General features: G+C 44.7%; 54 protein-coding genes and 1 pseudogene (2 of these 55 only partly in view). 28 read left to right on the top strand and 27 right to left on the bottom strand.

All coding sequences use genetic code 11. The features are described 5' to 3' along the window. The 3 genes from D0X99_RS06410 to D0X99_RS06420 form a co-directional block, all read right to left on the bottom strand. On the bottom strand, positions 1-162 hold the beginning of the coding sequence (locus D0X99_RS06410; RefSeq protein WP_119476802.1) for a DUF1501 domain-containing protein. 1,347 nt of this gene lie to the left of the window's left edge; the window shows 162 of its 1,509 coding nt (coding positions 1-162); it begins with the start codon at positions 160-162; the stop codon falls past the left edge of the window. Position 163: 1 nt separating this feature from the next. Continuing rightward, positions 164-2,893 carry a DUF1553 domain-containing protein gene (locus D0X99_RS06415; protein WP_119476803.1) on the bottom strand — a complete coding sequence of 910 codons (2,730 nt, stop codon included), beginning with the start codon at positions 2,891-2,893 and terminating at the stop codon, positions 164-166. A gap of 115 nt (positions 2,894-3,008) precedes the next feature. Next, positions 3,009-3,965, bottom strand: a complete 957-nt coding sequence (locus D0X99_RS06420) for an NAD-dependent epimerase/dehydratase family protein (protein WP_119476804.1) — start codon at positions 3,963-3,965, stop codon at positions 3,009-3,011. A gap of 153 nt (positions 3,966-4,118) precedes the next feature. Here D0X99_RS06420 and kbl point away from each other — a divergent pair, with 153 nt between their 5' ends. Beyond that, positions 4,119-5,315 carry a glycine C-acetyltransferase gene (kbl, locus tag D0X99_RS06425; protein WP_119476982.1) on the top strand — a complete coding sequence of 399 codons (1,197 nt, stop codon included), beginning with the start codon at positions 4,119-4,121 and terminating at the stop codon, positions 5,313-5,315. Positions 5,316-5,400: 85 nt separating this feature from the next. Here kbl and cdaA read toward each other — a convergent pair whose 3' ends face one another. Together cdaA and folP are read right to left on the bottom strand one after the other, a co-directional pair. Beyond that, positions 5,401-6,279, bottom strand: a complete 879-nt coding sequence (gene cdaA, locus D0X99_RS06430) for a diadenylate cyclase CdaA (RefSeq protein WP_119476805.1) — start codon at positions 6,277-6,279, stop codon at positions 5,401-5,403. Next, entirely contained in the window at positions 6,276-7,160 is an 885-nt protein-coding gene (folP, locus tag D0X99_RS06435) for a dihydropteroate synthase (RefSeq protein ID WP_119476806.1), read from the bottom strand. The genes cdaA and folP overlap by 4 nt, the downstream gene beginning before the upstream one ends. Positions 7,161-7,174: 14 nt before the next feature. On the opposite strand from folP, the gene D0X99_RS06440 reads away from it, so the two are divergent. Genes D0X99_RS06440 through D0X99_RS06450 form a run of 3 tightly spaced genes read left to right on the top strand, consistent with a single transcriptional unit; the run spans position 7,175 to position 9,337 of the window. Next, positions 7,175-7,720, top strand: a complete 546-nt coding sequence (locus D0X99_RS06440; protein ID WP_119476807.1) for a DUF1599 domain-containing protein — start codon at positions 7,175-7,177, stop codon at positions 7,718-7,720. Beyond that, complete coding sequence (locus D0X99_RS06445) at positions 7,713-8,810, top strand: BT_3928 family protein (protein WP_119476808.1); 1,098 nt, start codon at positions 7,713-7,715, stop codon at positions 8,808-8,810. The genes D0X99_RS06440 and D0X99_RS06445 overlap by 8 nt, the downstream gene beginning before the upstream one ends. Then, positions 8,807-9,337 (top strand): shikimate kinase, encoded by a 531-nt coding sequence (locus tag D0X99_RS06450; RefSeq protein ID WP_119476809.1) that lies wholly within the window; start codon positions 8,807-8,809, stop codon positions 9,335-9,337. The genes D0X99_RS06445 and D0X99_RS06450 overlap by 4 nt, the downstream gene beginning before the upstream one ends. Here the strand turns inward: D0X99_RS06450 and D0X99_RS06455 are convergent. After that, entirely contained in the window at positions 9,327-10,841 is a 1,515-nt protein-coding gene (locus tag D0X99_RS06455; protein WP_119476810.1) for an OmpP1/FadL family transporter, read from the bottom strand. The genes D0X99_RS06450 and D0X99_RS06455 overlap by 11 nt on opposite strands. Positions 10,842-10,919: 78 nt before the next feature. After that, entirely contained in the window at positions 10,920-12,299 is a 1,380-nt protein-coding gene (locus D0X99_RS06460; RefSeq protein WP_119476811.1) for a pilus assembly protein, read from the bottom strand. Between the two features lie 121 nt (positions 12,300-12,420). On the opposite strand from D0X99_RS06460, the gene proS reads away from it, so the two are divergent. The 4 genes and pseudogenes from proS (at position 12,421) to floA (ending at position 15,482) form a co-directional block, all read left to right on the top strand. Continuing rightward, a complete protein-coding gene (gene proS / locus D0X99_RS06465) occupies positions 12,421-13,902 on the top strand; it encodes a proline--tRNA ligase (protein ID WP_119476812.1) in 1,482 nt (493 codons plus the stop codon). A gap of 87 nt (positions 13,903-13,989) precedes the next feature. Continuing rightward, positions 13,990-14,211 (top strand): annotated as a pseudogene (locus D0X99_RS20805) (NfeD family protein); the annotation flags it as partial. Between the two features lie 102 nt (positions 14,212-14,313). After that, entirely contained in the window at positions 14,314-14,466 is a 153-nt protein-coding gene (locus D0X99_RS20815) for an NfeD family protein (RefSeq protein ID WP_449353855.1), read from the top strand. Positions 14,467-14,471: 5 nt separating this feature from the next. Continuing rightward, positions 14,472-15,482, top strand: a complete 1,011-nt coding sequence (gene floA / locus D0X99_RS06475; protein WP_119476814.1) for a flotillin-like protein FloA — start codon at positions 14,472-14,474, stop codon at positions 15,480-15,482. 13 nt (positions 15,483-15,495) lie between these two features. Here floA and D0X99_RS06480 read toward each other — a convergent pair whose 3' ends face one another. Together D0X99_RS06480 and hemA are read right to left on the bottom strand one after the other, a co-directional pair. Continuing rightward, a complete protein-coding gene (locus D0X99_RS06480) occupies positions 15,496-17,064 on the bottom strand; it encodes a WG repeat-containing protein (RefSeq protein WP_119476815.1) in 1,569 nt (522 codons plus the stop codon). 90 nt (positions 17,065-17,154) lie between these two features. Beyond that, entirely contained in the window at positions 17,155-18,423 is a 1,269-nt protein-coding gene (gene hemA, locus D0X99_RS06485) for a glutamyl-tRNA reductase (protein WP_119476816.1), read from the bottom strand. Positions 18,424-18,636: 213 nt separating this feature from the next. Between hemA and D0X99_RS06490 the strand changes: the two genes are divergently transcribed. The 16 genes from D0X99_RS06490 (at position 18,637) to D0X99_RS06565 (ending at position 34,013) form a co-directional block, all read left to right on the top strand. Next, positions 18,637-19,296, top strand: a complete 660-nt coding sequence (locus tag D0X99_RS06490; RefSeq protein WP_233553667.1) for a ComEA family DNA-binding protein — start codon at positions 18,637-18,639, stop codon at positions 19,294-19,296. A 51-nt stretch (positions 19,297-19,347) separates the two neighbouring features. Beyond that, positions 19,348-19,824: a type I restriction enzyme HsdR N-terminal domain-containing protein gene (locus D0X99_RS06495; RefSeq protein ID WP_119476818.1), complete on the top strand. Its 477-nt coding sequence runs from the start codon at positions 19,348-19,350 to the stop codon at positions 19,822-19,824. A gap of 73 nt (positions 19,825-19,897) precedes the next feature. After that, on the top strand, positions 19,898-20,611 hold the full coding sequence (locus D0X99_RS06500) for a Crp/Fnr family transcriptional regulator (protein ID WP_119476819.1): 714 nt from the start codon (positions 19,898-19,900) through the stop codon (positions 20,609-20,611). Between the two features lie 36 nt (positions 20,612-20,647). Further along, complete coding sequence (locus D0X99_RS06505) at positions 20,648-21,166, top strand: rhodanese-like domain-containing protein (RefSeq protein WP_233553668.1); 519 nt, start codon at positions 20,648-20,650, stop codon at positions 21,164-21,166. An 89-nt stretch (positions 21,167-21,255) separates the two neighbouring features. Next, positions 21,256-22,020, top strand: coding sequence for a DUF547 domain-containing protein (locus tag D0X99_RS06510; RefSeq protein ID WP_119476984.1), 765 nt, complete (start codon positions 21,256-21,258; stop codon positions 22,018-22,020). A 45-nt stretch (positions 22,021-22,065) separates the two neighbouring features. After that, entirely contained in the window at positions 22,066-23,421 is a 1,356-nt protein-coding gene (locus D0X99_RS06515) for an NAD(P)/FAD-dependent oxidoreductase (protein ID WP_119476820.1), read from the top strand. Next, positions 23,418-24,962, top strand: a complete 1,545-nt coding sequence (locus tag D0X99_RS06520) for a 4Fe-4S binding protein (RefSeq protein WP_119476821.1) — start codon at positions 23,418-23,420, stop codon at positions 24,960-24,962. The genes D0X99_RS06515 and D0X99_RS06520 overlap by 4 nt, the downstream gene beginning before the upstream one ends. Further along, positions 24,963-26,432: a cellulose synthase family protein gene (locus D0X99_RS06525; RefSeq protein WP_119476822.1), complete on the top strand. Its 1,470-nt coding sequence runs from the start codon at positions 24,963-24,965 to the stop codon at positions 26,430-26,432. It begins immediately after the preceding gene. A 6-nt stretch (positions 26,433-26,438) separates the two neighbouring features. After that, entirely contained in the window at positions 26,439-27,131 is a 693-nt protein-coding gene (locus D0X99_RS06530; RefSeq protein ID WP_119476823.1) for a glycosyltransferase family 2 protein, read from the top strand. Positions 27,132-27,217: 86 nt separating this feature from the next. Next, on the top strand, positions 27,218-28,147 hold the full coding sequence (locus D0X99_RS06535; RefSeq protein WP_233553669.1) for a hypothetical protein: 930 nt from the start codon (positions 27,218-27,220) through the stop codon (positions 28,145-28,147). 8 nt (positions 28,148-28,155) lie between these two features. Further along, positions 28,156-29,481 (top strand): glycosyltransferase 87 family protein, encoded by a 1,326-nt coding sequence (locus D0X99_RS06540; RefSeq protein WP_147392195.1) that lies wholly within the window; start codon positions 28,156-28,158, stop codon positions 29,479-29,481. Then, on the top strand, positions 29,478-30,212 hold the full coding sequence (locus D0X99_RS06545) for a DUF6503 family protein (RefSeq protein WP_119476825.1): 735 nt from the start codon (positions 29,478-29,480) through the stop codon (positions 30,210-30,212). Before D0X99_RS06540 ends, D0X99_RS06545 begins: the two co-directional genes overlap by 4 nt. Before the next feature lie 12 nt (positions 30,213-30,224). After that, positions 30,225-30,977: a DUF6503 family protein gene (locus D0X99_RS06550; protein WP_119476826.1), complete on the top strand. Its 753-nt coding sequence runs from the start codon at positions 30,225-30,227 to the stop codon at positions 30,975-30,977. Positions 30,978-30,998: 21 nt separating this feature from the next. Next, positions 30,999-32,036: a glycoside hydrolase family 113 gene (locus D0X99_RS06555; protein WP_233553670.1), complete on the top strand. Its 1,038-nt coding sequence runs from the start codon at positions 30,999-31,001 to the stop codon at positions 32,034-32,036. Positions 32,037-32,239: 203 nt separating this feature from the next. Beyond that, positions 32,240-32,452: a YgaP family membrane protein gene (locus tag D0X99_RS06560; RefSeq protein WP_119476987.1), complete on the top strand. Its 213-nt coding sequence runs from the start codon at positions 32,240-32,242 to the stop codon at positions 32,450-32,452. 154 nt (positions 32,453-32,606) lie between these two features. Then, a complete protein-coding gene (locus tag D0X99_RS06565; RefSeq protein ID WP_119476827.1) occupies positions 32,607-34,013 on the top strand; it encodes a Gfo/Idh/MocA family protein in 1,407 nt (468 codons plus the stop codon). 26 nt (positions 34,014-34,039) lie between these two features. On the opposite strand, the gene D0X99_RS06570 is transcribed toward D0X99_RS06565, so the two are convergent. Both D0X99_RS06570 and D0X99_RS06575 read right to left on the bottom strand, forming a co-directional pair. Further along, positions 34,040-34,891, bottom strand: coding sequence for a 3-keto-disaccharide hydrolase (locus D0X99_RS06570; protein ID WP_119476988.1), 852 nt, complete (start codon positions 34,889-34,891; stop codon positions 34,040-34,042). Beyond that, positions 34,888-35,682, bottom strand: a complete 795-nt coding sequence (locus D0X99_RS06575; protein ID WP_119476828.1) for an endonuclease/exonuclease/phosphatase family protein — start codon at positions 35,680-35,682, stop codon at positions 34,888-34,890. Before D0X99_RS06575 ends, D0X99_RS06570 begins: the two co-directional genes overlap by 4 nt. A 223-nt stretch (positions 35,683-35,905) precedes the next feature. On the opposite strand from D0X99_RS06575, the gene D0X99_RS06580 reads away from it, so the two are divergent. Beyond that, positions 35,906-37,510, top strand: coding sequence for an AsmA family protein (locus tag D0X99_RS06580; protein WP_119476829.1), 1,605 nt, complete (start codon positions 35,906-35,908; stop codon positions 37,508-37,510). 25 nt (positions 37,511-37,535) lie between these two features. Here the strand turns inward: D0X99_RS06580 and D0X99_RS06585 are convergent, their stop codons facing one another. Then, complete coding sequence (locus D0X99_RS06585; protein WP_119476830.1) at positions 37,536-37,820, bottom strand: sll1863 family stress response protein; 285 nt, start codon at positions 37,818-37,820, stop codon at positions 37,536-37,538. 256 nt (positions 37,821-38,076) lie between these two features. Here D0X99_RS06585 and D0X99_RS06590 point away from each other — a divergent pair, with 256 nt between their 5' ends. Beyond that, on the top strand, positions 38,077-39,480 hold the full coding sequence (locus D0X99_RS06590) for a S8 family peptidase (protein ID WP_199708024.1): 1,404 nt from the start codon (positions 38,077-38,079) through the stop codon (positions 39,478-39,480). A gap of 51 nt (positions 39,481-39,531) precedes the next feature. On the opposite strand, the gene D0X99_RS06595 is transcribed toward D0X99_RS06590, so the two are convergent. Continuing rightward, entirely contained in the window at positions 39,532-40,152 is a 621-nt protein-coding gene (locus D0X99_RS06595) for an FMN-binding negative transcriptional regulator (protein ID WP_119476831.1), read from the bottom strand. 78 nt (positions 40,153-40,230) lie between these two features. Further along, positions 40,231-41,121: a phospholipase A gene (locus D0X99_RS06600; protein WP_119476832.1), complete on the bottom strand. Its 891-nt coding sequence runs from the start codon at positions 41,119-41,121 to the stop codon at positions 40,231-40,233. 139 nt (positions 41,122-41,260) lie between these two features. On the opposite strand from D0X99_RS06600, the gene D0X99_RS06605 reads away from it, so the two are divergent. Beyond that, complete coding sequence (locus tag D0X99_RS06605; protein WP_119476833.1) at positions 41,261-43,540, top strand: helix-turn-helix domain-containing protein; 2,280 nt, start codon at positions 41,261-41,263, stop codon at positions 43,538-43,540. 342 nt (positions 43,541-43,882) lie between these two features. On the opposite strand, the gene D0X99_RS06610 is transcribed toward D0X99_RS06605, so the two are convergent. The 6 genes from D0X99_RS06610 to D0X99_RS06635 all read right to left on the bottom strand — a co-directional run bounded on the left by D0X99_RS06610 (position 43,883) and on the right by D0X99_RS06635 (position 49,674). Next, on the bottom strand, positions 43,883-45,400 hold the full coding sequence (locus D0X99_RS06610) for a M20/M25/M40 family metallo-hydrolase (RefSeq protein WP_119476834.1): 1,518 nt from the start codon (positions 45,398-45,400) through the stop codon (positions 43,883-43,885). Between the two features lie 249 nt (positions 45,401-45,649). Beyond that, positions 45,650-46,114 carry a hypothetical protein gene (locus D0X99_RS06615; protein ID WP_199708026.1) on the bottom strand — a complete coding sequence of 155 codons (465 nt, stop codon included), beginning with the start codon at positions 46,112-46,114 and terminating at the stop codon, positions 45,650-45,652. A 71-nt stretch (positions 46,115-46,185) separates the two neighbouring features. Next, positions 46,186-47,259 carry a serine hydrolase domain-containing protein gene (locus tag D0X99_RS06620; protein ID WP_119476835.1) on the bottom strand — a complete coding sequence of 358 codons (1,074 nt, stop codon included), beginning with the start codon at positions 47,257-47,259 and terminating at the stop codon, positions 46,186-46,188. A 243-nt stretch (positions 47,260-47,502) separates the two neighbouring features. Further along, positions 47,503-47,943 carry a DMT family transporter gene (locus D0X99_RS20375; protein WP_158587680.1) on the bottom strand — a complete coding sequence of 147 codons (441 nt, stop codon included), beginning with the start codon at positions 47,941-47,943 and terminating at the stop codon, positions 47,503-47,505. Between the two features lie 148 nt (positions 47,944-48,091). Next, a complete protein-coding gene (locus tag D0X99_RS06630) occupies positions 48,092-49,072 on the bottom strand; it encodes a cyclase family protein (protein WP_119476837.1) in 981 nt (326 codons plus the stop codon). Next, complete coding sequence (locus D0X99_RS06635; protein ID WP_199708028.1) at positions 49,072-49,674, bottom strand: flavodoxin family protein; 603 nt, start codon at positions 49,672-49,674, stop codon at positions 49,072-49,074. The genes D0X99_RS06630 and D0X99_RS06635 overlap by 1 nt, the downstream gene beginning before the upstream one ends. Positions 49,675-49,868: 194 nt before the next feature. On the opposite strand from D0X99_RS06635, the gene D0X99_RS06640 reads away from it, so the two are divergent. Next, complete coding sequence (locus tag D0X99_RS06640; protein ID WP_119476838.1) at positions 49,869-50,465, top strand: Crp/Fnr family transcriptional regulator; 597 nt, start codon at positions 49,869-49,871, stop codon at positions 50,463-50,465. A gap of 108 nt (positions 50,466-50,573) precedes the next feature. Here D0X99_RS06640 and D0X99_RS06645 read toward each other — a convergent pair whose 3' ends face one another. The 7 genes from D0X99_RS06645 to D0X99_RS06675 all read right to left on the bottom strand — a co-directional run. Next, positions 50,574-51,047, bottom strand: coding sequence for a glycosyl-4,4'-diaponeurosporenoate acyltransferase CrtO family protein (locus D0X99_RS06645; RefSeq protein ID WP_119476839.1), 474 nt, complete (start codon positions 51,045-51,047; stop codon positions 50,574-50,576). Between the two features lie 396 nt (positions 51,048-51,443). Beyond that, positions 51,444-51,896, bottom strand: a complete 453-nt coding sequence (aac(6'), locus tag D0X99_RS06650; RefSeq protein ID WP_119476840.1) for an aminoglycoside 6'-N-acetyltransferase — start codon at positions 51,894-51,896, stop codon at positions 51,444-51,446. A 60-nt stretch (positions 51,897-51,956) separates the two neighbouring features. Continuing rightward, on the bottom strand, positions 51,957-52,721 hold the full coding sequence (gene map / locus D0X99_RS06655) for a type I methionyl aminopeptidase (protein ID WP_119476841.1): 765 nt from the start codon (positions 52,719-52,721) through the stop codon (positions 51,957-51,959). A 143-nt stretch (positions 52,722-52,864) separates the two neighbouring features. Next, a complete protein-coding gene (locus tag D0X99_RS06660) occupies positions 52,865-53,290 on the bottom strand; it encodes a hypothetical protein (protein WP_119476842.1) in 426 nt (141 codons plus the stop codon). A gap of 50 nt (positions 53,291-53,340) precedes the next feature. Next, positions 53,341-53,832: a hypothetical protein gene (locus tag D0X99_RS06665; RefSeq protein ID WP_119476843.1), complete on the bottom strand. Its 492-nt coding sequence runs from the start codon at positions 53,830-53,832 to the stop codon at positions 53,341-53,343. Positions 53,833-53,940: 108 nt separating this feature from the next. Continuing rightward, positions 53,941-54,441 carry a helix-hairpin-helix domain-containing protein gene (locus D0X99_RS06670; RefSeq protein WP_119476844.1) on the bottom strand — a complete coding sequence of 167 codons (501 nt, stop codon included), beginning with the start codon at positions 54,439-54,441 and terminating at the stop codon, positions 53,941-53,943. A gap of 174 nt (positions 54,442-54,615) precedes the next feature. Beyond that, positions 54,616-56,620 carry the 3' portion of a S1 RNA-binding domain-containing protein gene (locus D0X99_RS06675; protein ID WP_119476845.1) on the bottom strand. 548 nt of this gene lie beyond the right edge of the window, so only the last 2,005 of its 2,553 coding nucleotides appear in the window; the start codon falls outside the window, past its right edge; its stop codon occupies positions 54,616-54,618.

The following is a 56,620-nucleotide window of genomic DNA, read 5'->3' on the forward strand; positions in this document are numbered from 1 at the left end:
TGAGGTGGATTTGGAAAGCTTTCCGGGTTCACAGCCAAAAAGTAAAGGAGCCATAGCCAATCCACCCATTTTGCTGACACAGTCCATCAGAAAATGACGACGGGTTTGGTGTTGCAGCTTTTGCACCGCTAGTTCGGCGAAGAGTTTTTCCAGACTGTTCATCTTATGGCTTGGTTAAAAATTCATCCAGATTCATCATAGCATTTGCGACCACCGCCATGGCAGCTTCTTCAGGTTTTGCTCCCGGGTAAAATTCTTCCAATGCCTTTGGGTCTTGGGTGAATTCAGTTTTTGCGGAAGCATATAATTCGAGGAGAGTTTTCTTTTTTCCTTCAGAAATCGGGCTCAGAACCAACTGCTCGTAGGCTTGGGAAATTGCCCGCTCAGCATTTCCGGAGCTTTTTTCCCAGGTCTTTTTTCCCAGATTTTTCGCGGCTTCGAGATAAACTGGATCATTAAGTGTGACCAAAGCTTGAAGCGGTGTGTTGGTGACGAGTCGTTTGCTCAGGCAAACTTCCCGACTGCCCGCATCGAATGAAATAAAGGAAGGGTAGGGGCTGGTTCGCTTCAAAAAGGTATAAATCCCTCTCCGATATCGATCTTCTCCCTCACTTTCTGTCCAGGATTCTCCATTGTAAACGGTCTGCCAGATTCCTTCAGGCTGGGGAGGTTTAACTCCCGGGCCATACATTTTTCTACTGAGCAAGCCGCTCACTGCCAAGGCTTGGTCCCTGACCTGCTCCGCAGAAAGCCGGAATCGTGGACCTCGCGCGTACCATTGATTGTCGGGATCTTGTCGGTAAGCCTCAGCCGAAATTGCGGAAGACTGCTTGTAGGTCTGAGAGGTTACGATCTCCCGGATCAAAGACTTGATGCTCCAATCGTAGTCATTCATCGTCTTCCAAGCCAGGTAATCCAGCAGCTCCGGATGGGTGGGGGGATCTGACTGGCTGCCCATGTCTTCCAAAGTTCGGACGATGCCTCTGCCGAAAAGTTGATCCCAAATTCGGTTGACCAACGTTCTGGAAGTCAGTGGATTTTCAGCGGAAGTCAGCCAATAGGCAAATCCCAATCGGTTGGCAGGCCACTTTTCCTGCCAGCCTCCAAATTCAGCAGGTGTTTTTGGTTTGACCTGGTCGCCCGGTACCATCCAATTGCCCCGCTCAAATACCTGAGTTGTCCTGCTCATGTAAGGGGGATTTTCGATTAGGATTGGGAGTCTTGTTCCGCGAAATTTCAGGAGTTCTTCCCAGCTGTTTTGGACTTGGGCAAAACCCGGTTTGTCTTTTCCCTTCAAGCTTGGCACAAAAGCAAACCAGACTATGGCTGAGGTGTTTTGCTGAGGTTTGGCAGAAGGATTTTTAGCTTCAAAATAAAGATTGACTTTCCCGGAAACTGGCTTGAAAGGAATCTGCCGAACGATTTCACCTTCTGTTTTATTGATCACGAAAGAGGCCAGTACTTCTCCCTCCGGCCCGTCCTTTCGAATGGTCATTTGGGTTCCGTTTATTCCGGTCCAATAGTCCAGTAGCATCTGGTCGGAGCCTTGCGTGTCGATATTTTTATACACCGCAGATCCTCCCGGCCACAGTCCCAGCCATTTTGTGTCGATCAATTCGGCCTTGTTGAAATCTGTGGCTAGGTGAGCAGCATATTTTGGCTCGAAGAATTTGAGGAAATCTCCCCGGATTTTTGCTGCTTTTTCTCCCTCCTGGGCTTTGGTCCAGTTGAGCACTGCTTCAATTTGACCTTGTTGGGCTTCCTCGTAAAACCGAAGTCTAGGCTCCTCATCATGGGTATCTTCATCCCGGGTATTGTTGAAAAAGGCGGCAGACTGGTAATATTCCTCATGACGAATCGGATCATAGGTATGGCTGTGGCATTGCACACAGGCCATGGTAGTACTTTGCCATACTTCATAGGTAGTATTGACCCGATCCAACAATGCAGCCACCCGGAATTCTTCGTCCTGAGTACCTCCCTCGTCATTGTTCATCGTGTTTCGATGAAAAGCCGTGGCCGTCAGTTGGTCCTGAGTTGGATTGGGAAGCAGGTCTCCGGCCAGCTGCTCGATGGTGAATTCATCGAAAGGTTTATCATCGTTGAACGCACGAATCACCCAATCCCGATAAGGCCACATCGTACGGGAGACGTCGCGTTCGTAACCTTTGGTATCGGCATATCGGGCAAGGTCAAGCCACCAGGCCGCCCATTTTTCTCCATAAGCAGGGGATGAAAGCAACTGGTCGACGGCTTGCTCATAGGTGATTTTTCCGGCAGAAAAATCCGAAACCAACGAGTCGGAAGGTGGCAAGCCAGTCAAGTCCAAAGCCACCCTGCGAAGAAGGCGGAGTGGCTGTTCCTCCATGGAAGGGATCATTCCTTTTTCCGTAAGTTTTTCCCGGATCAATAGGTCGATCGGAGCCAAATTGGCTTCCCTGTCTGTACTACCGATACCTGCAGATTGGATTTGGCTGGTAATCTCGGGTTCTTTTACTGGTTCATAGGCCCAATGTTTTCCCCATTTTGCACCCTGTTTGATCCAGGTTTTCAGCAGTTCAATTTCCTCTTCCGAAAGTGCGGGTCGTTGATAGGGCATCCGAAGTTCCGGATCGGAATGTGTGAGGCGTTTGATCAGTTCGCTGGAATTGGGATCACCGGGAATAATCGCCGGATGACCGGACTCAGTCGGTGCGAAGGCCTCCTCTTCAAACAGCAAGCTGAATCCACCACTTTTTTTTACACCTCCATGGCAGGTGATGCAGTGTTTGTTGAGGATAGGTTTGATCTCCGAACTGTAGTCGACTTCTTTTTCTCTTCCAAAAAAGAAAAAACCGATCACGGAGATTCCGATCAGAAGGCTTAGAAGGATGGCAAGTTGATTCCGGTTCATTTCTCAGGGTCAGAAATGAAAAATAGAGATTTTCAGTGTAGGATGGAAGTTGAATCTCTTGACTGGAGGCTAAAAAATTGAAAAGCCTCCTTGCAAGCAAAGAGGCTTCGGTAATTTATTTTTTCAACGGAAAGAAATTCGGTAGGTTTTTCAGAATATCAGCTGTCATCGCATCCAAGTCGTAGTCGGGTCTCCATCCCCAATCCTCTCTGGCCCGGCTGTCGTCGATGCTATCCGGCCAAGAGTCGGCAATGGCTTGACGGAAGTCTGGATCATAGTCGATTTGGAAGTTTGGTACGTGTTTTTTGATGCTTTCGTAGATTTCTTTTGGGGAAAAACTCATACCGGAAAGGTTGTAGCTGGAGCGGATTTTCACCGATTCCCTGGGTGCATTCATCAGGTCCAAGGTAGCCTTGATCGCATCCGGCATATACATCATCGGCAGGTAGCTGTTTTCGCGGAGGAAGCAGGTGAATTTTTCCCCGGCCAAGGCTTTGTGGTAAATGTCGACTGCATAATCAGTCGTGCCACCACCCGGTAGGGATTTGTATCCGATCAATCCCGGATAACGGAGGCTTCGGACATCCACTCCATACTTTTGGAAGTAATATTCGCACCATCGTTCTCCTGCCTGCTTGCTGATCCCGTACACGGTGTTGGGTTCTTTGACGCAGAATTGGGGCGTATTTACCTTTGGAGTATTGGGTCCGAAAACGGCAATTGAAGAGGGCCAGTAGATTTTATCCAGTTTCAGGTCTTTGGCCAATTCCAGGACATAAAGCAAACTCTCCATGTTGAGATGCCAGGCAAAGAGCGGGTTCTTTTCACCAGTTGCTGAAAGCACTGCAGCCAAATGATAGATCTGCGTGACATGTTCTTCTTTGACCAGATCCCGGAGGGCTTCCTTGTTCATTGCGTCCAATACTTCAAATCGGCAATAATCAAAAGCAACTCGAGCTGAATCTCGGAGGTCTGTTGCGATAACTTGCTCACCGCCAAACTGATCCGCAAGAGAACGAGTGAGTTCTGAACCTAGCTGCCCGGCAGCGCCGATGATGAGGATTTTTTCCATGTCTTTCCTTCAAAAAAAGCCCGAAAGTCGCCTTGAGGGTTTTTGTTTATATTTGGGTTTGCTTGCGCAAAAGTAGTAAAAAAGACCTCTCCGCATTGGTTTTTTGATCAGCGGAAATCCTCAAAAAACAAAAACAATTTTAATCCATCGAGCATGTACGATCAGTTTAAACCCAAATTGGAGCAAGAGCTTAAATCCATCGAGGAAGCAGGACTATTCAAAAGGGAAAGAATCATCACTTCACCGCAAGCCGCAGAAATCACCATTGCTGGCGGTCAGAAAGTACTCAACTTCTGTGCGAATAATTACTTGGGACTTTCCTCCCATCCGAGAGTGATCGAAGCTGCCAAAGCTGCTATTGATACCCATGGATTTGGCATGTCATCCGTTCGATTCATTTGCGGTACTCAGGATATTCACAAGGAGCTCGAGCGAAAGATCTCCGAGTTTTTGGGTACAGAAGATACCATTCTATATGCTGCGGCCTTTGATGCAAACGGAGGAGTGTTTGAACCACTCTTTGGTCCGGAGGATGCGATTATTTCCGATGCTTTGAATCACGCATCCATCATCGATGGTGTTCGACTTTGCAAGGCGATGCGCTACCGCTATGAGCATAACAATATGGCGGACCTGGAAAAGCAGCTTCAGGACGCCATCGCTGCCGGAGCCAAGCAAAAAATCATCGTGACCGATGGCGTTTTCTCCATGGACGGAACCATCGCCCAGTTGGATAAAATCGTCGAATTGGCTGAGAAATACGAAGCATTGATCATGTCAGACGAATGCCATTCTACCGGATTTATGGGAAAAACAGGTCGAGGAGTCCATGAGCATCGCGGGGTGATGGGCAAAATCGACATCATCACCGGTACGCTGGGTAAAGCATTGGGTGGAGCCTCCGGTGGTTTTACATCAGGCCGAAAGGAAATCATCGAGTTGCTACGTCAGCGATCCAGACCGTATTTGTTTTCGAATACCTTGGCTCCTTCCATTACCGGAGCATCCATAGCCGTGTTTGATCTGCTTTCTGAGACCACAGAGCTTCGCGACAAACTCGAGGAAAACACGATGTATTTCCGTGAAAAAATGACCGCGGCAGGATTTGACATCAAGCCGGGTGAGCATGCGATTGTGCCGATTATGCTTTACGATGCAGTGCTTTCTCAGAAGATGGCCGAAAAGCTTCTTGAAAAAGGAATCTACGTGATCGGATTTTATTATCCGGTGGTTCCAAAAGGTCAGGCCAGAATCCGGGTCCAGATTTCCGCTGGTCACGAACGGCATCATTTGGATAAAGCGATTGCCGCTTTTATAGAAGTAGGCAAAGAATTGGGGGTCGTTAAGTAAGTTCCGTTCCGTCTGGACCTAGATTAAAAAAAACCGGCAAAAGCGAATTTTGCCGGTTTTGTCATTTTTTCAAACCAGTATTTGGTCACAAAGACTTACTGGTCATTGCCAACTTCCGTTTGGTTGAAAGGTCGTATTCGGAAAGATTTTCGAAGCGGTCATCCAAGTCTTCATTGTTCAGGTAATCGTTGATGATTTCACGAATTTCCTGAAACGATAAGTTATGTAGCACCTTTCCGTTTTTCATCATGGAGATTTGTCCGGTCTCTTCAGATACCACCAAAATCAAAGCATCTGTCGCTTCTGACATACCTATGGCGGCTCGGTGTCTCAGTCCAAACTGTGCCGGAACTTCGCGTTCTGTTACCGGTAAAATACAGCGGGCAGCTTTAATTCTTCCTTTGTGGATGATCACCGCACCGTCATGAAGCGGACTGTATTTGTTGAAAATCGAAATTAGGAGTCTTTTGGATAGTTCTGCATCCAGGATGTCACCACTTTCTGCATAGAATTTCAATTCAACCGTACTGGAAATAACGATCAGTGCACCGGTATTGCTTCCAGACAGTGACTTGGTAGCATCGATGATTGGGCTGATGTTGAAGGCTGAGTTTTCTTTTTTTCTCCAAAAAAACAGGAGGTCTTTCCAGACATTGTCATCGGAGAAAATTGAGGAACGACCCAAAATCAGGAGGAACTTTCGGATTTCCGGAGCAAAAATGATAATGGCAGCAATCACACCCACTCCCATAAATTGGCCTAAAATGGCTGATAGGAGTTCCATCCTAACTGCCCTTACGAGCAAATAGATCAGATATAGAGATAGAAATCCAAGGAAGATTTTGATCGCAACACTGCCTTTGAGCAATTTATACACTTGGTACAATAGCGCTGCCACCAATGCAATATCGATCATATTGACAATGGAGATATCTAAAAATCCTATTTTAAACAGCAGGCTCAAGGGTATATTTTTTCGTAAAGTTTAATCGTTTCTTTGGCTTCCTTAACGTCGTGCACTCTGAGGATGTTCGCTCCTTGCAATAAAGCAAACATATTCAAAGCTGTAGTCCCGTTAAGGGCATCCTTTGGTTCGATTTGCAAGGTTTTGTAAATCATTGATTTTCTTGAAACCCCTGCAAGAAGTGGGAATCCCATGACTTCAAAACTTTTAAGATTTCTCAGTAGAAAGAAATTTTGTTCGATGGTTTTTGCAAATCCAAACCCAGGATCGATAATTACATCTTTGATGCCAAGTTTTTTAATAAGATCCACTTTTTCCGCGAAATAGTACAGAGTTTCTGTCAAAATATCTGAATAATTCGCTTGGCTTTGCATGTTTTGAGGATTTCCCTTCATGTGCATGGCAATGTAGGGTACTCCAAGTTTCGCTACCAATGGAAGCATTGCCTTACCTAGGTTGCCGGCAGAAATATCATTGACCAAATCCGCACCTGCAGTTACGGATTCCAGAGCAACCTTAGATCGAAATGTGTCAATTGAAATCAAGATTTCAGGAAATTCCCGGCGAATCACTTCTACTGCTGGAACGACACGCTGCAATTCTTCTTCCACAGAAATATCCACTGCTCCAGGTCGGGTACTGTAGCCTCCGAGATCCAAAAAATCAGCGCCTTCCCGAATCATTTTTTCGGCGATGAAAAGGATGGAATCAGGGCTTTTTGCCACCCGACTGCCTTCAAAAAATGAATCCGGAGTCAGATTCAGAATTCCCATTACCTTGGGTTTGTCCAGGCTAATCAGCCTTCCCTTGATTTGAAGTGTATATTTTTGGGGAAATAATTTATCTTCGATCGAAGAAGACGGACTTGATCCGGAGAGCATTAAACTAAAGTGTTTTGGAGACTAAAACCAGCAACGAATATAAGCAAGTAATCGCCCGATGTAAAGATTTATTCCGGAAGAAAACCCTGGATTATGGGACTGCTTGGAGGATTTTGAGGCTTTCATCGATTACAGACCAGATTTTTATAAAAGCTCAGCGAATTCGTTCCATTCAGGAAAAAGGTAGTCAGAAGGTCAATGATCCAATCGTTGACGAGTTTGTGGGAATTATCAATTATTGCCTGATTGCACTCATCCAAATTAGCCTGAGAGGAGACGACCGGATGGATATTCCATTTGATGAATTAGAGCCGCTTTATGACAGATGGACAGCGGATACCAAGGCACTTTTGGAGAATAAAAATCATGATTACGGAGAAGCTTGGAGAGATATGCGTGTCAGTTCGATGACCGATATAATACTCATGAAGCTTTTCAGAGTGAAGCAAATTGAGGATAATCAGGGAAAAACAATCGTCTCGGAAGGAATCGAGGCCAACTATCAGGATATGATAAATTACTCAGTTTTTTGCCTTATTAAATTAGGATACCATGAATAAGCAAGCCATACTTTGGGTCCTCCGTCTTTTGGTGGGAGGGCTTTTTATTTTCTCAGGGCTCATTAAGGTCAATGATCCAGTTGGGACGGCCATCAAGTTGGAGGAATACTTTGACGTTTTTTCCAATGATATAGCAGGGTTTTTCTACGCCTTTAAGCCGTTTGCACTTTATATCGCGACGGCCTTGGTAGTGGCAGAAGTGGTGCTCGGTTTAATGCTGATTTTGGGAGTTAAGTTGAAGCAGACCATTTGGGCTCTTGGCCTGATGATCCTTTTCTTTACGTTTTTGACCTTTTATTCTGCTTATTTTAATAAGGTTACGGATTGTGGCTGCTTTGGCGATGCCATCAAATTGACACCTTGGGAGTCGTTTTATAAGGACATTATCTTGTTGGTGATGATTTCTTTTCTGTTCATTTTCAGAAAAGACCTTCCGGAGGAAACGCCAAAATGGGCGAGTGTTTCAGCTGTTGTAAGCTTAATCCTTTCCCTAGGTTTGGCAGTTTGGGCGATTCAAAACTTACCCTTTATTGATTTCAGAGCTTACAAAAACGGAGTAAGTATCCCGACAAACATGCAGCCTTCCGCACCGCTTCAATATACTTATGTGATGAAAAAGGGAGGAGAGACGTTCAAGTTTGATCAATATCCTACAGACGAAAGCTATGAGTTTGTGGAGATGGTTTTGAAAAATCCCGAGGCTTTACCCAAGATTTCTGATTTTGCTGCATGGAATGCGGAGAGCGATCAGACTGAGTTCCTTTTTGCGGGAAACAAAGTGGTCATTCTAAGCAGCAACATGTCCAAAATGAGTGACGCCAACCTTGATGCGTTGACTGAGTTGGTCAAATCATTGGAAGGGGCTCCGGTTGACGTGGTGTTTATGGCTGCTGCAACTCAAGAGGAGATTGATGCCTTTTTGTCCAAAAATAACTGGAGTGTCATCGGTCTTCAAGCCGATGCGACAGTTGTTAAAACCATTATGCGTGCAAATCCCGGAATAATGATCTTGAAAGACGGTGTGGTGATGGAGAAATTCCACCACAACAATACTCCGGAGGCAACCGATGTTTTGGACTTTTTTCTATGAGTAAGAATCTCAAAGTTGTTTTGGTTGGTTTACCGGGTTGCGGGAAGAGCACCTTTGGGCGTCAACTTGCCCAAGAGTTGAAGTTTCCCTATTTGGACTTGGATATTCAGGTGGAGGAAAAATTTCAGCAGAAAATACCGGAAATTTTTTCCATTTACGGAGAAGGGAAATTCAGAGAATGGGAAACTGAGACGCTTTCGGAATTACTGAAACGGGAATCTTCTTTTGTGTTAGCGACCGGTGGTGGAGCTCCCTGCTTCAATGACAATATGGATATGATCAATGAAGCAGCCATATCTGTATACTTGGATGTACCGTTGGATGCAATTTCTGAGAGATTAAGAGTCTCAAAGGTTCAAAACCGACCCATGTTTCAAGGGTTGGATCAGGGTGAAATCACATTGAAGCTGAAGAGCTTACTATCCCAACGAGAGTATTTTTACAATCAGGCAAAAATAAAGCTCAGCGGTGAGGATTTTTCCGCTGAGCTGTTGATGTATGAGCTGATCAATCAGCTCAAAAGTTAAAACCAAGGGTTAATACCCCAGAGGTTATGTTGTTTTCCAATTCTGTCAAGGGGCCGTAGTTGAATCCATCTTCATCCAAGACTTGATAACTACGATATAGGGCATTGAATTTTTGGTTGACCAAGGCAAAATCAATGGAGAATGATTTGATTCTCACTCCTATACCACCGCTGATTTGTTGAGTGCTTTGATCAAATCCGGGTGAATTGGAGAAGGGATCTCCAAAATGGGCATAACCGGCCCTTACCCTAAACATGTCAAATTTTGCTTCGCCGCCAATTCTGTAATTGATTGTGCTGGTATAAATATCATTGATTACCTGATTGTCGGGACCTTCGTCAAAGTCATTTGAATTGATGCGACCAGCGCTGTAATCCACCCAATCCACATCAGCAGAAATAAAGCCGTTTTTCCCGATGAAGAATGTTGCTCCTCCTCCGATTTTTAGCGGGGTATTCAGGCCATAATTGCTGATTACCAGATCTGTAATGGCTTCCTGTCTGCCAAGAGTAATGTCTTCCTGCTCAAAGTAATAATTGTTGTAATTAGCGGTCATTCCAGCCTCATACTCTTCGTTGAGCCCATACCAAGTAGGAGATTGGAAAATAAAGCCCAGATTCAAGTAATCAATGGGTTTGTAAATGACTCCCAGGTTCACGTTGACACCAGCACCATTGATGAAGAGGTTTTCCCGCAGGCTTGAATTGGCCAAAGGCTGATCCACAAATTCCTCGTTGTAAGTTTTAAATGAGGAAAAGGAAAGGGTTCGGATTCCTAGACTTCCACCAACAAAGAATTTGTGATCGAAATTGGCTCCATAAGAAAAGGTGATCTGGTTGGCACTTCCCTCCTGAGTAATGTTTTCATCCTGAAAAGGAAAACCTAAGATGAATGAATCATAGGAAGTCGGATTGTCAATCGGTTTTCCATTCTCATCGAATACGATGGGATTAATTTGGTAAGTCTGATAAGCCAGGCCAGTTAGGCCATAGTTTTCAATTTGATTTTCAGGAATTCCAAAAGCGTCATCCAAGTAGAAATCAATGATGGAACTTTCACCGAGTTCATCTGAAAAGTAGCCGTATTCTGTATTGAAATTGGCTATTCTTTGAAAACTGAAGCCAAATGCCCCACCTTTGAAAGATCCTGATTCAAGACTTTCCTTGGGACTTGCCATCACATAGCTCATGTTGGGCAGAGAAAAGTTAGTCGTGTTATACGATTTGCTTTGTCCCAAATAGCGAGTATCCACTCCCCAGTCAGAATATCCCAAGCTGATACTGGCTTCTGAGGATCTGAAAAATCCCAGTCCGGCAGGGTTACCTGCTATATTGGAAACATCACCGCCTAATGACCATTGAGTTCCTCCGATCCCGATGATTCTGGCAGAACCCGTAGGATTGGATTTTCCAAATCGATAGGCATCTTCATAGTATCCGCTTTGGGCAAAAGCACCTGCTATAGAAATAGTGCTGAGGGTAAGAAATAATGTCAATAACCTCATTAAATCGTCATTTTGTTGTTAAGAGATAACGGATGTTTTTTGTTTTTGTGCGGCATTTCCGCAAAAAAAAGGGGGAAATTAATTCCCCCTTCCTCCTCTGGATCCGCCAATACTTCCGCCGGAAGATCCTCCTGAGCTTCTGCTCGGAGCGCTAAATCCACTTCCGCCACCAGTACTCATTCTGCTTGGAGCACTGAAGCTGGAAGAGTTGTCATTTGATCTACTTGGTGCAACTGACCTATTGTAAGAAGGAGTTGTACCTCTGTTGTATGTCGGAGATCCGCCTCTGTTATAAGAAGGAGAGGTTGACCTGTTATTATAAGATGGACTCGTAGATCGGTTGTAAGAAGGACTTGTGCTTCTGTTGTTGTAAGAAGGGGAAGTCGCTCTTCCATCGTATCCGGATGAACTTCTCGAAGGAGAAGTATAGCTCCTGGTGTTTGTTCCAGGACTATATGTAGATGATGGTCTTGCAGAAGGAATAGAACTTCTGGATCTTGTACTAACAGCACGGTCAGCAGCAGGAGAATTGACATTTCTTGTACTGGTCACTCTGCTTCTTCCTGAGTTATAATAGTCGTTTTGCGAATTGCTAAAGTCTCTACTTGCTACCCTGGAATTTTCGGAAGACACCAATCTTCTAGCTGATGAATTGACTGCAGCGGCATTTCCTCTTGCTTGAGCTCTGGCGGTGCTTGGCATAATTGAAGCCTCGCTTGACCTGATCCCTGTGTTAGTTATGGAAGAGCCTCTCGTTGGTCTTGCACCGTAAACCACCCTTCGGTCCCCGTATTCACCCCCTGGTAGAATATAGGCGGGATAACCCGGATATACAGGATACATAGGATATCCGAATCCATAACCTGGATACATCGGATAACCGAATCCATACATTGGATATCCATACATTGGGTAGCCATACATCGGATATCCCCAGCCAAACCCAAATCCAATACTCATTCCAAATCCCATTGGATATCCCCAGCCAAATCCCATATAAGGAGACATTCCCCATCCATAAGGACTGTAGCCAAATCCTAGACCAAAGTTAAAATTGATGTTAGGGGAGTTGGAGTTTTGTCCCTCGCTGTTTGCGTAATAATTGTCATAGGCATTGACATTCCCAGTCGTTTTCTGAGCAGGTGCTGTTTCGTCAAAATAAACAACCCCCTCTTCGGTAGTTGTTGATCCTGAAGTTGCCTGATATCTGGAAATGTACTCAGGGTTTACATTTCTGGAACTGAAGTTTTGTTCAGTCACAGTAGGTTCCGCAGCAATGTTTTTGAATGATTGTGGATTGTTATTTTCCACCGCATACTGGGTAGCCATTTTGACGTCTGAAGCCATGAAATACAGGTTGTCATCTACGCCGCTAGTCGCCATTTTATTGGTGCTGCAGGAAGAGATAACTAACGATCCCAAAAGCAAAGAGGCCGGTATTAAGGGTAATTTCTTCATAATTGAAGTTGATTGTTGCTTTGTTATACGGACTGGCAATCCTGAGGTTATACTTTTTGGATTATATTTGCCAACCCTAATTAAGCAAAAATACATACATTTTAATATACCTCACAACCGAATGAGTAAAGGACTTCCAAAGCGCAGTGAAGATTATTCCCTGTGGTACAATGAATTGGTGAAAAGAGCAGATTTGGCTGAAAATTCAGCTGTAAGAGGATGCATGGTCATTAAGCCTTACGGTTATTCCATTTGGGAAAAAATGCAGGCTCAGTTGGACAAAATGTTCAAAGAAACCGGTCATACCAACGCCTATTTTCCTCTTTTTATCCCCAAGTCTTTTCTGAGCAAAGAAGCAAGCCATGTGGAAGGCTTTGCCAAAGAATGTGCTGTGGTGACTCACTATAGATTAAAAAATGCGGAAGATGGCTCGGGTGTAATCGTCGATCCGGAAGCGAAATTGGAAGAAGAACTGATTGTGCGGCCAACCTCTGAGACAGTAATCTGGAGCACTTACAAAAATTGGATTCAATCTTACAGAGATCTTCCTTTGTTGGTCAATCAATGGGCTAATGTGGTCCGTTGGGAAATGAGGACAAGGCTTTTTTTAAGAACATCTGAATTCTTATGGCAGGAAGGCCATACTGCACACGCTACTGCAAAAGAAGCTATGGATGAGACCATTCAGATGATGAATGTTTACGCTCAGTTTGCTGAGGAATACATGGCCGTACCGGTGGTAAAAGGCCGCAAAACAGAAAATGAGCGCTTTGCCGGAGCAGATGATACACTATGTATTGAGGCAATGATGCAAGATGGGAAAGCCCTACAAGCAGGTACTTCCCATTTCTTGGGACAAAATTTTGCAAAGGCTTTTGACGTCAAGTTTGCCACAAAAGAAGGTGGTTTGGAATATGTCTGGGGAACTTCTTGGGGCGTAAGTACACGCCTGATGGGAGCATTAATCATGGCCCATTCCGATGACAACGGACTTCTCCTTCCTCCAAAACTTGCTCCCATCCAAGTCGTCATCGTGCCGATTTATCGGGGAGAAGCCGAGTTGGAAATGATTTCTGTGAAGGCAAAAGAAATCATGTCTGATCTCCGAAAAGTGGGAGTTTCTGTGAAATATGATGACCGGGATACTCAAAAACCAGGTTGGAAATTTGCGGAATATGAATTGAAGGGGGTTCCTGTCAGAATTGCTCTTGGTCCAAGAGATCTAGAAAATGGAACTATCGAAATTGCCAGAAGAGATAACCTGAGCAAAGAGACCTTCGATTTGTCTTCTCAACCCATTGCTGAAAAAATCAGTGGACTTTTAGAAGAAATTCAACAAGGTATTTACAAAAAGGCTTTTGACTTTAGGGCCTCCGTTACCACGGAAGTGAATTCCTGGGAGGAGTTTCAGCAGGTGTTGGAAGAAAAAGGAGGATTTATCTCCGCCCATTGGGATGGTACTTCCGAGACAGAAGAAAAGATCAAGGAGCTGACAAAAGCCACTATTCGGTGTATTCCTTTAGACAGGAAAGAGGAAACCGGGAAATGTGTACTTACCGGCAAACCTTCTCAAGGTCGAGTTTATTTCGCCAAAGCCTACTAAACCTCAAAACCCGGAAACTTCCGGGTTTTTTCTTTTTTGATCGTGGGATTCATCCTGTTTCTTGTATTTTAGGCTTTATTCTTCCTCTTTGATCATTATCTACCAATGACTCTTTTAATTCTAGCTAGCCTACTGATTATCGGATTGATACTGCTTTTAGTAGAAATCCTCTTCATTCCGGGTACCACTGTGGTTGGTATTTTTGGTTTGGCGGTTAGCTTAGCAGGAGTGGCATATGCTTTTGCCTCTTTCGATTTTCAGACCGCTCTTTGGATCACAGCAATTGCAGCGGTTCTCAATCTTGTCACAGTTTGGTACGGGTTCAGTTCGGGAGTTTGGAAAAAATTTTCTCTTAAATCTTCGATGCAGGGTGGAGCGTTTGACGGTCGAACTGATGGGGTTTCTGTTGGAATGAACGGAAAGGCTGTTTCGGATATCAAGCCCTTCGGAAAAGCTGCTTTTGGTGAATTGGTTTTGGAAGTGAAATCCGAAGAAGGCTTTATTGAAGTCGGCAAAGAAGTCAGTATTATTAAAATTGAAAACAATAAAATTCTGGTAAAATAACTCTTATGGATCCTTCAAGTTCAATGTTTGTCTTGGTCGCTGCTTTTGCAGGGATCGTTTTATTATTCATTTTTTTATACTTCGTTCCGGTTAATCTTTGGATTACCGCCCAGTTTTCGAATGTAAAAGTCGGAATCGGTGAATTGATCGGGATGAGAATCCGGAAAGTACCGCCAAGCGTAATCGTGAATTCATTGATCACCGCAACAAAGGCAGGATTGCAATTGACCTCCAATGACCTGGAAACGCACTATCTCGCAGGTGGAAATGTACCTACTGTAATAAGGGCTTTGATCTCTGCTGACAAAGCAAACATCAGCTTGACTTTCAAGCAGGCAACTGCGATCGATCTAGCCGGCCGTGATGTGTTTGAGGCTGTTCAAATCTCCGTTAATCCCAAGGTTATCAATACGCCAAATGTAGCCGCTGTGGCTGCTGATGGGATTCAACTCATCGCAAAAGCACGAGTAACCGTACGAGCCAACATTGCCCAGCTAGTAGGTGGCGCTGGAGAAGAAACTATCCTAGCCCGTGTGGGTGAAGGTATCGTAACATCAATTGGTTCTGCGGCTACACATAAAAGTGTACTTGAGAATCCGGATAAAATATCCAAACTCGTGCTTTCAAGAGGTTTGGATGCGGGTACGGCATTTGAAATTTTGTCAATTGATATTGCTGATATTGATGTGGGAACAAACATAGGAGCGAAACTTCAGATCGATCAGGCCTCTGCAGATTTGAAAGTGGCTGAGGCTAAAGCCGAAGAAAGACGGGCGATGGCTGTAGCATTGGAACAGGAAATGAAAGCCAGAAATGTGGAAATGCGAGCGAAAGTAATAGAGGCAGAAGCTGAAGTTCCGAGAGCTTTGGCAGAGGCATTCCGTTCCGGTCAGCTTGGAGTGATGGATTATTATAAAATGGAAAACATCAAATCCGATACTTCTATGCGGGAATCAATAGCCAATTCCGATAAGGATTCGAAAGATTCAGGAATAGGTAAATCGGAGAAGAAATAAGAAAAGGGAGCTATTAAGCTCCCTTTTTTCGTTTACCGTTTGTCGGTTCGGGTTCCTGAATCACCACCGGAACGTAGAGTTCTTTTACCAGGATTTGATTTCCAGCCCAATCCGGAACCACCTGCTGGTAATGAACCGGGAAAATCACGTCAGCTTTTTCATTTAATACTCCGGAAAGCCCCTGTTTTCTAACGATAAAAAAGCCCGGTTTTTCAACTTGGATATTTTCAAATTCAATGGGTAGGATTTCTTGGCCAGTACTGTTCAATAGGCCTCTTTTCCCCTCTTTTTCCACTAAAAAATAACCTTCTTTCAGTCTGCAAACTTGATCAAATCCTAGCTCATTCAGCGTTTGTCCGCTGGAGTTTAGAATGAAATATTGACCTCCTGCTTTGGCTATAGCGGTACCTGATGAAAATTCTTTGATCTCATCCCATTTTGCTTCGCTGATTATTCTGCCCTCTCTATCTATAAGTCCCCACGAGTCGGAATTTCTAAATGTGGCACGTTGCTCGGAGAAAATGCCTGTCTCAGCAAAATTTGGCTCAATTGTCCAATCCCCATTTTGATTGATAAATCCGGACTTTCCGTTTTTGCCTGCAGGAAATAAGCCTTCGCTTCCACCTTTGATCCAGTCTGCTTCAGCGACAGGCTGAACCAACCATCCTTTTTTGCTCAAAAGCCCAAGTTTGTTTTCCCTAAACCTGACATTGTATAATCCTGGTTCAATTAGCTGCACCGATTCCATTCCTACGCCATCAAACAATATCCCGTCCTCCTCCATTACTCTCCGGAGTTTGCCGTGGATATACTCCAGCATTAAGTCTCCTTCCTTGGTGATTTTGTGATAGGAATTGTACGCAACGTCGGATTGGACTTCATCGCCTTTGATGAGTAAATATTGGTTCTCATCAAATCCGTAAAAGTAATCCCCACGAGTGTGCTCAAGTTGATCCACAACGGGATCCATGACATAGTCACCGTCAATATTGATGATACCATATCCGGAGGATTCTTTTGCCAGGAGATACTTTCCATCATTTTCCTGTAGAAGTTGATATGGCCGTTCTGGATCATTGGATAAGGGGAGATAATAGGATTCCCCTTTTTTGATAATGACCATGCCATTTTTCGTAAGCTTGGCTTCTTCCAGGGTTCCAAGGGCAGTGGTCTTGCCATTTCCACGTTCAAAAAGCCAGAATTCATTTCCCTTTCTCCCTAACAGGTAGTTGAAATAGGTTTGTATTTCCTCGTATTCCAGTGGCATCACAAGTTGGCCATATTCATGAAATGCGCCAATCCCTTGTGGCCCTTTGACCAAAATCCAAGGAGCGAGGTATTGGTAAATTTCTGTTCCCTTCAGATCTACCATGGGTTTTAATTCTCTGGATAGCAAAAAAAGCCCATCCTGATTTTTTCCGGTGATTACAGTTTCGCTGAGAACCTCTATCCGTTCGAAGATTGCTCTGGATTTTAGTTTTCCCTGTAAATCATACACGTCCCAAGTTTGAGCAAACACGCTTGAGGAAAAAAGCAGGGAAATCAGGGTGGCTAGAAAGAATCGGGATGAATTGGAAATCATATCGGGTGATAAAATTCTGAAAGGGCTAAAGATAAAATGACCAAAGGATTCTGTGTAATCCTTTGGTCATTTCCAGAAAAGAAACTGTGTTTATTTTTCTGTTTTTACTTTTTCGAGGTCGAAAAGATCGGTGATGATTTCAATCATTTCCTCTGCCTGATTTCGCTGGCATGCTGCTCTTAACTGTACCACCGGTACTTTGAGAATTTTTTGCATCATGCTTTTGGTGATTTTATCAATCAGGACATAATCTTTTTCTTCCACGTTTTTAAGATACCGGCTGAGCTCTTCCTGGCGGATTTGCTCGAGTGACTGCTTGAGCTTATTAATGGTAGGGGATACCATCATTTCCTTCTTCCAGTTGTAAAACTCCTCAATGCTCTCGTTTATTATTTCCTCGACTTGAGGTACTGAGGCAAGCCGCTTTTCCAGAGCTTCGGATGCTTTGCTGCGAATATTGTCAACGTTGTATAGGACTACACCTGGCACATCCTCAACTGAAGTTTCAATGCTTCTTGGTACAGATAGATCCACCAGTAACTTGTAGCTCTGGATGTCAAATTTTTTGACAATCTCTTTGGTAATAAACGGCTCATTTTTCATTATCGAGCAGACAATCACATCTGCCTCGTTCATAGCCTCTCTGCATTCCTCAAATGGAACCACTTCAAGTCCCAAAGGAGCTGCAATTTCCTGGGCTTTGGATAGTGTCCGGTTAGTGATCTTCACCTTAGCATCCGGCAAATGAACCATATTTTTTGCTACATCTTCGCCTATTTCACCTACGCCGATTAGAAGAATGCGAGGTTGATAGGTATTTGAAGTAAGGCTTTCAATCAGCTCAATGGTTGCATATGAGAGGGAGGCGGCACCATCTCGAAAGGAAGTTTCCTGAACAATCCGTTTGTTGGTAAAAAAGATCGTGTGCATCAGCCTATGCAAAAATGGACCTGCCATTTCCAAGTCAGCAGAGGTTTGATAGGCTCTTTTTACCTGATTCGAGATTTGGATGTCTCCGACGACCTGGGCTTCCAAGCCCATTGAAACTCGAAAAAGATGCGATATAGCCTGACGGTCATCATTAAAAATCTCGAAATAGTCCATGTAATTGACCACATCGATAAGACCTTTTTCAAGCCCTACCAATTTGATGATCTCTGTACTTAGATCTAACTCATGGCTGTAGTATACCTCAGTTCTGTTGCAGGTAGATAGAATCAATGCATCGCTCAAACTGAAAAACTCTTTAAGTTTCAGGAGAATACGATGGCTTGATTCTTCGTCCAAAGAAATTAATTCCCGGATCTGAACAGGGGCGGTTTTATAGGATAGACTGATCGCTCGAAACTTGATCTGCATCTTTACAAGTTTTGCATCGCAAATTTAACAGACAATGCTCCTTTTAAGTTTGTTTCGTGTAATTGTGAATTAATTTAGAATATATCTAAATAATGATCTTAAAATTCTTAGTTTCCAGAACCCATTTTGTTTTCTTAAACAGTATGTATTAACTTATAAGTTATTGTTTTGGGCTATACTTTTTGACTGATGACCGACAGGTTTTTTTATTGGATGAAATCTTATCTGGGATTTTCCCGAAAAGAATCCCGTGGATTTCTTTTACTGATTCCCGTTTTGCTTCTCTCTGGATTGTCACCTTCATTGGTTCGTTTTTACAAAAACAGGCAAGCAGAACAAAATTTTGCCCATTATTTAGGTCAGTTGGATAGTCTCGGGAAGTTGGAAGTCCAATTGGTCAGTTCTCCCTATCCGACCTTTAACCCACAGGATACAGCTAAAAATACCCGAAATCAAAAACAACTCGAAAATCTAAACCGGATTCCGTTTGCGGAAGCAGATTCAATCACCCTTCAGATTGTGCCCGGTATTGGTCAAGCTACAGCGGGCAGGATCATCAAATACCGTGAAAATCTTGGTGGATTTCACAGTCAAGGGCAGTTATTGGAAGTATTTGGAGTCAAAGAAGAAACGGCTGTATCACTTTGGGAGTTTTTTGAGTTTGAACCTTTGATTTTTCGAAAAATTCCAATCAATTCAGTCGCACTTGAAGATTTGTCAGCCCATCCCTACATCAGCTATGGTGAGGCCAAAGTTTTGTTGGCATATCGTAACCAGCACGGGAAATTCCTTTCGGAAGCGGACCTGTTGAAAATCAAAATTTTCAAATCCGAGTGGGTTGAGAAAATCAGTCCCTACCTGAATTTTGATTAATCCGGAATTTTCCACGGAAATGTAAATTGAATTTTTGCTCATCTTTGAGGCATGAGTTCCACTCAAGATCAGAAAATCAACCTTCCCATTTTAAATCTTCCTCATTTTGAGCCAACGATTCGTCAGTCAGATGGGAAGCTTTGGATTTTTGACTCATTGAGGAAAAAGTATTTGGTATTAACTCCGGAAGAGTGGGTTCGACAACATTGGACCAATTATTTAATCAATCATCAGGATTACCCTGGAGGACTTTTTTCTTTGGAAAAAGGATTGAAATACAATAAATTACAAAAAAGGACTGATTTGGTTGTTTTTGACCGGGAAGGTAAGCCCTACCTATTGGTCGAGTGTAAAGCCCCTACGATAAGGATTAATGATCAAACCTTGGGGCAGGCCATGGCTTACAACCGGGAATTAAATTGTCCCAATCTGATTCTTTCGAATGGCATAAAACATTTTTATATGGCATATGACAGTGACGAAAAAAAATTTATTCAACGTCAAAGTTTACCGATTTGTCCCAAATAACTAGTCTTTTTTTATGATTTAAATCAGTCATTTTTTAAATTCAAAGAACAATTTTTACCCAGCAATTACAATTATGTCTAGTCATCCTCACAATACGCCATGTGAGCTTTGCGCCAGCAGGAAGTATTCACTTTTCTCTGACCTCCCGGAAGCTCAGATTTGCACAATATCTGATCATAAGAATCTGATATCCCATCGAAAAGGACAGATTCTCTATTACGAAGGAACCAAGCCTTTGGGTATTTTCTGCATCAATGCCGGTGTAGTCAAAGTCTATAAAACCGCCTCAAACGGCAAGGAACAAATCATTCACTTAGCTCAAAAAGGAGACTTTCTGGGTTATGCAGCACTTTTGGGAGAGGAAAACTATTCCAATTCTGCTATGATCATCGAGGATGCCAAAATCTGTTTTGTCCCTAAAGAAGCCTTTATTAACTCCCTTCTCCACAATACGCAATTTTTTAGACGTGTTGCAAAGGCATTGAGCCATGAAATCGGAGTAATGGAGGAAAAGCTTACTGATGCTACCCAGAAAAGTATCCGGGAGCGACTTGCCTTTGTCCTCCTTCAGTTGGGAAATTCCTATGGTGTAGAAGGAGCCGGTAGTCAAAAAATTGATCTTATTCTTAGCCGAGAAGAAATTGCCGGGATCGTCGGGACAGCTACAGAATCCGTTATTCGCCTGCTTTCCGAGTTCAAAAAAGACAAGCTGATCGATCTGGATGGAAAGAAAATCATTATCAAAGACCGGCGGGGACTCGCCCGCTTATCAGATTTTTACGCCTGATTAGAACCTCTTCCCCAGGATTCGGGTTTTTCGGACATGAACAGTACACTTATCAGTTGGCTGACATTCCGGAAAACCCGATTTCTTTTTTTCGGGCTTCTCATGATGCCGTTTTTTTCCTATTCACAGTCTCTCGCTTACAAGACTTTGCTGGATGGATTATATGACAAAAATTTTCCTGTAGTCAAAGCGGAGCAAATAAGTGACCTTTCCAATTACCAGGTGCTTGATGCCAGGGAACGGGAGGAGTTTGAGGTAAGTCATCTTTCAGGTGCCAAATGGGTTGGCTATGAGACGTTTGATTTGAAGAATGTAGAAAATCTGGATCGAAATGAGCCGGTTTTAATTTATTGTACCGTGGGAGCCAGGTCTCAGGAAATCGGCAAAAAGCTTCAGGAAGCTGGATTTACCCGAGTTTACAATTTATATGGGGGGATCATCCAATGGTCCAATTCCGAGAAACCCTTGGAGTCCCAAGGTAAGCCCACCCGAAAAGTCCATACCTATTCCAAGACTTGGGGGATTTGGCTCACCAAAGGAGAAAAAGTTAATTAGAGTGAAAATTGCCCCATATTCTCAATTGGGCCAATAGCCATTCATCCCTATTTGAATTCTTTCCGTAGATGCCCATCAAACTCCTATTTATGAAATCCCTTCGCTTTCTTCCAGTTTTCCTGATTGCTCTTTTTCTTTTTTCATGTCAAGGTTCAACCTTGGGAATGGCAGGCACCACTCCTCCAAGTCATCAACTCTGGGATCAGCTCGTTAAAGCTCATGTCAAACCAAATGGGATGGTCGATTACAAAGGATTTATCCGGGAAAAGGCTAAGCTGGAGAGCTATCTGAAACTCCTTTCTGCCAACGCTCCCGACCGCAAAACCTGGTCAAAAAATCAGCAACTCGCCTATTGGATCAATGCCTACAATGCTTTTACGGTCAAATTGATCGTGGATAATTACCCAGTCAAAAGCATACGGGATTTGGGTCCGGCGCTAAAAATACCGATGATTAAGGATGTCTGGCATTACCAGTTTTTTAAGATCGGAGGAGTTGATTCCAGTCTTGATGAGATTGAGCATTCCATTCTGAGAAAAGAATTTGACGAACCTCGAATCCATTTTGCGATCAATTGTGCTTCCGTTTCCTGTCCTCCATTATTGAATGAGGCATTTGTTGCTGAGAAAATCGAGGCTCAATTAACTAAGGTGGCAACCACATTCATCAATGATCCTTCCCGCAATAAAATCACTCCTGATCAGGCTCAGATTTCCTCCATTTTTTCCTGGTTTAAAGGTGATTTTACCAAAAAAGGATCTCTGATTGATTTTCTGAATACCTATTCAAAAGTGAAACTTAAGCCAAGCGCCAAAATTTCACATTTGGATTACAACTGGAATCTGAACGAATAGCCGAAACATTTTCGGTAACTTAACCCCATCCCATTTTTTTTACCCATGAGCCAATCCCGGCATATCGTCATTATCGGCAACGGAATTTCCGGTGTTACTTGTGCTAGAAATCTGAGAAAACTGGATTCGGGAGCAAGAATCACCCTGATTTCCGGGGAATCGAAGTATTTTTTTTCCCGCACCGCGTTGATGTATGTGTTCATGGGGCACATGAAATTTGAGCATACCCAACCTTACGAGCCGTGGTTTTGGGAGAAAAACAGAATTGACCTGAAAGAAGCATGGGTCAAGCAGGTGGATTTTGAAGGAAAATCGCTCCTTTTTAGCTCGGGCGAAAAACTGGCTTATGATGCATTGGTCATTGCTACGGGTTCCAAGCCCAATAAATTCGGTTGGCCGGGCCAAGATCTGATTGGAGTTCAGGGATTGTATTCCAAGCAGGATTTGGAGTTGATGGAAAAAAATACTCAATCAGGTGTACAGCGGGCCGCGATTGTCGGCGGTGGATTGATCGGAATCGAAATGGCTGAAATGCTTGCCTACAAAAAGATACCGGTGACTTTCCTTGTCCGCGAAAAAGGATTCTGGGACAATGTCCTCCCCAAAGAAGAATCCGAATTGGTCAGCAGACACATCCGCGAGCATCATATCGATTTGCGATTGGAGACCGAGCTAAAAGAGATTCTTTCGGATTCCAACGGTCGAGTCCGTGCAGTAATCACCTCAATAGGGGAGGAAATCCCTTGTCAGTTTGTAGGATTGACGGCTGGAGTAACACCAAACATCGATTTTCTAAGAAATACTGTACTCCAAGTGAATCGGGGAGTGAAAGTGGATGAGTATTTCCAAACCAATATTCCCGATGTTTTTGCCATAGGAGACTGTGCGGAATTTGAAAAACCACCTGCTGCAGACCGGCGAAATATTGAACAAGTATGGTACACCGGACGAATGCACGGGGAAACGCTAGCCTACAACCTCTGCAATAAACCAGTCCCTTATCGGCCGGGTGTATGGTTCAACTCAGCCAAATTTCTGGATATCGAGTACCAAACTTACGGGACGGTGCCTCCGACTTGGGATGAAAGTCAGGTCAAAAGTTTTTACTGGGAGCATGCTTCGGGAAAGGTCTGTTTCCGCATGCTGATGAATTCCTCTGGTCAGATATTAGGTGTCAATAATTTCGGCTTTAGACTCAGGCATGAGTTGATGGACCGTGCGATTCGTGAAAAATGGTCCGGAGGAAAGGTGATGGCCCGGTTAAAACACGCGAATTTCGACCCGGAGTTTTTTGCTCCCTATTACATCGAAATTCAAAATGCTTTCAAAACAGAAATAGGAGGCCATTTTCATCTTGCAAAGAAATCATTTATCCAAAAACTTTTCGGAGCAAGCGTATGAAGGGAATAGAGAAATTAGGTTTAGGATTGTTTCTGATCGGGTTGATTGTATTTCTGATCATTCCGTTTTTGGGAACATACACCCTTTCCGAAGACTTGGTTTTGGCAAAGACCAAGGATATTCATCAGGAGAAAATGGCTGAGATTCTTGAGCCGATGTACGGGAAGGAATATGGTTCCAGTTTTTCGTTTCTCGCTGCATTTGGGGAAAATTTTGGCACCTACAATGACCAACTGAAATCGCAACAACTCTGGGATCAGGTCATTTGGGATGATTACAGTTTTGCTTTGGCTTTTTCAGCTTTGCAAAGTCCGGTTCGCGAAAATCCCTGGCTATACTTTGGCCTTTCAATTGGCTTGGCAGTTTTGGGAGGATTTTTATACAACTTTCGCCAATACCAGAACGAGCCTGCAGGGATCAAAAACAACGGTATTTTCCATTCCTCTTTGAAGAATAAAGGGCTTATCGGGATGCTGACAGGATCATTTCTAATCTTGTTTTACGTCGTTCTGTATTGGTTTCCGGCTTATTTGGTCAATCTCGTTTGGATGGTGAGTCCCATTTCTGAGATCCTGTCCGGCAATCCCGCCAGTCAATGGTTTCTTTACGGATTGATTTATACCCTGGCCATTATCGTGATGGGAATCCGGATGTTTCGAAAGTATCGAGGCAACAAATATCAACAACTCCGGACAGCGTCGGTCATGTTTTTTCAGACGGCCTTTGCTTTCCTGATCCCTGAAATCCTGGTGTTGCTCAATCAGCCCTACTTTGATTTCAAAAATATCTGGCCTTTGGATTACGATTTTTTCTATGATTATCAGATCTCCGCGTTCCTTTCTGGAGGGGGAGTAGGCATGTTTATGCTGATTTGGGGCATTTTGTTGATTATCGTGGGAGTTCCTGTGTTTACCTATTTCTTTGGAAAAAGATGGTATTGCTCTTGGGTTTGCGGTTGTGGCGGCTTGGCCGAAACCGTAGGAGATCCCTTTCGGCAGCTTTCTGACAAGTCTGTCAAAGCCTGGAAATACGAGCGGGTAATCATTCATAGTGTCCTCGTTTTGGCAGTGGTGATGACAGTGGTGACCATCGCCAACTACTTTTCGGGCTTCAGCTTTTTGGGAAATGTAACCAACCAGCTACATTCGTTTTACGGTTTTGCGATCGGTTCGGCATTTGCAGGAGTTGTGGGCACTGGATTCTATCCATTTATGGGGAATCGGGTGTGGTGTCGTTTCGGATGTCCCTTGGCTGCCTATTTGGGAATTGTGCAACGGTTCAAATCCAGATTTCGAATCACCACCAATGGAGGTCAGTGCATTTCCTGCGGCAATTGCTCCACGTATTGTGAGATGGGAATTGATGTCCGCTGGTATGCCCAGCGAGGGCAGAATATTGTCCGTTCCTCCTGTGTGGGTTGTGGAGTATGCTCGGCAGTTTGTCCGAGAGGGGTGTTGAAGTTGGAAAACGGACCGGAAGAAAACCGAATCAACGACCTGCCGATCATCATCGGCAACGATTCCATCAAGATCAACTTGTAAATGATTTTCCTCTATTTCCTCTGTGGACTGTATTTTCTGGGAATGCTTTTCATCCTGATTTACAGTCTGGCACAGGGGCATTTGTTGTTCCATTTTCTAAAAGCCAGAAAAGAGTGGGATAATATCCCGAATAAAACTCCAGAAGAATGGCCAAAAGTCACCGTTCAACTTCCGGTGTTCAATGAGCTCTACGTAGTGGAGCGGCTCATTGAGGCAGCAGCGAAACTGAACTATCCCAAAGATTTACTTCAAATCCAAATTTTGGATGACAGCACGGATCAGACTGTTGATCTCATCAGGGAAAAATTGAATGAATACCCGGAAGTCAATTTTCAATACATTCACCGCACCAACCGAGCAGGCTTTAAAGCAGGAGCTTTGCGAGAAGGTTTGGAAAAAGCGACTGGTGAGTTTATTGCGATCTTCGATGCGGATTTCGTTCCTGATCCGGACTTTTTGATCAAGACTCTTCCTTATTTCTCCTCAGAAAAAGTCGGGATGATCCAGACCCGTTGGACTCACCTAAACAGGGATTATTCCCTGTTGACCCGGTTGCAGGCATTTGCACTTGATGCACATTTTTTCATCGAGCAAATGGGAAGAAATCATCAGGGAGCCTTTATCAATTTCAACGGAACCGGAGGGATCTGGCGGAAAAGCTGCATCCTCGATGCGGGCAACTGGCATGATGATACCTTGACCGAAGACTTGGATCTGAGCTATCGGGCCCAGCGCAAGGGCTGGAAATTCGTCTATCGACCCGAAATAGAATCGCCTGCAGAGCTTCCTCCGATCATGTCCGCCATCAAATCTCAGCAATTTCGCTGGACTAAAGGTGGAGCAGAGTGTGCAGTGAAGCATGCCGGAGCAGTCAGTCATGAAGCGCTTCCCTTTAGGGTGAAATTTCACTCCTTCGCCCACTTGTTCAATTCCACTATTTTCATTGCAGTTTTGCTCACCAGCTTGAGCAGCATCGGGGTTTGGTGGGCTGGGGAAAAGGGGCTGATTCCGGAGGTTTTGATCCGGATTTCCGGGATTTTCCTGATTGGGTTTGTGCTGATCGCCGGAGTATATCTGGTCTCCTATTTCTATGGCAAGCGCTCCTTTGTCAATTCGGCCTTGGGAGTGATTTGGCAGCTTCCGCTCTTTTTGTCGGTCTCCATGGGATTGGCTTTGCACAATGCACAGGCGGTTTGGGAAGGCCTTTCAGGTAAAAAATCACCCTTCATTCGAACCCCAAAATTCAACCTGGAATCGGGAAATGTTCAGCTTTCAGGAAACCGCTACCTGCTACACCGAATGCCGATCACTACTTGGTTTGAGGGACTTTTGGCGCTGGTTTTCTGGGGAATGGTTTGGTTGGCTTTTCGGGAGAAAAACTTTCTTTTCCTTCCGTTTCACACCATGCTGGCCTTTGGGTATAGCCTGGTTTTTATCACCTCATTCAAATCCTACGGCCTCGGCCGCTAATTTATAATGTTCAATTCCCCGATCATTGACGTCATCATTCCTGCTTACAATGAGGAAAAGTCAATTCCCAAAGTCATTGCCGAAATCCCCAACTTCGTCCGCCACATCGTGGTGGCAAATAACAATTCGACCGATCGGACTGGAGCAGTAGCCCAAGAGGCGGGTGCTATTGTGGTCTTTGAACCGCAAAAGGGCTATGGAAAAGCCTGCCTCACGGCCATGGATTGGATAAAAAAACAGGAAATCCAACCCGATATTGTCGTGTTTTTGGATGGTGATTATAGCGATTATCCGGAGGAAATGACGGATTTGATTCAGCCGATTTTGGGAGGAAAAGCCGAACTGGTCATCGGGTCAAGAGCCTTGGGACAGCGGGAAAGTGGATCGATGACGTTTCCTCAAGTCTTTGGAAACTGGCTGGCGACTACGATGATGCGATATATGCAAGGCGCCAAATTTTCGGATTTAGGTCCTTTTCGAGCCATTGTCTGGAAAAGACTCCTCGAAATAAACATGATCGATCAGAACTTTGGGTGGACCATTGAGATGCAGATCAAAGCCCATAAAGCCGGCCTCAATTATTCAGAGATACCAGTCAATTACCGCAAGCGGATCGGAGTGTCCAAAGTCAGCGGGACGGTCAAAGGCGTGATCGGAGCGGGCTATAAGATTATTTTTACGATCTTCAAATATTGGTGATTCAGTTGGCAGTGTGAAGTCAACAGTGTACTATCACAGTTGACAGAAGAACAGGAAGTACTCGATCCCTAATTCAAACTTACAATATGAAACCGTCACCTCTTAGCGTCCGAAATCCCAAGTCCCAAATCCTAATTTTTCAATTTTTATTCTTCCTTCTATCTTTCTCAATTTTTCTTTTTTCCTGCAGTCCTTCCGGCCGTGAAGGAGTAGAGGAAGAGCAGTTTGCCAAGTATTGGTATCAGGGAAAAGCCGAAATCAATGTCTTTGACCTTCAGCAAAGCCGATACGGTCAGGTAAGACCCGGTAAGGCCGTGATGATCTTCGTGACGGAGGATTTTTCCAAGGCTAAACAAGTCAAACTTGATAATCCCAAAGACCGCCCCTCGGATGCACAAAAGGTGCTGAAGCTGAACATGACACGTGAATTTGTGACCGGAGTATATCCGTACCACACCATGCTTTCTGTCTTTACGCCGGTGTATGAGGAGGTCTGGTCGCCCAAACTCACCGCTTCCGTGACCGAGTGGTGCGGGCAATCTTTTACCCAATTGAATTTTAAAAGTGGCAAGTATAACGCAAAGCAGTTTTCCTACTTTGAGAACGAAGGTGATGCGGAGACTAAACTCGATGCACCTGCCGAGGAGGAGATTTTTAACCTGATTCGCCTGAATCCGGACTTAGTGCCGATGGGAAATCTGAGATTGGTTCCAAGTCTGATCTTCCAGCGATTTGCCCATATTCCGCTCAAAGCAGAATCAGCGACAGTTTCAAAAAGAGACATCGGCTCCAATCAATCCGAAATCGAAGTAGCTTATTCCGAAATCGGACGCAAGCTCATCGTCCGGTACCAGATGTTTTTTCCTTATGAAATCATTGCTTTTCAGGAAGTCTGGACCAAAGCTGACGGGAAGCAGGAAATCACCACTGCTACCCGAACCAACATGCAGATGCTGGACTATTGGAATCAAAATGAAAAGGTGTTTGAACCTTTGAGAAAGGACTTGGGGCTGTGAATTCTACTTTGAAGCTAGTTGTACAGGTGCTGCTGGCGCTGTTGATGCTGGCAGGAGTTTATTTTCTGGGAAACCTGGTTCCAAGGACAGATTTTCAGTCCACTTTTGGACTGTTTGTGGTCTTGTTTGGATTGATGTTTCTGATTTTCTCACTGTCAGAAGAAAAGACTCCCTGGTTTTTAATTTTCATTTCCGGTCTTCTTATCCGATTTTCCCTTTTTCTGGCTATTCCACAATGGTCGGAGGACTATGCCCGATTCCTCTGGGATGGGGAGTTGGTCAGAATGCAGGAGAATCCCTATTCAGAGACTCCCAAACAATTTCTTGAAAATCATCCCGTAGAGGCTTCGGTGATGCTCGATCAGCTTTATCCATTGCTCAATTCACCGGAGTATCACTCTGTTTATCCTCCTTTGAACCAAGGCGTGTTTTGGTTGGCAGCCAAGGCCTCGGACGGATTGATTGCCAACGGGATCATCAGTCTAAGACTACTCTTGTTTTTGGCTGAAATTGCTGTTTTCATGCTTTTTATCCGATTGCTGAAAGCATTTCAGCTCCCGCAAAAACTGGTGATTTTATACTGGCTCAATCCCTTGGTGATTTTGGAAATCACGGGAAATCTTCATTTCGAGGGGTTGGTATTGCTGCTGCTTTTGGCCAGTGTTTTGGCATTGGAAATGAAAAAGATTCCTTTGGCTGGAGGGTTTTGGGGCTTGGCAATCGGGATGAAGTTGGTTCCGCTGATTTTCCTGCCTGCCTTGATTTCATTCAAGAAAATCCGAGAAAGCAAACTGGTATGGATGAGTGTGTTTTTGGCTTTGGTGTTCAGTTTTGGTTGGCTTTTGGTGGATTCCTCTTGGGTTAATTTTTTCAAAAGTCTCGGCTTGTATCAGGGGAAATTTGAATTCAATGCTTCGGTTTATTACCTGCTTCGGGAGGTTGGATTTTGGATGGTAGGTTACAATACCATTGCGGATTTGACTAAAGTCCTGAGTGTTCTGACTTTGGGACTGGTCATTTATTTTTCCTGGAAAAGAAAGCCTTCCACTCTTCTGGATTTACTGGATTTGTGGGTGTTGATCTACCTCATCTACCTGATTTTACAGCCGGTGATGCATCCCTGGTACCTGATTCCGGCTTTTGGCTTGAGTTTACTGACAGGAAGAAATACCTTTTTGATTTGGTCCTTTGCTGCGATTTTTTCCTATCGGGCTTATGCGAGCGAACCGGTGTCAGAGAGTTCTGTTTTCTTGGCAGTTGAATATTTGTTGGTGGTAGGTGGGATTTATTTGGATTATTTTCTGCCAAAAAAAACACTTAATCTCAAGTCATGAGCAAACTGACTCGTTTACTTCTAGGATTGGCTTTGATGCTTCAGTTTTCCTGTTCAAAAAGTCCGGAGGAGCAAGCCCAAGTGCTTTTGCAAAAATCCATGGAAGCCCATGGAGGAGCTGAAAAATGGTCCACTATCAGCAGTTTGAAATTCCGCAAATGGACTCGACTGTTTCAGGAGGACGGAACTGTCGAAAGTGAACTGGACCAATGGCATGAGTTTCGTTTTAAGCCTTTTTTTGAGGGGAAAATTACCTGGACCAAGGACAGCATTTCCCATGTCTCAACTTGGGATGGAAGCCAAATGCGGTATTTCATGGGTGACAACGAGGTCAAGAATGAAGGTTTTTTGGCTTCCAAAAAGAAGGATTTTGATGCTGCTTTTTACACTTTCGCCCAACCTTGGAAATTACTGGATGAAGGAACAATGCTCAGCTATGAAGGCCAAAAGACACTGGAAAATGGCAAACTGGTGGAGGTAATCCGTGTGGATTATGGACCTGAGGCAGATACCTGGTGGTATTATTTTGATCCGAAAACTTTCCTGATGGTTGGAAATGAAATTCAACTCAAAGACCACCGAAGCTTGGTTTATAACCTGGGATTTGAAGTGAAGGAAGGGTTCAAACTACACGGTAAGCGGGAAAGTTTTCGGGTGAATGAACAAGGGGAGAAGCTTTTCCTGAGAGCTGAATATATTTACTCGAATTATGAAATTGAATTTGAAAACTAGACGACTTGATAGATGGAAAACGTTCTGAAATACACATTCTTCCTGGCTTTTGCAGCACTACTGGCCTCCTGTGATCAACGCACTGAAGCTGAAAAAATCGTTGATGCCGCCATTGAAGCCCATGGGGGAAAGGCTTTTGAAACTTCCAAAATCGACTTTGATTTTAGAAACATCCATTACACCATTTATAAGACGCCAACTGCGTATGAGTACATCCGTGAATTCACCGATTCCACAGGAACAGTGAAGGATGTGCTCAACAATGCCGGATTTGTCCGAACCGTGAACGGAACAAAAATCGACACCTTGACCGAAGAGCGGATTGGAGCATTTTCCCGCTCGGTCAATTCGGTAGCTTATTTTGCATTTCTGCCTTATGGTCTAAATGATGCCGCAGCTGTAAAAACCTACCTCGGAGAGACTGAATTGAAAGGTGAAAAGTACCATTTGGTTAAAGTGACTTTTCAGCCGGAAGGAGGAGGAGAGCATTACGAAGATGAATTCCTGTATTGGTTTGGTAAGGACGATTACCTGATGGATTACATGGCTTACAGCTACCATACCGATGGAGGAGGAGTGCGAATGCGTGAAGTCAGCGGCGTTACGGAGGTTGGAGGGATTCGCTTTCAAAACTACCTGAATCTCAAGCCTGACGACAAAAATACCCCAGTGGAAAAGATGCAGGATCTCTATATTTCCGGTAAATTGGAAAAGCTCTCCGAGATCATTCTCGAAAATATCCGGGTTGAGCCCCTCTCAAAATAACCTATAAGCAACCCTCTCCACATGAAGCCTTGGTTCACCAAATACCTTTTCAGTTCTGTGGGCCTGGTGTTGCTGAGTTTTTTTATCTGGTTTTTTATTCCTGCGGAAAGCTTGGTCACCACGGATGAAAAGTGGAAGGGTGTCTGTTGGGTGGGAAGTCGCCAACCCCTTCAGGGAGGGGAGCTTCAGGCCTTAAAATCCACCGGGGCCAATGCCATCTCTCAAACACCTTTTGGTTGGCAGACGGACAAAAATTCCCCTGAAATCCGTTGGGATCTCAGCAATGAAAAAAAATGGTGGGGTGAAACCCCAGCTGGAATTCAGGTGACCTTGGATTCATCCGCTCAACACGGGATAATGAATATGCTCAAGCCGCACCTCTGGGTACGCGGAAGTTGGCCGGGAGAAATCGAGATGAAAAATCCAGAGGACTGGAAGCGTTGGTTTGAGAATTACCGCGAATTTATTTTGGATTATGCCCAACTGGCGGAAGAACTGAAAATGCCTATGCTTTGTGTTGGGACTGAACTTGAATTGACATCAGACCGGGAGAAGGAATGGAGGGAAATTATCGCAGAAGTCAGAAAAGTCTATTCCGGCAAACTCACCTATGCGGCCAATTTTACGGAGTTTGAGAAAGTAAAATTTTGGGATGCATTGGATTATGTGGGTATACAGGCCTATTTTCCTTTGGCTTCCGATCATAGTCCTAATTTGGACGAGTTGAAAGTTTCCTGGGAAGGTCACCTCCCAAAAATTGAAAAGGTGATCAGGAAGTATAAAAAGCCAGTGATTTTTACAGAGATCGGCTATTGCAATACCGTCGATGCAGCCGTCGAGCCTTGGGTTTGGCCAAATGAACGGAAGGAAATCCAATTCTCGGAGGAAGTCCAGGCCCTTTGTTACGAGGCGTTTTTTGAAACTGCCTGGAAAAAAGAATGGCTCGCCGGGGTGTTTTTTTGGAAATGGTATCCCGAACGACATGAGCGGGAACCTGACTTCACCCCGCAGGGAAAAGCTGCCGAAAAGGTGATGACACAGTACTTCTCTGCCTATTGAAAATCAGATGCATCTGTGACTTTTGTCATGGATGTGAAAAGGGATTGGATATAGCTTTACTTCACTGAAAGGCGGATTGAGAGTATCAATTTCACCCAAAATTCAACCTCAAAAGTCATGAAATCCAACTTGCCGAAGTTGATTCAGTGAGATAATGAGTTGGCATGCGAGATTCCATATTGCCCATTGATAAAAAAAATCATATGAAAAAGAACGTAGGAAGTACAGACAAAATCATCCGATTGGTCATTGCCTTAGTTTTAGCCTGGTTGTATTATGCAGGGACTATTTCCGGAACATGGGGTATAGTCGCTCTGGTGGTGGCTGTGATTTTTTTGGTAACCAGCATGGTTAATTTCTGTCCACTTTATGCCATACTGGGGCTCAATAGTGCTCCAAAATCCAAATCGACATAAATCATAGAAGAATAATTGATAGTGCTTTCAAATTGAGGGAAAGGCCGGAGGCGATTGCTTCCGGTTTTTTTATACCCTTTCTGATTGGCGGTAGGGACTTTTTTGATTTTTTCACTAAATAGCTTCAGCAAACCCAAAAAAAGCACGAATTACTATGAACCGAAGAAGAGAATTTTTGAAATCTACCGGATTGGCGGGGCTGGGCCTTTTTGGAGCCGGAAGCGCACTGGCGGGAGATTTTCAGACCTTGCCCATGGAGGCAAAATATGGGAATTCCAGAATCCAATCCTTCAACATGTGTGGATTTTCCGCACCCAAAATTGAAACCGTACGGGTTGGGGTTGTCGGTTTGGGACAGCGAGGTCCCGGTGCTGTAACCCGATTAAGCAAAATCGAAGGTGTCGAGATCAAAGCACTTTGTGATCTTCTTCCCGAGCGTGCGGAAAAAGCTAAAAAATCACTGGAGGGAACTCCCCACAATCCGGAACTATACTCTGGTAGTGTATATGCATGGAAAAAAATGTGTGAGCGTCCGGATCTGGATCTGATTTACATTGCCACTCCTTGGGATTGGCACGTACCTATGGCGGTCTATGCCATGGAGTCGGGAAAGCATGCTGCTGTGGAAGTACCCGCAGCCCGCACGCTGGATGAGTGCTGGCAGTTAGTAGAAACTTCCGAGCGCACCAAAAAGCACTGCATGCAATTGGAAAACTGCTGCTATGATTTCTTCGAGCTAATGACCTTGAAAATGGCCCGCGAAGGATTCTTCGGAGAGGTATTGCATGTGGAAGGAGCCTATATCCACGATTTGCTGGCTCATAATTTCCAGAAGGAGGGCGGCTATCAGGACATGTGGAGACTGAAAGAAAATTACAGAAACGGAAATCTCTACCCGACTCACGGGCTTGGGCCAATCTGCCAAATCCTCAACATCAATCGAGGAGATCAAATGGAATATCTAACCTCAATGTCTTCCAATGATTTCCAAATGAAAGCAAGAGCGGAGGAACTTGCAGAGCAAGATCCTTTCTTCGGTTCGTTTGCTTCCAAGTCATACCGTGGAAATATGAATACCACTGTGGTCAAGACTAAACACGGAAAGACGATCATGATTCAGCACGACGTGACTTCACCCCGTCCCTATTCCCGATTGCATGTGGTCAGCGGTACAGAAGGGTTTGCTCAAAAATATCCTGAGCAAAAAGTATCCAAGGGACATAGCTGGATGAAGGAAGAGGAAATGAAAGATCTCCAAACCAAGTACACTCCGGAGATCGTTCAGAAAGTGGGCGAATTGGCCAAGCAGATAGGTGGCCACGGAGGAATGGACTTCATGATGGACTGGAGACTGATTGACTGCCTCAGAAATGGGCTTCCGCTCGACCAGGATGTCTATGATGCGGCACTTTGGAGTTGCATTACACCGCTGAGCGAATGGTCTGTGGCTAACCGTTCCAATTCGATCGACGTGCCTGATTTCACAGCCGGTAACTGGAAAACCAACAAACCTGTTCCAATCACCTTAGCCGGCGGCGGAACAACAAAGGTTAGAGTATAAAAAAAGGGAGGTTTTACCTCCCTTTTTTAGTTTTCGGCTAAAGCCTGATTTACGGTTTCCCGGAGCTTTTTAGGATCGTCTTTTAATTTGGATAAATCCACCACAGCCACTCTTCTGAAATCGATCGGATGGCTTTCGCTTTGCAGGGAAATATAGCCTGACTTCAGCAGCATGCCGTCAATTTTGACTGCAGGATCCACAGGACTCACATTTCCGCCTCCGATTTGAGGCTTGTAATAGCTGAATACCGTATCTGCTCCCACCAAATGGTGGACTTCCTCATCACCCATTACGATGAAATTGGCGGTAACCCACTGATCCCCATGGTAAGTTTGTGATTTTGAGTTGATGCAATGCGGGGTGAAAAGCGTGTCTGCCAAGACTACATTGGTTCCAGGAGTGCAAAGGTTGCAGGTAGTCCGAGGATCTTTGCCGTTTCCACCAAGGAACTGGGCCTCGATTGAAATCGGGAAATCCTGATCTTTGAGCATGGTATTCGGGTCTTGAGAGTGAAGCATGGCTCCGCTGTTTCTCAATGCCCATCCTTCTCCACCCGGACACTGCTCCCCGATAAATCGGTACTCCACTCGAAGGAGGTAGTAGGAAAATGGTTTTTTATAAAAAATATGTCCGTATTGACGGTCAAATTTTGTGTAGCCGTCGTAACGGACTTGCATCATGCCCTCGGCCACTCTGAAGGTGTTTGCGAAATTTTCACCGACTTCATGGGTTCTGATTTTCACAGTCCAATCCTTCAGATCTTTTCCATTGAAAAGCTCTTCCCACTTAACTTTTTTACCGGAATGGATAGCATTGAATCCAAAAATTCCTACTAGAAGTAATAGTGTCAAGGGAAGGTATAGGGCTGATTTTTTCATTGTTCTTCTTTTTTCATCCGAAGCACTGCCCATACCGGGTAATGGTCAGAAAATGGGAGAGGTAAGACTTTGTATTCGACCAGTTCAAATTTTCTTGAATCATACCAGATGTAGTCAATCCGTGCGCCATTTTCAGGAGTGCCATAGGTGACCATGGTAGAGTCAGACATTGCACCGGCCTCTTTCCAATGGGAAGGTATTCGCTGATATTCCGGAGAGTCAGGAGTAAAATTCAAGTCGCCAACCCAAATCACGGGCTTGTCCAAAGAATCCGCGTAAGACAAAATGGAGTCCAGTTGGGCGATCCGGTTTTCCTCAAATTCATGGCAGAGGTGGGTTCCTCCAAAGTAGAACTCTTCCATGGTTTTTAATTCCGCTTTCACCCAGGCGATTGACCTAGGCTCTCCTCCGGCAGGATTTGGGAGCTTGATAGTGTGGTATTTCGAGCCTTTTTTCACCAAAAGTCCCTCTCCATATCCGCCTTCCTCAAAATCCATTGCTTTTCCGAAGTATCCACGATAGCCGGTTTCTCTGGAGAGTTTGCTTATGAAATCGAGCTTTTCCCCATAGATTGTTGCCGATCGCAACGTCATACTGTCGATTTCCTGTAGAGCAATTACCTCAGGTTGACGCTGAATTAGTAGATTGGCAATGTCCTGAAAATTGGGCGTTCCGGGCTTATCCGGCCGCTCCCCATGATAAACATTATAAGTAAGGATTTTGACATCCTGTGCTGATCCGGATAAAGCAAGGCAACAACTTGCAATCCAAGCGAAGAAAAATTGCTTCATTCCCAAATGTATCAAATTGTAATTTACTCAAGTAAGCAAATTTGATGAAGAGACAAGAAAATCTGCTTTTCTGGGTGTGGGTAAAAGGAAATTCGAGTTTTGGAATTCGGGGTTTGGGGCCTGAGAAAAATCATGGTTTTACTTAATTAAAAAGGTAACCTTTAGTCAATGGTTTTGGTGATTGTTTATCATTGGAATTAAGAGGAACTAATACGAATACGAAATGAAGATTTTAAAAATTTTTGGCATTCTGGCAGTGATTTTTTTAGCCTTGCTTGGGTTTGGGATATACTGGGGCAAGAATTGGGTCTACCAAAATCTCGAATCGGTAATCAATGCCAAGCCTGACCGAAAGTATGATTTCACCTTTGACAAGGTTGAATTCAGTTTGCTCCAAAAGGTTATCCTGATTTCAGAAGTGAAAATTACGCCAGTCGGTGACCAGAAGGGGGTTTTCGTAGAGGGAAAAGTCGCCCAGGTCTTCCTCAATAAATTCAGTCTGTACCAGCTTTTCATGGAAAAAGACATCCAAATCAGGGAATTGATGTTTTCCCAGCCTGAATTTGTGATCCATATCCCTTTGGAGAATCCCGAAGAGGAAAAAGCAGGGGAAGCGATGAAAAGTCTATTCGGAGATATTTTGTCCAGAGGAGGAATCGAAAACTTTGAGTTGGGTCAAGCCAGTGCGGTGATTCTCTTGGGAGAAGAAAAAATCGGAAGTTTCAGCGACTTTAATCTGGTTGCCAATGACCTTCGGACGGATTCTTTGAAATGGAGCTATCCAATTCCTTTTGATTATGGGAGGATTTTTATGTCCATGGACAGTTTGGATTATCGATTGCCTAATGGACAGCAATTGAAAGCTGGAATGATCATCTTTGATACCAATACCCAACAATTCAAGATGAATGACCTTTCACTGAAGTACATCGCAGGGATTAGGGAGGCTTCCAAAAAGATGGAATTTCAGAATGATTTGATTGATTTTGAGTTGGATTCCTTGGTGTTTTCAGGTTTGGAAGCCAACAGTAATTTGTATTCTGATCTGGATGTCAGAGCAAGAAAGCTTGAGGTTGCCGGATTGATTTTGGAAGACTACAGAAATAAAGATCTTCCCAGACCCAAGGATGAAATTAAGCCTCTTTTTCAGGGAATGGTTAAAAAAATATCCGTCCCTCTCAAATTGGATACGCTAAGGATTACAAACGGAGCGATCGCTTACGGCGAGTCTGTTCCCGGTAAAAACGATTATTGGAATCTCCATATCGATCATCTGAACGGCGACATTGTCAATATCACGACGATTGATGCGTATCAGAAAAGCTTCGAACATTTCGATGGAAATTTTACTGGGAAAGTCGAAGGAAGTGGCTCTCTGAAAATCAATCTGAAAGTCCCTTACGATAAGGATGAATTTGATATGGAAGTTGATTTTACCAATTTCCCCATGCCCAAGGTGAATGAAATTCTCAAACCCATCATGAACGGGGATATTGTCACCGGCGATTTGGTCAAGATGAACTTGAAAATTCACGGAGATCCCAAGAAGTCAACCAATACCTTTAGGTTTGACTACACCAATTTAAAAATGGAACTTTTCAAAAAGGGGGAACAGAAGAAGAACAGATTCCTTTCTTCCGTGGCCAATGTAGCCCTCAACACTTCCAATTTGCCCGGAGAGAAAAAATACCTTACGGCAAATTATACCGTGGCGAGAAATCCAAACCGGGGACCATTTTACCTCCTATGGCAAAGTACTAAGGAAGGAATGATGAAAATTGTGCCGGGCGGGGCGGTCAAGGAAATCCTCAGTGGCCAGGAAAAATAAAAAGCCGGGATTCCGGCTTTTCCCTTTAGTCAAAGAGTCTACCCAAGTGGGTGAATCCTTCTTTGAACGACCTGAGTGAATCTCCAAGTACGTCTTTCACTTCCTCCCATTTTTCCTCTGCCTTGTCTTCCATGGAGTCAAGTTTAGCCTCCAATTCATCCTTTTTAGCTTTCATCGCAGCCATCTTTTGGTCAAAATCCTCTCTAAGATCAGCTGAGATTGAACTTCTTTTTGACTGTAATTCCTGAAGTTTTGCTTTTGCATCGGCCAAGGCTTCCAAGGCTTTTGCTTTTATTTCTTCTTTTTTCATTTGAAAAATGGATTTGTTGATTCCTTTAAGTTAGCCAAATAACGCATCATTTTCTCACGAAAAGCCAATTGTTAATCAGATGGTTACGGCTAATGGACTACAGATGTAGGTTTCAGTGATGTTCAAATCCAAAATCAGATCTTTCTAAAACAGGAATTTTGAGATGAAAAATTATTTTAAGCTTCCCTTTATGAGATGTAGGATATGTTCTGTTAACCTCCTATTTTTCATTAAATCATTCAACCAAATTTACCTTATGAGAAAACTTTATTCTGCGCTGTCTTTTTCTGCCTTGTTGGGCATGGCAGCGTCCTGTTCGGACATCATCGAAAATGATGTAGCAGTAAGCGACGCCACCGAGCGTGTGCTTCAGGAGAATTATGTGCCAGGCCAACTTTTGATTAAGTACAAGACTAGCCAGGCAGGATCCAGATTGTCCCAGGATATTCTTGCAATGATTCAGGCCAATGTTGTGGAAGAAATCACCACCGGAGCTATGGAATTGGCCAATGCAAGAAAAGGCGGGGAGTCCGGAGACCTTTTACTTGTTGAGTCAAGACTGGGTACCATGGAAGCCATCGAGCGTCTTCGCAACATGCCTGAGATTGAGTATGCTGAGCCAAACTGGATTTATCAGCACTATGCGACTTCAAATGACCCCTATTTCTTAAATAGCCAACTTTGGGGAATGTATGGATCTAGTACTTCTCCAGCCAATCAATTTGGTACTGGAGCTGCTACAGCTTGGGCTGCTAATAAGATTGGATCTTCTGCAGTTTACATCGGAATCATCGACGAAGGCTACATGTTCAATCACGAAGACCTTGTTGATAATGCCGGCACCAACCCCGGTGAAATTGTCAATAATGGAGTAGACGACGACGGCAACGGTTTAATAGACGATATCTACGGCTGGGATTTCGCCGGAAACAACAGTTCATTGTTTGACGGAACAGGTGATGACCACGGTACTCACGTAGCCGGAACTATCGGAGGAAAAGGTGGAAATACAAAAGGAGTTGCAGGTGTCGTTTGGAACGTAAAAATGATTGGTGCTAAATTCCTTGGAAGCCAAGGTGGAACCACCGCCAATGCAATCAAGGCAGTGGATTATTTCACAGACTTGAAGACCCGTCATAATTTGAATATCGTGGCTACCAATAACTCCTGGGGTGGCGGAGGATTCTCCCAGGCCCTGAAAGATGCGATTGACCGTGCAAATAATGCTGGTATCTTGTTCATTGCTGCTGCCGGTAACTCAGCCTCAAACAATGACGTCACTGCAAGCTATCCATCAGGATATTCTTCTGCCAACATCATTGCGGTTGCTTCTATCACTAGTACCGGTGGATTATCTTCCTTCTCTCAGTACGGTGCAACTACCGTAGATATCGGAGCTCCGGGTTCTGGAATCTGGTCTACGGTACCTGTTGCCGTAGGAAAAGGTAAAAATGCCACCATTGGTTCAGGATATGCCAGCTACAACGGTACCTCCATGGCTACTCCGCACGTGACGGGTGCTGCTGCCTTGTATGCTTCTTTAAATCCAAATGCGACAGCTGCCCAAATCAAAACTGCTATCATGAGCGCTGCTACTCCAACCGCTTCACTTGCAGGAAAAACAGTAACCGGAGGAAGATTGAACGTTACAACCTTTTAATTGATCAGTCTCCCATAAATGGAAAGAGCCCCAATCGGGGCTCTTTTTTGTTTACAGCGGTCTTCGTTTACGCATTTCTTCAGATACTTCTTTATCCAGAGGAAAGGGACTTTCATCCAGTTTTTTCACAATGTTGTGATAATTGACATCGTCCCGGTTTTGGGAAAGCTTGGCACTCGCCTGCACCTCTTCGATTTTGATTTTAAAGCCTACCAATGCCCGAACTTGACTTTCCACATAAGCTGGACTCATCGTTTCCACATGCACCCGGTTTGGACGCCCATGCTCGTACACATCCACCAAAGTTTTGAGGTGATGCATCAGTTCTTCCCCTTCGATAATTCTGATTTTCCCGTACACGTGCACGGCCAAGTAATTCCAGGTTGGGACATTCTCGTGATTGTACCAAGAGGATGAGATGTAGGCATGCGGCCCCTGAAAAATGACCAAAACATCTCCGTTTTCAGGAAGGGACTTCCATTGAATATTGGCTTTGGCAAGGTGCCCATGGAGGACAGGGTCACCACTTGAGTTTTTATCCAGGACAAAAGGGAGATGGGTAGCCCAAGGCCTTCCTTCCACTTGGCTTACCAGCGTTGCAAAGGCATTTTTCTTCAAAAAATCTATGATCTCGGGTTCTTCTTCCCAGTTGTTTTTTGGATGGATGTACATGTTGATGTGGGATTTTTTTAAAAGCTAAAGTAGTACTTACGGCATTCCCTTTTTCAGGGTTAATCCCAATTTTGATACTTACCAATCCACAAAGGAAATCCCAAACCCAAGGGTGGTCTGCCGATGATTGTAATCAATTAGTGTTTCCCCGTGACCGGTAAACAACTGCACTTGGGCCCTCAGGTGTTCCATGATCGGGTATTCGTAAGTCAATTGGGCTCCGCCGTGATTGTCTTTGATTTTCAGGGAATTGGTTGCAATCAGGTAAATGCTGTGCTTTCCTTTGGAATAGGTTACCGTGGCCTCAGCTCTTCCGATGTAATTGGTGATTTCCGGATTTTGATCGTCTTTATCCGGTATTCTGATCCACGACCTTAGGATAAGTGACCAATTATTCCTTTCCAGTCCCACATGGAAAATTATCCGGTTCCAGCTTCGGGAAAGTGGAATATCCCTGCCGTTGGATTGGTGATTCAGGGCAAAACCCAGCATTTTTCCCTTCATTCCAAAAAAGTTGAAATCAACCGGATAATTGAAGATTAACTCCGGCTCAAAGTTCAATTCCCGGAAGGCTCGGGATCGCTCCAAATTGTACACTTGCCAAAAGGCCTTTTGGGTAAAAGCCAACCAGATATCGCCTTTTCCGGAAAATAGCGACTGCGCGATTTTGGTTTTGAAACTCAGCTGAAAGGTTGCCTCATAGGATTTCAAGTCCAATTCCTCAGTGGAGGAATAGACTGGATTTTCGCTTTGAGGAAGTTGGTTGGGATTGTTACTCCACTTGACTGCGTTGATGAAAAATGGCTTGTAGGAGGTAAGTCGAAAAGTCCCCCGGTTGGTCTCAAGACCAAGTTCCCAGCGCTCTGAAAGCGTTTTGGTGCTGATCGGTTGGAAAGCTTTGTGATTCGCCTGGGACAAAACTGTAAGTGGGAAAAGGATTACAGAAGTTACCGCAAGAAGTTTTTTCATTGATAATCGGATGACTTTTAAATCTACTGAATTATTTCCAACTCCTTGGTTTTCCCTATTCCGGATTTGTTTTTGGAAATGCAGCTGTAATTCTCCTACCGAGGGAGACAGCTTCAGGATTTAATGGTAATTTAGTTTGATGAATAATGAATCAACTGACCGACTGGAGTTTGCGGCCAGGTTTGTCAATACCACCGGAGCTCCGATTTTTTTGACAGGCAAAGCGGGTACAGGCAAGACGACTTTTTTGCGGGATCTCAGCCGACTGACCCACAAGCAATTTGTGATCGTAGCACCTACAGGCATTGCAGCGCTCAATGCCCGGGGAGTGACCATCCATTCCCAGTTTTTGCTTCCGTTTGGTTCTTTTCTGCCTACCAACGAGGCAGAAGGGAATTTTACGGACCAACATGGGTTTTTTACCCAGCAGACCCTGGCCAGGAAGCATCCACTGAACCATATCCGTAGGACGGTACTGAAGTCCATCGATCTGCTTGTGATCGATGAGGTCAGCATGCTGCGTGCGGACATTCTGGATGCAGTTGACTACCGCATGCGCAGTGTCAAACGAAATTTCAAGATTCCATTTGGAGGAGTTCAGGTGCTGCTGATCGGGGATTTGTACCAGCTTCCTCCCGTAGTCAAAGATCAGGAATGGACGGTGCTGAGCCGGTTTTACAAGTCCATGCATTTTTTTGAGGCCAAAGCCCTCCAAAACTCCGGGATGATCTACCTCGAGCTTGACAAAATCTTCCGGCAACAGGATGACGTTTTTATCCGAATTTTGAATCATTTGCGGGACAACCGGGCCACTGCCGAGGATGTGAAAGTCCTCAATCAGCACTTTCGGACTCCGGATGAAATCCGTGATCTGCCGCCCTGTATCACCCTGACCACTCACAATTACAAGGCCGACGAACTCAATCTCCGGGAGTTGAGAAGTTTGGATTCGCCTTCTTTCTTTTATGATGCCGATGTGGAGCGGGACTTTCCCGAAAACCTTTTTCCCCTTCCACAATCCATCGAACTCAAGGTGGGAGCCAGGGTCATGTTTATCAAGAATGACTCCTCGGGACTTTCTTCCTATTTCAACGGAAAGCTCGCCACGGTAACGAACCTGGAAGAGGATCAGATTTGGGTGGAAATGGATGATTCCCGTGAGGAATACGTCCTGAAAAAGGAGCTATGGGAGAACAAAAAGTACAAGATCAACCCAGAAACCAAGGAACTGGAGGAGGAAGTGATCGGGACTTTTTCCCAGTATCCGATCAAGTTGGCCTGGGCGGTCACGGTGCATAAAAGTCAGGGATTGACCTTCGACCGGGCCATTATTGATGTGGGGCAGGCATTTGCTCCGGGGCAGGTCTATGTGGCACTGAGTAGGCTAAGAAGTTTGGATGGCTTGATCCTCCAAACCCGTGTCCAGCCGGATGTCATCTATTCCGATCCCAAAGTGGTGGACTTTACCCAAGGTGCTGCCCATCAGCATTCCTTGAATGAACTGCTTTCCGAGCGTCAAACCCAATATTTGGCGGAACTGATTCAGGATACATTCGAGTTTGAAAGCCTCCGAAATTCCCTGAATCAATTTGATAAAAATCAGGACAGCAGTATGGAGTTTGAAGATGAAAGTCTTCGTCAGGATCTTCCTCAGCTGTTTGAATTATTGGGCTCTGAGCGGGAAAATACGGGGAAATTCGTCGCTCAATTGGGCAATCTTTTGAGAATGGGAGAGCAGGAAAAGCTCCTGCAGCGTCTGGAAAAAGGGACTGAATATTACCTGGGCTTTCTGGATCAGGCACTGGAAATCCTGATGGAACATGAGGTCAAAGTGGAGGATTTTTCCCGGATCAAAACCTATCAAAGCGGACTGGAGGAACTCGAATTCGAACTCCTCCGAAAATATGCCGGTATCGCCAGAAGTGCCCGACTGATTCAGGCCATTTTGAAAGGGGAAAATACCGGAAAACTGACCGACGTGGATCAGTTGGTGGCCAAGAAGCGAAAGTCCATCCTCGCTAAAATCAGAGAAAACAATCCCAAAAAAGCGGAGGCATCCACCAAGACCGGAAAGAAAAAATCCAAAGAAAAGCTGCCGAAGCCCCCAAAGGAGAAGAAGGAAAACACGAAGGAACTCAGCGTTCAGCTATTCCTTTCCGGCAAAAGTCCGGAGGAAATTGCCAAAGAACGGGAGTTTACTCTGTCCACCATTATGGGCCATTTGGGCCAAGGAGTCAAATCCGGGAAGTTGAAATTGGAGCAATTGGTGGCCGAAAAGGACATCAAGGAAATTCAGTCCGTAGCCGGGAAATTCGATTCCCTCAAGACCTACTTCGAGTATTTCGAAGGGAAATTCGATTACGGGACGCTAAGACTGGTGCTGTTTTTAGGGGAAGAAGAACTTCGAAATTCGAGGTAGGAAGTACGAAATACGAAGCTTTGGTTAAAGTTGAAGTTTTAGCCAAAGGATACCTTCCCACTTTGGAATTTTACAACCCTGAAAAAAATCTCGAACATCGAATCTCGAACACTGAAGTTTAAAAAATCCGAGACTCCGACCTAGTTAAGAAAGTTGACCCAGCACTGCTTAGCCATTCGAAAGCACAAATCCATAACGAGCAGTTTCATTCACTCCCCCTTGAGAGCCTGTCCTGAAGAATTTCGGGAGGGTCGGAGGGTACAACAAGACAACGCGCAGCTGACAACCCGATAACCTAGAAACAAAGAACATCGAATATCGAACGCTGAATCACCTCCCAACTCAATACATTTTCTCACTCAACACACTCATAATCGTCAGAATCCCCTCTTTGTAGTTTCCAAGTCGGAGATTTTCATTCGGACTGTGCTGATTGTTGTCGGCATTGACGGTAGGGATGGTGACTGCCGGAATACCCAAGGCATCCACAAATGGAGAAATCGGAATCGAACCGCCGGAAATTCGGATCTGTACCGGATCCTGACCAAAAGCCCGGTTCATCGCTTTTCTCAGCCATGCCCCAGTCGGGGAATCCATCGGAGTACGGAAGGCTTGATAAGAAATGGACGTATTCACCTTCACGATTTTGGGATAGGTCATACGCTCCTCGTCGGTGGGGTCTTTTTCAACGATGTGGAAACCCTGCTTTCGGATATGGTCTTTGATCAGGCCAAAGAGACGAACAGGATCGGATTCCGGTACCAATCGCATATCAAGTTCTGCCACGGCTGTAGCCGGGATGATGGTGGTCGCTTGTGCACCGGTGTATCCGGCAGACATGCCCCGGATATTCAGGGATGGGTAATTGATGCTTTCCTGATAGCTTTGGCCTACTTGATCAGTTCGGCCTAGGCCCAATCGCTTTTTCACAGCAGTTTCGTTGTCCGGTACGGCGGCGAAAATCTTCCGCTCCGCATCCGTGAACGTGATGCCATCGTAAAATCCCGGAATAACCACCCGTCCGTTTTCATCCTTCATGGAGGCCAACAGCTGAGACATCAATAGGGCAGGATTGGGAGCATAGTTGCCATAGTGGCCGCTGTGCTGGGGAAGTTTGGGCCCGTAGGTAGTCAGAAAAAGCTCTGAAATTCCCCTTGCCCCATAGCTGAGTGTTGGCAGATTTGAAGTATGTCGTGGGCCGTCCATGATTAGCATCAGGTCGGCAGCGAGTTTGTCTTTGTATTGAATCACCGCTGCGGGAAGTCGGGGCGAACCCTGTTCCTCTTCGAAGTCCAGGATAATTTTCACCGAATAATCAGGAGAGATTCCCGCCTCGGTCAGCGCATCCCAAGCTGTAATCAGCATAGCCAAGGGGCCTTTGTCATCGGAAGTCGAGCGGCCGAAAACCCGCCAATCCGGATTGTATTCGGTTCGCAGTTTTTCCATAGGAAGAACCTCCCAAGTTCCTGAAGCAGTTTGGGCTTTGAGGACAGGTTCATAGGCATTGGGCTGATCCCACTTGCTGATGTCCACGGCCTGACCGTCTACGTGAAAGTAGAAAAGGGCAGTTTTCTTGGCGTTGGGCTGCTTTTTCTCCACCAAAAGCAATGGAATTCCTCCCGTTTCCAGTCGCTCCTGGGTCCAGCCTCTTGCGGCGAAAACCTGCTCACACCATTTGATATTCACCTCGATTTGCTCAGGAAATACCGCGTCATTGGGCATAGCGACAATCTCATTAAGCAAGCGGAGACCGGATTGCCAGTGTTTTTCAGTCAGGGCTTCCAGTTTGGTGCGGTCAGGAGTCTGTGCAAAAAGTCCGGTGGAAAGCAGGAAGGCAAGGAGGATGAAGAATCTTTTCATGGAAGGGTGATTTTCTGCTACAGAGATACACAGAAAATAGGAGAGGTGCACAATAGATTTACTGCAACGTTCACGGAGGAAAATGGAGATTTCGAAAAGAATTATCCCTCACAGAGGGCACAGATTCTTCAATTTTATTGACTGCCTTAAGTCTCAATGTGAATCATTCATTTTTAATCCACAGGGAATCTGTGTTGATCTGCATAATCTGTAAGAGGAAAAAAGCTTCAACTGCAGTGAATATCCGGATTACTCTTCAGAAGTAAGATTCAGTTGCCGGCCTTCCTTCTTCGCTTTCTCATCCATGCTCGTTCCAAGTGCAATGCCAATCGCCATTCCGAAAGGTAAGCCCAAGCCCAAGTATGCTAAATTTCCTAGACTCAATCCAAACGCTACCCCAAAAGGAAGTCCAAAAGCTGACATCCCCACCACCATCCATTGGGTACGGAAATGGTCCTTTGGGACGAGCTTGAGTTCTTTTTCCAACTGTTTTAAAATGTCTGTGAGTTTGGCGGTAAGGAATTTTTGAAGGGGCTTGCCTGTCAGTGAAGTGGCATTGATTTCCTCCAGTTTCCCATTTATCGAGGTCACGATGGACTCCGGTAAATATCTGTTTTTGAGCTCATTTAAAAGTCGTCTCAGTTTTAGAAACTGTTCTTTGCTTCCTTTTTCAGCAAGGAATTGCTCATTTTCTTTCAGTTCGATTAGGTTCATGGCAAAGGATTGAAAAGTTTGTGAGTTGCTAAAATAGGAGTCCTGTTCAAAGAATTTCCACCTATCGGCGATTAATTGAATTCGATTGCTTTTTTGCCCGTGGCAAGGATAACCAACTGCTCCGTAAACTCCGGCAAATTGGTGGCATTCGTATTACTCAGCACCAGGAAGGTTTTGTTCCCTTCGGTCAGGTGCAGCCAATTGGCATTTGCTCCCCAGATGGACCCTTGCCGGTTTGCGGCTTTGAAGGTTTGGTCCCCAAAGGTGGTGTCCGAGACCCAAAATCCATATGCTACCCCATAGAATTCAGGATAGGGGGTAAGCATCAACTCCAACGTTTTTTGGCTCAATAATTTGGCTTTGAAAATCCCTTCGTCAAACTTCAGCAAATCCTCCGCGGTGGAATACATCGCTCCTGCCGAAAAGTAATTCTCGATATACATCGGGTCGTCTTTGTAAAATAACCGCGAGCTGTCATCCAGATTGTAGGTTTCCACCAAGCCTTTGATAATATCCCTGCTGTAAAGCAAGTCGGTATTGACCATGTTCAAGGGTTGAAAAATTTCTTCCCTTAAATTTTGCGCAAAGGATTTTCCGGTGACTTTTTCAATGATGCGACCCAGAATTATGTAATCGCCATTGTTGTAACTAAACTGTTTACCCGGTTCATTCTCCAACTTGCCGCTGCAGTGCTTGTCAATAAACTCATCCACCGAGAGGATACTTTGATACACGCCGATGCCTGTGTCTCCTTCGCAGTTGGGGATGCCTGAACTGTAAGTAAGCAACTGGTGAATGGTCACCTTGTCCTTTGCTTCCCCTTGGTAGGCAGGAAGGTAAGTGCCCAATGGCGCCTGAAGATCAATTTTACCTTGCTCGTACAGCTTAAGAATCAGCACGGCGGTAAAGGTCTTCGTGATGGAAGCGATTTTGAACTTGGAGGTGGGTTCTATGAGATTTCCGCTTTGCCGGTTAGCCAGACCTACTCCGGTCAGGAAATCAATTTTTCCGTCTGTGGCTACCAGGACTACTCCGTTAAAGTTTTTTTCAGTCTGATAAAAATCCGTTAGCGATGCAAAATCTTTCTGCCCAAAGCCAAGGTGAGAAAATAGCAGGAAGGTCAAAAGTAAAAGTATTCGATTCATGGTGCCGGTGGAGGGTTGGTTGAGAAAAAGTAATCCAAAACGGGTACGCTAAGCCGGATTGCCTCCTAAAAAGAGGAAACTTACTCGCGTAACCTGATCAATGGAATCTTTGTTTGAATTTCTCCAAACCGAACCTCGGAATTGCACTTTTGCTTGCTTTTTACCTCGGATTTGTGCCTAAGGATGGCCATATCCGAAGGGGTAAAAACTAGGAGGGGGAAATCCCCAGTAGCTGGATTGGATTTACTTTTTGATCAGCAGGATTCCACCTACCACGAGTATCATTCCCAGGATTTTGGAGAGGTTGATAGGTTTGATGGGGGTGCCCAACCAGCCGTAGTGATCCAATAAAAGAGACATCACCAGCTGTCCTCCGATGACTAAGGTTAAGAAAGTGGCGATCCCGATCCGGGGGGAAGCGACCACGGTGGTGATGATATAGAAAGCCCCGACCAGTCCTCCCATCCAGGCATAGATGGGGGCCTGGTGGACCTGATGCAATGATTTTTGCAGTTCGGTCAGCTTGCTCAGACTGTATATCAGCAAGGCAATGGTACCCACCGAAAAGGAGATCAAGGAGGAGGTGACCGGATTGCCGGAAAAGGTGGTCAGCTTGTTGTTGAAGGCGATTTGCAGGGGCAAGGTCAGGCCTGCGAGGATCGTCAGAAAGTGGAATTTGTTCATGGGTTTGAAGAGGGGAATTGGGAAGTTGAAAGTGGATTTTTGGGAAATAAGGGAAAGGGGAGGAGGGCGTTTTGATCCCTCCGGCCCCTTTGGCTTAATCGGCCCCTGCAATAGGTATAGGCTGCACCGGATACCGAAAAGCGTTGGTTTAGTGTTTTGGTCGGATCGGCAGCGCAATCGGACGCATCGGTGCGGCGCTCGCACCCCGGAGTTTGAGCGAGGAGGCGATAAAGGCAAATTCATACACCTGATCTTGGGCCAAGGTCTCGAGATTCATCTGTTCGATAAACATCACGCCTTTTTCGGCCAGTAAATAGGTATGCACCGGCACCCAATTGTCTTCCCGCTCTGGTGGAAAGGCCTCAAAACTCAGGTTGTCCGCGCCCAGCAACATCACCTGGTTTTCCTCCACCAGCCATTTGACGGCGTCGAGGTTGATGCCTGGATATTGGTCGAGGTATTTGGCGGCGTCTTCATACTGCCGCGCCTGACCGGTCCGGATCAGCACCACATCTCCCGCCTGGAGGCTAAGTCCCTGACGGGTCAGGGCTTCTTTCAGGTCCTGGGACGTGATTCGGTAGTTTGGAGGAAGGCTCTCGGTGTTTTTCGCAGCAGGAATGTCGAGGAGCACACCACGGGCGATGATCGTCGGGATGGTTTCGGCGCCGGTTTTCTTCCAGCCTTTGTCCCCCAAGTGCTGATCAGCGCTGAATCCGTTCCAGATTTTCCCATTCAGCCCAAAGTGATTGAGCGCATCGATGTGGGTGCCCATGTGGGTGTACATCGAGATGGCATCTCCGGTGTAGCTCACTTTGTTGTTCATCGTATCGCCCAGTCCGTTGGGATTGTCGACGACCGTTCCTCTCGGGGTATGGGTCAACCAAAATTGGTAGCCCGGATCGCCCAAGGCATGAAAGCTGGGCATGCCCACAAAGTATTCCACGCTGAGGTCGTAGGTCTTGCCGGAGGCGATTCGGCTCAGGATGGCCAGTTTGGATTCCTCACTCATCCGGTTGAGCGCACCGATTTCATCATCTTTGCCCCAGGGGCTTTGGCCGACTTCTTCTTTGGCTTGGCCAAAGGCGAGAAAGGGCTGGATCAGTCCAGCCAGGATCAGTAGTTTTTTCATCAGTAGTTATGTTGGTGTTCAAGGGTATTCACAGGTTGTACTGCTTCTTTTGATTTGACCTGAAGGGTGATTTCTGCGATCCGCATCCCAAACAGCTCCGCACTCAGCAGGTCGGCCGGTGGGTGAAATTCCAGATGCGAATTGTCCGAAAGGGTCATCAGCCCGAGGTAGCTTGCCATGCCGTTGTGTTCGGGCAATTGCCGGCCTTTTTCATCGTACTGAGGCATCATGCCCAGTGAGATCCAGAGCATACTGTGTTGCGCGGCAAAAAGGGAAAGGCTGATCAGCGTGGCCAGCTTGTCCCCGTTGACACTGGAGGAGTTGGTAAAGCCTGCAGCGAGTTTGTTTTTCCAGAGTTGACGGGACCAGGCCGAACCCGTGGATTCCATAAACTGCTTAAACTCGGCCGATACATTGCCAAAATAGGTCGGGCTGCCAAAGACCAGCGTGTCTGCCTCTAGGAGGAGTTGGGGCTGTTCCATCGCTTCTTTGGTGGTCAGCAGGTGGACATCCGGAAGGACTCGGCTGGCACCCAGTCGGATGTGTTCGGCCACAACTTGGGTGTGACCAAAACCACTGTGGTAGATAATGAGTAGTTTCATGGTAATCATTGGTTTAAATGGATTCCTGCATGTCTTTTTGTGAGGATTGGGGATTTCCCTTGTGTCTCGCTTGGGACCATGTTCGGTTTCCTCTGTTTTTTTGATTTCTTTGTTTTTTTGATGGCTCAAAGTTCCGCGGAAAGCAGGCCCTCAGAAATGAACTGCATTATCAAATTGGATTGAACTGGTTCAAGATGAAAACCAACCTGTTACTGGAGAGTCTGGAAAAGCACATCGTGCTCACGGAGGTGGAAAAGGAGCTGATCACTGCCGTTTTGAGGGAGCGAAAAGTGAAAAAGGGGCAGTTTCTCGTTCACGAGGGAGCCGTCTGCCGCTGTACCAACTTTGTGACGGAGGGGAGTCTGAGGACGTATTTTGTGGATCGGGAAGGGCAGGAGCACATCGTCCAGTTTGCCATCGAGGGGTGGTGGATTTCCGATCTGAACAGTTTTATCCAGCAGGTGCCGGCTACCTTCAATGTGCAGGCGATCGAAGACAGCGTGGTGATTGAACTGCCCTACGAAGGACTGGAATCACTTTTTGACCAAATCCCCAAACTGGAGCGCTACTTCCGGGTGATTACCCAACGGGCTTTTGTGGCGTTTCAGCAGCGGGTGGTCCAGAATATCAGCATGAGTGCCGAGGATAGGTATTTGGCTTTCCGGCAAAAATATCCCCGGATCGAATTGCGCATCCCTCAGAAGTGGGTGGCTTCTTACCTGGGGATTTCAGCGGAGTTTCTCAGCAAAATCAAAAAGCGGCTGAAGGAAGAGGAAGGGAAAAGGAAGTAGGCAAAGGAAGGATGCTGAAAAGGATCAGATCCAGTCACAAATCCCCGCAAAGACTGCATGAATAGAAGCTCAAATCTGCCTGAGGACTGGCAGGTCTGATGACTTGCGTTAGCTGGTTTTTTGGCGTTTGAGAAGTAGGTCGATTCTTCGTTTGTTTTCCTGCTGGAGTAGGGAAGGGTAGAGATTCAGAAACACATTCGGGATCATCATGGTGAGTCCAAAAACGATGCTTATGTTGAAACTCTGAAACAAGGCAAAAGCAGCTACAAAAAGAAACCCGATCAGGTGGCTGATTTCCGCAAGGGTCATTTGATGGCGGATGGCGCTTAAATCGGTGTTTTTGCTTTCCACCTTGATACTTTGGTTGAAAAAACTGAAAAACGTGTTTTTCACGATCCACTTGAACTGCTCAATTCCGATCGCTTTGTTCATTGCCCTGCTTGGGATGAAATTCAGGTGTGACAGTTTTGGGTAGTACTGGGTTTTCACCAGAATACCATTGCCGATCATTCCGACCATCCACGAAACGATGGAGATGGAAAGTCCAAAGGTGAAGCCTGTCAGGAGGTGATTCGTAATCATAAGTAAGGTGTGGCTAGCGACTAGAAAAGGAATTCACGGGAAGATTCCCAAAAGAGGCGAAATCGATCAGCCCATCGGCGGGCAAGGTGAAAAGGTGTAGCATGGTAGTTAGAGTGGGAAAAGCCAAGTTTTAATACCCGATTCTAGCTTATTTTTCGGTTTTTTCCCAGAGATATGGGCGATGGCGAATAGCAAATTTGAAGGGATTGGAGAGTGGGTTTACTCCCGATACCTATCACGGATCCCACCCGGCCCCAATCTGAACTCCAAAGCTTGGAAAGAGAAACTACCCCTAGAGAAGATGTTTGATTGGATTCCAAATTCAAAAAAGTAAAAGGGTGTGGATACCATCTCCACCGATTGATTCCCTGTTGGAAGTTAGTCAGGGAATCAATTTTAATCGAGATTCTTGATGAAGCATACGACTTGTTCCACTTCCCGGAAACCTGCCTTTTTATGGAAATCGATGCTGGCCTGATTGGTCAGGGGAGTGTCTGAGGCAAATTGCTTCAGTCCCTTTTGGCGAGCCCAGTTTTCCGCCTCACTGATCAGCAGTTTGGCAAGGCCTTTTTTTCGGTAATTGGGTTTCACAAAAATCCCTTCCAGGTAAGCGGTTGGAGTGGTTTCCGCCCCTTCCACATAGTCCTGACGAATGGAAACATGAAGGAACGCCACGAATTCGGTGTGTTCCTTGAGAAGGAAGCAAGCTTCGTTTTCCGAGTTGATCAAGCCTAGATAATGCTCAAATTCCTCCTGAAACCTGCAGTCGGTCCACAATTCCACTACCAGCTCGGTCAGTTCCCTGAGGTTTTCCGACGAAAGTTTTTCGATCGTTAGTTGGGTATTCATTCGTGTCAGGGGTAATGGGTTCTCAGTAACTTCAGTCTAGCCAAATCCAGGCAATGGAACTTAATTCCAGATGCCGTTCATTTCGGTCAGGATCAGGGGTTTTCCATCGGTCACCACCAAGGTGTGCTCGTGCTGGGCCATAAATCCGCCTTTGTCCCCAACCATAGTCCAGCCATCTTCGAGCGTTTCCGCATAGGTGGATGTTGTGGAAATGAAGGTTTCCACTGCAACCACCGAGTTTTTCCTGAATCGGGTCTGATTGTACCGATCTCTGAAATTGGTGATTTCGGCAGGAGCTTCGTGCAGACTTCGGCCGATTCCATGTCCGCTCAGATTTTTGATCACCTTATACCCGCGTTTTTTGGCTTCGGTTTCGATCAGGTGTCCCAAATCCGCCAGGCGAACCCCGCCTTGGATGGAGTAGATGGCTTTGTGGAGGATTTCCTTGGAGGCATCGATCAGTTTTTGGTGCTGGTGGATGTCCTTGCCGAGGACAAAGGAGTTGCCGTTGTCCGACCAAAAACCGTCCAGTTCGGCGGAAACATCAATGTTGATCAGGTCGCCTTCCTGCAACACCCGGCGGGAGGAAGGGATACCATGGCAAAACTCCCGGTTGACGCTGATGCAGGTCCAACCCGGAAAGCCATAGGTCAAATAGGGGGCGGATTTTGCGCCAAAGCTGGACAGCAGCGATGCCCCAAACCGATCCAATTCCTGGGTGGTCATGCCCGGCTCGGCATAGCGGCACATTTCCTTGAGGGTAAAAGCGACGGCCTCACTGGCCTTTTTCATTCCCTGGAGTTCGGATTCTTTGGTAATCGACATGGTAAAAGAGGATGTGGAGTTGGGAAAAAGTACCTGTTTCTTTCGTACGGTTCAAAGTCGCAAAAGTTGGGGACAGCATGAAATTCTGGAATATCTGTTTTACCAACAGTGCTTGCCAGTTCGCCTGAATATTCCTTACTAGTTTAATCTGTTTTCTTGGCCATTAACCTGTTTGCTACACTTAACTCTAGGTAAACCAGCAATCCGATAATAAGAATTTCAACCAGAAAATAGGCTAATCCTAATGGTGTTAAGCTGTTGGAATAAGCATATAGCATGGTCATGATCAACAGACAATACAAAGAATTACTTATACCGATTATTCTTAAATAGGGTGTCCAACAGCCTTTCAGAAAAAAGCAACAAGACATCGAATAAACACTGTAAACCAAACCAAATGCTGATAAGTAGGTCAACATGTTTGCCGGCATACCCACGTAATCGTGGTAAGGTCTTACTACAAAAAACAAGGAAAATGCGGTCAGTGCAGCACCCAAACCGTCCAGTAGAAAAAGCGACTTTGGTTTTCCTGAAAAGTAATCCAGGATGCTTTTGATGGAAATTCCCATTTAATCTTTTCCGTAAAAAATTATTGCAATCGTCTTTTTGAGGTCAACCGTTAATTGTTCTGTTCAGGAGCTGGTTTGTATTGAAATCTTGCACTTTCTTTCCATTCCCCATTGTCTACCGACCTTTCTTCAAGAAAATCTATTTTCCCATTGTTCGGTTTCATTGTTACTCTCCACTTAGTTAGATTATCTCCTGTCTGTCGCTGTCCCTCAAAGACAAACCTGTCGTCAATCCATTGTCCTCGTAGAGTTCTTGAATTACCGCTTCCATATAGTCCATAGTAGATGTAAGCATTTTCCAATTTAGAATAAGAGAAATAGCTAATTGAGTTGTCGGCCTTGTTCTCTTTTGAGGATGATACACATTGAAGATGATTGCCCTGTATCCAATCGCATATTTCAATATAGGTCAATTCACTTCCGTCAACTGTCCATTTACCTTTAATGAAGGAAAGTCTTTCTTGCTCAACTGTCAGGTTGTCGCTTTGTCCGAAACAGTTAATGGAAATCAGTATTGTTGCAATTAGGATGTATCGTCTCATGATTTTTATTTTTTTCTGTCCGACCAAGGATTGCCAACGCTTGGCTATGAAGCCTTTCTTTTATCCTTCAAAAAATAATTAACCAAAAGTAATGTTTTAAAGCTGTTGTCAGTGGCTGTCTTTATTGTCTTTTAGTTTATATCCCAATGCTTCAAACCACGCTTTTTGAGGCCTGTTTTTTGGATAACCGTTTTCAGCGCGAAACTTTTTTCGTTCTTCAGTAAAGTCCCACCACGTTTTACTCGTGTCATTTGTGTTCGCAAAATTCACGATTAATCTAAATTGGTCTTCAACGCAAGGGTCAATCCAATATCCTTTTTTCTGTTCGAATTCATCGGTGAGTTTAGCGCCGTCTTTTTGCTTTAATTCGTTGAGTGAATAGTAACCTAAAAAAACGAGGTCTTCGGCAAACTTTATTCCGACTGATGGAACGGTTTGAAATTCTGCTAAGGCATAAATTTCCTTTGCCCGTTCCGGTGTAACGTTAAGCAAAACTTCCAATTCGTCAGCTGCAAAGTCAAGGACCTTGGCAATTTTGATTTTATGCTTTCTCAAATTGGCTTTTTCAACTTCTGTCAGCGGAAGTTTTATGTTTGTCTTACTTTTCATCTTCGGCAAAAGTCAGCGAACGTTTTCGGGCTTGGCGTAGTGGCGGATTTTGGAGCAAAACTGTCAAAACATCATCCCGAAAGCTTTCGGGATTGATGCGAGGCAGAATGTTCAATTAACCACTTCACCCTTCATTGAGCCAAACGCCTGTTACCAGCTGGCGTTCTTGTTTTTTCAGACAATCTCATATTCCCCTGTTGAATGTGAAATTGCTATTACTTCTATTGTTGAACCCAACTTTATATCTTTTTCAGGAACATTTGTCCAGCCTTCTAATTCATCAGAATAGAAGTAACCTTTTGAGTGGTTTTCTTTTACATATTTCACTTTAATTTTTTCTCCATAATTCGGCTCTTCTGATTGCTCCAAATATTCTGTTCTTATCAATGAAATCGTTTTACGGTCTTCATTAATTTCAAAAATGTAGAAATGGAAACTCTCTCCAACCGGTAAGTAAAAAGGCAAGTCCTCACTTTCAACAAAGGCAAAATTTGAAACTAACTTTCTTAAAATGAACGCCTGAACTGTAAAGCCGTTTTGAGTTAATTCAATTTGTGCTGCATTTTCAAAGTAGCCAATTACTTTTCCTTTTAATGGGGCGTCATCATCAATTGCAGCAGCCCATTCGTCAAATTGGTGAGTGAATTGTCTTTTGATACTGAATTTTAAACTATTCTTATCAGCATCAAATTCTGATACTACGGCTTTTATCTTATCACCTTGTTTGTAGATGTTTTCAAACCTACCAACAGAACCATACCCAATTTCAAACCAATGAATAAAACCAGTATTTGTGCTTCCTGGATATTTCACCGCAATTCCTTTTTCAGGAACAACTTTGGCAATTTCAACATCAACGACCTTGTTTGAATTGGTATCAAAGTATTCCAATTCAGGAGTTTTGGAAAGTCGTTTTATCGAAACATCAATTCGCTTTTTGTCTGTATCAATTGCAACGACGATTACTTCAATCTTATCGTCAACTTTAAATTTTGAAGTGTTGCATTCTTCAGGTTTCCATGAAATTTCTTGCTTAGAAAAGCCACATTCAAGACCTTCTTCAATCTCACAGATTACAGAAAATGCATTAATCTGTTTGACTGTCACATTTAAAATATCGTGAGGTTGTAGTTTCTTAAAGGTGCTGCTTTCCCATGGGTCAGTTAATTTTTCTAAATAGCCCACGAAGTTGGAAGAAAAAGAAGAGTATTTATCAATGATTACATTTACTTCTGTTCCTGCTGGAAACTTGGTTGTAAGGTCAAGAAACCTACTCGGTGTCGCTTTAAATTTAGGAATGTAAACCCAATGCTTTAATTCAGGTGTTGAAACTTTCAAACCACTTTGTAAACCTTGTTTATCAACCTGAATTTTTTCAACCTTACAAGGGTAAATTTTATCTGCATTAAGAACCGCTTCTATGAAGTGTTTAGGGTCGGAAACTGTTCCTTTGTTTGATAGAACTATGTGTTGTTTGTCGCTGTCAAACTCTGCAATGGTCAAATAAAGCTCATCTTCAACATTAAAAACCTTTCTCGCATCTGAAATTTCAATGTCAGAAAGCAAAGTGTTTGGAAGTTCAAACTTCAATCCAAATGCGTTTACAACTACAGTTTCTTTTTGAACGCTATCAACGATTGCAGGAACTAAACTTCCATTTGCATTATGGTCTTTGAAACTTTCCCAAGCTAAATATGCTATTGTTGCTTTATTCGGTCTAAGAGAGTAACATGTAACGATATATTCGTGACCTTCTGCCGAAACACATTTAATTTTCGGGTTCTTATTTATCTGGTCAAAGCCTTTTGAATGAGTTAGTATTTTGGTAACGGTTGTTGCTCTTTCGTAACCGTTGTTACCTCTCGCCAAAACATAAACAGAGTTGTAGTTCTCTGTTGCGTAATAATCAGCCCATTTTGTATATGCTGCTGGACCCTGACTTTCCCAAGTTTCGTCTTTTCCAACGAGTATTACTCCGACCTTTAAATTCTTGGAAATGTATTTTAGATTGGTTCTTTCGTCAAATTCTCTTGTTGCCAGTTCTTTGAACCAATGAAATAATCCGTTTGCTTCGGTATTATATTCTGAACTTGGCGGTAAAGTATCTATGAGTTCCCCGTAAAAATGAAATTCGGGTAAAAGAATATTTAGGAAAAGTCCTTTGTCATTTGTTGGGACA

This window comes from Algoriphagus lacus (genome assembly GCF_003583985.1).
In the GTDB taxonomy this organism is placed as follows: Bacteria; Bacteroidota; Bacteroidia; order Cytophagales; family Cyclobacteriaceae; genus Algoriphagus; species Algoriphagus lacus.

Excerpts from the sequence above, each read along its gene's own strand:
- D0X99_RS06415 (WP_119476803.1), bottom strand. The coding sequence starts at position 2,893 with ATGAACCGGAATCAACTTGCCATCCTTCTAAGCCTTCTGATCGGAATC.
- D0X99_RS06420 (WP_119476804.1), bottom strand. The coding sequence starts at position 3,965 with ATGGAAAAAATCCTCATCATCGGCGCTGCCGGGCAGCTAGGTTCAGAA.
- kbl (WP_119476982.1), top strand. The coding sequence starts at position 4,119 with ATGTACGATCAGTTTAAACCCAAATTGGAGCAAGAGCTTAAATCCATC.
- folP (WP_119476806.1), bottom strand. The coding sequence starts at position 7,160 with ATGCTCTCCGGATCAAGTCCGTCTTCTTCGATCGAAGATAAATTATTT.
- D0X99_RS06445 (WP_119476808.1), top strand. The coding sequence starts at position 7,713 with ATGAATAAGCAAGCCATACTTTGGGTCCTCCGTCTTTTGGTGGGAGGG.
- D0X99_RS06450 (WP_119476809.1), top strand. The coding sequence starts at position 8,807 with ATGAGTAAGAATCTCAAAGTTGTTTTGGTTGGTTTACCGGGTTGCGGG.
- D0X99_RS06455 (WP_119476810.1), bottom strand. The coding sequence starts at position 10,841 with ATGAGGTTATTGACATTATTTCTTACCCTCAGCACTATTTCTATAGCA.
- D0X99_RS06460 (WP_119476811.1), bottom strand. The coding sequence starts at position 12,299 with ATGAAGAAATTACCCTTAATACCGGCCTCTTTGCTTTTGGGATCGTTA.
- proS (WP_119476812.1), top strand. The coding sequence starts at position 12,421 with ATGAGTAAAGGACTTCCAAAGCGCAGTGAAGATTATTCCCTGTGGTAC.
- D0X99_RS20815 (WP_449353855.1), top strand. The coding sequence starts at position 14,314 with ATGAACGGAAAGGCTGTTTCGGATATCAAGCCCTTCGGAAAAGCTGCT.
- floA (WP_119476814.1), top strand. The coding sequence starts at position 14,472 with ATGGATCCTTCAAGTTCAATGTTTGTCTTGGTCGCTGCTTTTGCAGGG.
- D0X99_RS06480 (WP_119476815.1), bottom strand. The coding sequence starts at position 17,064 with ATGATTTCCAATTCATCCCGATTCTTTCTAGCCACCCTGATTTCCCTG.
- hemA (WP_119476816.1), bottom strand. The coding sequence starts at position 18,423 with ATGCAGATCAAGTTTCGAGCGATCAGTCTATCCTATAAAACCGCCCCT.
- D0X99_RS06490 (WP_233553667.1), top strand. The coding sequence starts at position 18,637 with ATGAAATCTTATCTGGGATTTTCCCGAAAAGAATCCCGTGGATTTCTT.
- D0X99_RS06495 (WP_119476818.1), top strand. The coding sequence starts at position 19,348 with ATGAGTTCCACTCAAGATCAGAAAATCAACCTTCCCATTTTAAATCTT.
- D0X99_RS06500 (WP_119476819.1), top strand. The coding sequence starts at position 19,898 with ATGTCTAGTCATCCTCACAATACGCCATGTGAGCTTTGCGCCAGCAGG.
- D0X99_RS06505 (WP_233553668.1), top strand. The coding sequence starts at position 20,648 with ATGAACAGTACACTTATCAGTTGGCTGACATTCCGGAAAACCCGATTT.
- D0X99_RS06510 (WP_119476984.1), top strand. The coding sequence starts at position 21,256 with ATGAAATCCCTTCGCTTTCTTCCAGTTTTCCTGATTGCTCTTTTTCTT.
- D0X99_RS06515 (WP_119476820.1), top strand. The coding sequence starts at position 22,066 with ATGAGCCAATCCCGGCATATCGTCATTATCGGCAACGGAATTTCCGGT.
- D0X99_RS06520 (WP_119476821.1), top strand. The coding sequence starts at position 23,418 with ATGAAGGGAATAGAGAAATTAGGTTTAGGATTGTTTCTGATCGGGTTG.
- D0X99_RS06525 (WP_119476822.1), top strand. The coding sequence starts at position 24,963 with ATGATTTTCCTCTATTTCCTCTGTGGACTGTATTTTCTGGGAATGCTT.
- D0X99_RS06530 (WP_119476823.1), top strand. The coding sequence starts at position 26,439 with ATGTTCAATTCCCCGATCATTGACGTCATCATTCCTGCTTACAATGAG.
- D0X99_RS06535 (WP_233553669.1), top strand. The coding sequence starts at position 27,218 with ATGAAACCGTCACCTCTTAGCGTCCGAAATCCCAAGTCCCAAATCCTA.
- D0X99_RS06545 (WP_119476825.1), top strand. The coding sequence starts at position 29,478 with ATGAGCAAACTGACTCGTTTACTTCTAGGATTGGCTTTGATGCTTCAG.
- D0X99_RS06550 (WP_119476826.1), top strand. The coding sequence starts at position 30,225 with ATGGAAAACGTTCTGAAATACACATTCTTCCTGGCTTTTGCAGCACTA.
- D0X99_RS06555 (WP_233553670.1), top strand. The coding sequence starts at position 30,999 with ATGAAGCCTTGGTTCACCAAATACCTTTTCAGTTCTGTGGGCCTGGTG.
- D0X99_RS06560 (WP_119476987.1), top strand. The coding sequence starts at position 32,240 with ATGAAAAAGAACGTAGGAAGTACAGACAAAATCATCCGATTGGTCATT.
- D0X99_RS06565 (WP_119476827.1), top strand. The coding sequence starts at position 32,607 with ATGAACCGAAGAAGAGAATTTTTGAAATCTACCGGATTGGCGGGGCTG.
- D0X99_RS06570 (WP_119476988.1), bottom strand. The coding sequence starts at position 34,891 with ATGAAAAAATCAGCCCTATACCTTCCCTTGACACTATTACTTCTAGTA.
- D0X99_RS06575 (WP_119476828.1), bottom strand. The coding sequence starts at position 35,682 with ATGAAGCAATTTTTCTTCGCTTGGATTGCAAGTTGTTGCCTTGCTTTA.
- D0X99_RS06580 (WP_119476829.1), top strand. The coding sequence starts at position 35,906 with ATGAAGATTTTAAAAATTTTTGGCATTCTGGCAGTGATTTTTTTAGCC.
- D0X99_RS06585 (WP_119476830.1), bottom strand. The coding sequence starts at position 37,820 with ATGAAAAAAGAAGAAATAAAAGCAAAAGCCTTGGAAGCCTTGGCCGAT.
- D0X99_RS06590 (WP_199708024.1), top strand. The coding sequence starts at position 38,077 with ATGAGAAAACTTTATTCTGCGCTGTCTTTTTCTGCCTTGTTGGGCATG.
- D0X99_RS06595 (WP_119476831.1), bottom strand. The coding sequence starts at position 40,152 with ATGTACATCCATCCAAAAAACAACTGGGAAGAAGAACCCGAGATCATA.
- D0X99_RS06600 (WP_119476832.1), bottom strand. The coding sequence starts at position 41,121 with ATGAAAAAACTTCTTGCGGTAACTTCTGTAATCCTTTTCCCACTTACA.
- D0X99_RS06605 (WP_119476833.1), top strand. The coding sequence starts at position 41,261 with ATGAATAATGAATCAACTGACCGACTGGAGTTTGCGGCCAGGTTTGTC.
- D0X99_RS06610 (WP_119476834.1), bottom strand. The coding sequence starts at position 45,400 with ATGAAAAGATTCTTCATCCTCCTTGCCTTCCTGCTTTCCACCGGACTT.
- D0X99_RS06615 (WP_199708026.1), bottom strand. The coding sequence starts at position 46,114 with ATGAACCTAATCGAACTGAAAGAAAATGAGCAATTCCTTGCTGAAAAA.
- D0X99_RS06620 (WP_119476835.1), bottom strand. The coding sequence starts at position 47,259 with ATGAATCGAATACTTTTACTTTTGACCTTCCTGCTATTTTCTCACCTT.
- D0X99_RS20375 (WP_158587680.1), bottom strand. The coding sequence starts at position 47,943 with ATGAACAAATTCCACTTTCTGACGATCCTCGCAGGCCTGACCTTGCCC.
- D0X99_RS06630 (WP_119476837.1), bottom strand. The coding sequence starts at position 49,072 with ATGAAAAAACTACTGATCCTGGCTGGACTGATCCAGCCCTTTCTCGCC.
- D0X99_RS06635 (WP_199708028.1), bottom strand. The coding sequence starts at position 49,674 with ATGAAACTACTCATTATCTACCACAGTGGTTTTGGTCACACCCAAGTT.
- D0X99_RS06640 (WP_119476838.1), top strand. The coding sequence starts at position 49,869 with ATGAAAACCAACCTGTTACTGGAGAGTCTGGAAAAGCACATCGTGCTC.
- D0X99_RS06645 (WP_119476839.1), bottom strand. The coding sequence starts at position 51,047 with ATGATTACGAATCACCTCCTGACAGGCTTCACCTTTGGACTTTCCATC.
- map (WP_119476841.1), bottom strand. The coding sequence starts at position 52,721 with ATGTCGATTACCAAAGAATCCGAACTCCAGGGAATGAAAAAGGCCAGT.
- D0X99_RS06660 (WP_119476842.1), bottom strand. The coding sequence starts at position 53,290 with ATGGGAATTTCCATCAAAAGCATCCTGGATTACTTTTCAGGAAAACCA.
- D0X99_RS06665 (WP_119476843.1), bottom strand. The coding sequence starts at position 53,832 with ATGAGACGATACATCCTAATTGCAACAATACTGATTTCCATTAACTGT.
- D0X99_RS06670 (WP_119476844.1), bottom strand. The coding sequence starts at position 54,441 with ATGAAAAGTAAGACAAACATAAAACTTCCGCTGACAGAAGTTGAAAAA.